The sequence below is a fragment of the Micromonospora lutea genome, from assembly GCF_016863535.1.
Taxonomy (GTDB): Bacteria; Actinomycetota; Actinomycetes; order Mycobacteriales; family Micromonosporaceae; genus Micromonospora; species Micromonospora lutea.
On record NZ_BOPB01000029.1, the window covers coordinates 57672 to 114116 of the forward strand.

At 70.2% G+C, this 56445-nt stretch carries 54 protein-coding genes and 1 pseudogene (2 of these 55 running past the window's edge); 27 read left to right on the plus strand and 28 right to left on the minus strand.

Going from position 1 to position 56445, the window contains the following annotated elements; genetic code table 11:
* A protein-coding gene (locus tag Vlu01_RS22960; RefSeq protein ID WP_204003087.1) for a tyrosine-protein phosphatase crosses the window boundary here: on the plus strand, positions 1-180 show its end. It extends 630 nt beyond the left edge of the window; 180 of the gene's 810 nt are visible here — the last part of the coding sequence; its start codon lies beyond the left edge, outside the window; the stop codon is at positions 178-180.
* On the opposite strand, the gene Vlu01_RS22965 is transcribed toward Vlu01_RS22960, so the two are convergent.
* Entirely contained in the window at positions 134-1036 is a 903-nt protein-coding gene (locus Vlu01_RS22965) for a serine hydrolase (protein ID WP_204003090.1), read from the minus strand. The two genes, Vlu01_RS22960 and Vlu01_RS22965, sit on opposite strands and share 47 nt — an antisense overlap.
* A gap of 6 nt (positions 1037-1042) precedes the next feature.
* Positions 1043-2911, minus strand: coding sequence for a translational GTPase TypA (gene typA / locus Vlu01_RS22970; RefSeq protein ID WP_204003092.1), 1869 nt, complete (start codon positions 2909-2911; stop codon positions 1043-1045).
* 124 nt (positions 2912-3035) lie between these two features.
* Here typA and Vlu01_RS22975 point away from each other — a divergent pair, with 124 nt between their 5' ends.
* Positions 3036-4388, plus strand: coding sequence for a DedA family protein (locus tag Vlu01_RS22975; protein ID WP_204003095.1), 1353 nt, complete (start codon positions 3036-3038; stop codon positions 4386-4388).
* Between the two features lie 138 nt (positions 4389-4526).
* Positions 4527-5429, plus strand: coding sequence for a transglycosylase SLT domain-containing protein (locus Vlu01_RS22980; RefSeq protein WP_204003097.1), 903 nt, complete (start codon positions 4527-4529; stop codon positions 5427-5429).
* On the opposite strand, the gene Vlu01_RS22985 is transcribed toward Vlu01_RS22980, so the two are convergent.
* A complete protein-coding gene (locus Vlu01_RS22985) occupies positions 5375-7504 on the minus strand; it encodes an MMPL family transporter (RefSeq protein WP_204003099.1) in 2130 nt (709 codons plus the stop codon). The genes Vlu01_RS22980 and Vlu01_RS22985 overlap by 55 nt on opposite strands.
* Before the next feature lie 170 nt (positions 7505-7674).
* On the opposite strand from Vlu01_RS22985, the gene Vlu01_RS22990 reads away from it, so the two are divergent.
* From Vlu01_RS22990 to Vlu01_RS23000, 3 genes are all read left to right on the plus strand, one after another.
* The gene (locus Vlu01_RS22990) at positions 7675-8190 is read left to right on the plus strand and encodes a MarR family winged helix-turn-helix transcriptional regulator (protein ID WP_204003317.1); all 516 of its coding nucleotides are present in this window, start codon (positions 7675-7677) and stop codon (positions 8188-8190) included.
* A gap of 3 nt (positions 8191-8193) precedes the next feature.
* Positions 8194-9897 (plus strand): CocE/NonD family hydrolase, encoded by a 1704-nt coding sequence (locus tag Vlu01_RS22995; protein WP_204003101.1) that lies wholly within the window; start codon positions 8194-8196, stop codon positions 9895-9897.
* A 163-nt stretch (positions 9898-10060) separates the two neighbouring features.
* Positions 10061-10957 carry a hypothetical protein gene (locus Vlu01_RS23000; protein ID WP_204003103.1) on the plus strand — a complete coding sequence of 299 codons (897 nt, stop codon included), beginning with the start codon at positions 10061-10063 and terminating at the stop codon, positions 10955-10957.
* A gap of 79 nt (positions 10958-11036) precedes the next feature.
* On the opposite strand, the gene Vlu01_RS23005 is transcribed toward Vlu01_RS23000, so the two are convergent.
* Positions 11037-11240, minus strand: coding sequence for a cold-shock protein (locus tag Vlu01_RS23005; protein WP_093401468.1), 204 nt, complete (start codon positions 11238-11240; stop codon positions 11037-11039).
* A gap of 234 nt (positions 11241-11474) precedes the next feature.
* Between Vlu01_RS23005 and Vlu01_RS23010 the strand changes: the two genes are divergently transcribed.
* Together Vlu01_RS23010 and Vlu01_RS23015 are read left to right on the plus strand one after the other, a co-directional pair.
* Positions 11475-12083 (plus strand): DedA family protein, encoded by a 609-nt coding sequence (locus tag Vlu01_RS23010; protein ID WP_204003105.1) that lies wholly within the window; start codon positions 11475-11477, stop codon positions 12081-12083.
* 70 nt (positions 12084-12153) lie between these two features.
* Positions 12154-12477 carry a nuclear transport factor 2 family protein gene (locus Vlu01_RS23015; RefSeq protein ID WP_204003107.1) on the plus strand — a complete coding sequence of 108 codons (324 nt, stop codon included), beginning with the start codon at positions 12154-12156 and terminating at the stop codon, positions 12475-12477.
* A gap of 12 nt (positions 12478-12489) precedes the next feature.
* Here the strand turns inward: Vlu01_RS23015 and Vlu01_RS23020 are convergent, their stop codons facing one another.
* Both Vlu01_RS23020 and Vlu01_RS23025 read right to left on the minus strand, forming a co-directional pair.
* Positions 12490-13143 carry an MBL fold metallo-hydrolase gene (locus Vlu01_RS23020; protein WP_204003110.1) on the minus strand — a complete coding sequence of 218 codons (654 nt, stop codon included), beginning with the start codon at positions 13141-13143 and terminating at the stop codon, positions 12490-12492.
* A gap of 5 nt (positions 13144-13148) precedes the next feature.
* On the minus strand, positions 13149-13865 hold the full coding sequence (locus Vlu01_RS23025; RefSeq protein ID WP_204003113.1) for a maleylpyruvate isomerase family mycothiol-dependent enzyme: 717 nt from the start codon (positions 13863-13865) through the stop codon (positions 13149-13151).
* 264 nt (positions 13866-14129) lie between these two features.
* On the opposite strand from Vlu01_RS23025, the gene rsgA reads away from it, so the two are divergent.
* The 4 genes from rsgA (at position 14130) to uvrC (ending at position 21274) form a co-directional block, all read left to right on the plus strand.
* On the plus strand, positions 14130-15143 hold the full coding sequence (gene rsgA, locus Vlu01_RS23030) for a ribosome small subunit-dependent GTPase A (RefSeq protein WP_204003115.1): 1014 nt from the start codon (positions 14130-14132) through the stop codon (positions 15141-15143).
* 293 nt (positions 15144-15436) lie between these two features.
* Positions 15437-18376 carry an excinuclease ABC subunit UvrA gene (gene uvrA / locus Vlu01_RS23035; protein ID WP_204003117.1) on the plus strand — a complete coding sequence of 980 codons (2940 nt, stop codon included), beginning with the start codon at positions 15437-15439 and terminating at the stop codon, positions 18374-18376.
* 197 nt (positions 18377-18573) lie between these two features.
* On the plus strand, positions 18574-19050 hold the full coding sequence (locus Vlu01_RS23040) for a Rieske (2Fe-2S) protein (RefSeq protein WP_204003119.1): 477 nt from the start codon (positions 18574-18576) through the stop codon (positions 19048-19050).
* A 151-nt stretch (positions 19051-19201) separates the two neighbouring features.
* The gene (gene uvrC, locus Vlu01_RS23045; protein ID WP_204003121.1) at positions 19202-21274 is read left to right on the plus strand and encodes an excinuclease ABC subunit UvrC; all 2073 of its coding nucleotides are present in this window, start codon (positions 19202-19204) and stop codon (positions 21272-21274) included.
* 102 nt (positions 21275-21376) lie between these two features.
* Here uvrC and recQ read toward each other — a convergent pair whose 3' ends face one another.
* From recQ to Vlu01_RS23065, 4 genes and pseudogenes are all read right to left on the minus strand, one after another.
* On the minus strand, positions 21377-23215 hold the full coding sequence (gene recQ / locus Vlu01_RS23050; protein ID WP_204003123.1) for a DNA helicase RecQ: 1839 nt from the start codon (positions 23213-23215) through the stop codon (positions 21377-21379).
* Positions 23175-23461 (minus strand): annotated as a pseudogene (locus Vlu01_RS27995) (DUF5615 family PIN-like protein). Before Vlu01_RS27995 ends, recQ begins: the two are co-directional and overlap by 41 nt.
* Entirely contained in the window at positions 23458-23685 is a 228-nt protein-coding gene (locus Vlu01_RS23060) for a DUF433 domain-containing protein (RefSeq protein ID WP_204003128.1), read from the minus strand. The pseudogene Vlu01_RS27995 and the gene Vlu01_RS23060 overlap by 4 nt, the downstream one beginning before the upstream one ends.
* A 72-nt stretch (positions 23686-23757) precedes the next feature.
* Positions 23758-24276, minus strand: a complete 519-nt coding sequence (locus Vlu01_RS23065) for a hypothetical protein (RefSeq protein ID WP_204003130.1) — start codon at positions 24274-24276, stop codon at positions 23758-23760.
* Between the two features lie 149 nt (positions 24277-24425).
* Between Vlu01_RS23065 and Vlu01_RS23070 the strand changes: the two genes are divergently transcribed.
* The 3 genes from Vlu01_RS23070 (at position 24426) to Vlu01_RS23080 (ending at position 26613) form a co-directional block, all read left to right on the plus strand.
* Positions 24426-25280 carry a helix-turn-helix domain-containing protein gene (locus Vlu01_RS23070; protein WP_204003132.1) on the plus strand — a complete coding sequence of 285 codons (855 nt, stop codon included), beginning with the start codon at positions 24426-24428 and terminating at the stop codon, positions 25278-25280.
* A gap of 24 nt (positions 25281-25304) precedes the next feature.
* Entirely contained in the window at positions 25305-25493 is a 189-nt protein-coding gene (locus Vlu01_RS23075) for a DUF397 domain-containing protein (RefSeq protein WP_204003134.1), read from the plus strand.
* 439 nt (positions 25494-25932) lie between these two features.
* Positions 25933-26613, plus strand: a complete 681-nt coding sequence (locus Vlu01_RS23080) for a hypothetical protein (RefSeq protein ID WP_204003136.1) — start codon at positions 25933-25935, stop codon at positions 26611-26613.
* A gap of 37 nt (positions 26614-26650) precedes the next feature.
* Here the strand turns inward: Vlu01_RS23080 and Vlu01_RS23085 are convergent, their stop codons facing one another.
* Complete coding sequence (locus tag Vlu01_RS23085) at positions 26651-27094, minus strand: DUF1707 SHOCT-like domain-containing protein (RefSeq protein ID WP_204003138.1); 444 nt, start codon at positions 27092-27094, stop codon at positions 26651-26653.
* Between the two features lie 120 nt (positions 27095-27214).
* Between Vlu01_RS23085 and Vlu01_RS23090 the strand changes: the two genes are divergently transcribed.
* Positions 27215-27625: a hypothetical protein gene (locus Vlu01_RS23090; protein WP_204003140.1), complete on the plus strand. Its 411-nt coding sequence runs from the start codon at positions 27215-27217 to the stop codon at positions 27623-27625.
* A gap of 72 nt (positions 27626-27697) precedes the next feature.
* On the opposite strand, the gene Vlu01_RS23095 is transcribed toward Vlu01_RS23090, so the two are convergent.
* The gene (locus Vlu01_RS23095) at positions 27698-28648 is read right to left on the minus strand and encodes a hypothetical protein (RefSeq protein ID WP_204003142.1); all 951 of its coding nucleotides are present in this window, start codon (positions 28646-28648) and stop codon (positions 27698-27700) included.
* A 394-nt stretch (positions 28649-29042) separates the two neighbouring features.
* Here Vlu01_RS23095 and Vlu01_RS23100 point away from each other — a divergent pair, with 394 nt between their 5' ends.
* Complete coding sequence (locus Vlu01_RS23100; protein ID WP_204003144.1) at positions 29043-29939, plus strand: hypothetical protein; 897 nt, start codon at positions 29043-29045, stop codon at positions 29937-29939.
* A gap of 55 nt (positions 29940-29994) precedes the next feature.
* Here Vlu01_RS23100 and Vlu01_RS23105 read toward each other — a convergent pair whose 3' ends face one another.
* A complete protein-coding gene (locus tag Vlu01_RS23105; RefSeq protein ID WP_204003147.1) occupies positions 29995-30642 on the minus strand; it encodes a hypothetical protein in 648 nt (215 codons plus the stop codon).
* A 245-nt stretch (positions 30643-30887) separates the two neighbouring features.
* On the opposite strand from Vlu01_RS23105, the gene rapZ reads away from it, so the two are divergent.
* From rapZ to Vlu01_RS23150, 9 genes are all read left to right on the plus strand, one after another.
* A complete protein-coding gene (rapZ, locus tag Vlu01_RS23110) occupies positions 30888-31817 on the plus strand; it encodes an RNase adapter RapZ (protein WP_204003149.1) in 930 nt (309 codons plus the stop codon).
* Positions 31814-32785, plus strand: a complete 972-nt coding sequence (locus Vlu01_RS23115) for a gluconeogenesis factor YvcK family protein (protein WP_204003151.1) — start codon at positions 31814-31816, stop codon at positions 32783-32785. Before rapZ ends, Vlu01_RS23115 begins: the two co-directional genes overlap by 4 nt.
* Before the next feature lie 54 nt (positions 32786-32839).
* Entirely contained in the window at positions 32840-33820 is a 981-nt protein-coding gene (gene whiA, locus Vlu01_RS23120) for a DNA-binding protein WhiA (RefSeq protein ID WP_204003153.1), read from the plus strand.
* Positions 33821-34068: 248 nt separating this feature from the next.
* Positions 34069-35073 carry a type I glyceraldehyde-3-phosphate dehydrogenase gene (gene gap, locus Vlu01_RS23125; RefSeq protein ID WP_204003161.1) on the plus strand — a complete coding sequence of 335 codons (1005 nt, stop codon included), beginning with the start codon at positions 34069-34071 and terminating at the stop codon, positions 35071-35073.
* Entirely contained in the window at positions 35070-36269 is a 1200-nt protein-coding gene (locus tag Vlu01_RS23130; RefSeq protein WP_204003164.1) for a phosphoglycerate kinase, read from the plus strand. Before gap ends, Vlu01_RS23130 begins: the two co-directional genes overlap by 4 nt.
* Positions 36269-37060 (plus strand): triose-phosphate isomerase, encoded by a 792-nt coding sequence (tpiA, locus tag Vlu01_RS23135; protein ID WP_204003167.1) that lies wholly within the window; start codon positions 36269-36271, stop codon positions 37058-37060. The genes Vlu01_RS23130 and tpiA overlap by 1 nt, the downstream gene beginning before the upstream one ends.
* Before the next feature lie 95 nt (positions 37061-37155).
* The gene (secG, locus tag Vlu01_RS23140) at positions 37156-37416 is read left to right on the plus strand and encodes a preprotein translocase subunit SecG (RefSeq protein ID WP_204003170.1); all 261 of its coding nucleotides are present in this window, start codon (positions 37156-37158) and stop codon (positions 37414-37416) included.
* A 135-nt stretch (positions 37417-37551) separates the two neighbouring features.
* Positions 37552-37896 carry an RNA polymerase-binding protein RbpA gene (locus tag Vlu01_RS23145; protein ID WP_204003172.1) on the plus strand — a complete coding sequence of 115 codons (345 nt, stop codon included), beginning with the start codon at positions 37552-37554 and terminating at the stop codon, positions 37894-37896.
* A 61-nt stretch (positions 37897-37957) separates the two neighbouring features.
* Positions 37958-38917 (plus strand): DMT family transporter, encoded by a 960-nt coding sequence (locus Vlu01_RS23150; RefSeq protein ID WP_239096069.1) that lies wholly within the window; start codon positions 37958-37960, stop codon positions 38915-38917.
* Here the strand turns inward: Vlu01_RS23150 and Vlu01_RS23155 are convergent.
* The 12 genes from Vlu01_RS23155 to Vlu01_RS23210 are packed head-to-tail and all read right to left on the minus strand — an operon-like array spanning position 38882 to position 51622.
* Entirely contained in the window at positions 38882-39556 is a 675-nt protein-coding gene (locus Vlu01_RS23155) for a B3/B4 domain-containing protein (RefSeq protein ID WP_204003174.1), read from the minus strand. The two genes, Vlu01_RS23150 and Vlu01_RS23155, sit on opposite strands and share 36 nt — an antisense overlap.
* Positions 39553-40875: a Gfo/Idh/MocA family protein gene (locus Vlu01_RS23160; RefSeq protein ID WP_204003176.1), complete on the minus strand. Its 1323-nt coding sequence runs from the start codon at positions 40873-40875 to the stop codon at positions 39553-39555. Before Vlu01_RS23160 ends, Vlu01_RS23155 begins: the two co-directional genes overlap by 4 nt.
* Positions 40872-41981: an Ldh family oxidoreductase gene (locus tag Vlu01_RS23165; protein WP_204003178.1), complete on the minus strand. Its 1110-nt coding sequence runs from the start codon at positions 41979-41981 to the stop codon at positions 40872-40874. The genes Vlu01_RS23160 and Vlu01_RS23165 overlap by 4 nt, the downstream gene beginning before the upstream one ends.
* 10 nt (positions 41982-41991) lie before the next feature.
* Complete coding sequence (locus Vlu01_RS23170; RefSeq protein WP_239096070.1) at positions 41992-43278, minus strand: M20/M25/M40 family metallo-hydrolase; 1287 nt, start codon at positions 43276-43278, stop codon at positions 41992-41994.
* The gene (locus Vlu01_RS23175) at positions 43275-44138 is read right to left on the minus strand and encodes a sugar phosphate isomerase/epimerase family protein (RefSeq protein WP_239096071.1); all 864 of its coding nucleotides are present in this window, start codon (positions 44136-44138) and stop codon (positions 43275-43277) included. Before Vlu01_RS23175 ends, Vlu01_RS23170 begins: the two co-directional genes overlap by 4 nt.
* Entirely contained in the window at positions 44135-45253 is a 1119-nt protein-coding gene (locus Vlu01_RS23180; RefSeq protein ID WP_239096076.1) for a DegT/DnrJ/EryC1/StrS family aminotransferase, read from the minus strand. The genes Vlu01_RS23175 and Vlu01_RS23180 overlap by 4 nt, the downstream gene beginning before the upstream one ends.
* Before the next feature lie 2 nt (positions 45254-45255).
* Positions 45256-46413 (minus strand): DegT/DnrJ/EryC1/StrS family aminotransferase, encoded by a 1158-nt coding sequence (locus tag Vlu01_RS23185; RefSeq protein WP_204003182.1) that lies wholly within the window; start codon positions 46411-46413, stop codon positions 45256-45258.
* Complete coding sequence (gene trpA / locus Vlu01_RS23190) at positions 46410-47201, minus strand: tryptophan synthase subunit alpha (RefSeq protein ID WP_204003185.1); 792 nt, start codon at positions 47199-47201, stop codon at positions 46410-46412. Before trpA ends, Vlu01_RS23185 begins: the two co-directional genes overlap by 4 nt.
* Positions 47198-48385: a tryptophan synthase subunit beta gene (gene trpB / locus Vlu01_RS23195; protein ID WP_204003189.1), complete on the minus strand. Its 1188-nt coding sequence runs from the start codon at positions 48383-48385 to the stop codon at positions 47198-47200. Before trpB ends, trpA begins: the two co-directional genes overlap by 4 nt.
* The gene (locus Vlu01_RS23200) at positions 48382-49173 is read right to left on the minus strand and encodes an indole-3-glycerol phosphate synthase TrpC (RefSeq protein ID WP_204003192.1); all 792 of its coding nucleotides are present in this window, start codon (positions 49171-49173) and stop codon (positions 48382-48384) included. The genes trpB and Vlu01_RS23200 overlap by 4 nt, the downstream gene beginning before the upstream one ends.
* Before the next feature lie 32 nt (positions 49174-49205).
* Positions 49206-50276: an anthranilate phosphoribosyltransferase gene (trpD, locus tag Vlu01_RS23205; protein ID WP_204003195.1), complete on the minus strand. Its 1071-nt coding sequence runs from the start codon at positions 50274-50276 to the stop codon at positions 49206-49208.
* A complete protein-coding gene (locus Vlu01_RS23210) occupies positions 50276-51622 on the minus strand; it encodes a nucleotide sugar dehydrogenase (protein WP_204003201.1) in 1347 nt (448 codons plus the stop codon). The genes trpD and Vlu01_RS23210 overlap by 1 nt, the downstream gene beginning before the upstream one ends.
* Before the next feature lie 638 nt (positions 51623-52260).
* Here Vlu01_RS23210 and pdxR point away from each other — a divergent pair.
* On the plus strand, positions 52261-53748 hold the full coding sequence (gene pdxR, locus Vlu01_RS23215) for a MocR-like pyridoxine biosynthesis transcription factor PdxR (RefSeq protein ID WP_204003203.1): 1488 nt from the start codon (positions 52261-52263) through the stop codon (positions 53746-53748).
* On the opposite strand, the gene Vlu01_RS23220 is transcribed toward pdxR, so the two are convergent.
* From Vlu01_RS23220 to Vlu01_RS23230, 3 genes are all read right to left on the minus strand, one after another.
* Positions 53672-54295, minus strand: coding sequence for a phosphoribosylanthranilate isomerase (locus tag Vlu01_RS23220; RefSeq protein ID WP_204003204.1), 624 nt, complete (start codon positions 54293-54295; stop codon positions 53672-53674). The genes pdxR and Vlu01_RS23220 overlap by 77 nt on opposite strands.
* Positions 54296-54389: 94 nt before the next feature.
* Entirely contained in the window at positions 54390-55745 is a 1356-nt protein-coding gene (locus Vlu01_RS23225) for an MFS transporter (RefSeq protein ID WP_204003205.1), read from the minus strand.
* Positions 55742-56445, minus strand: the 3' portion of a protein-coding gene (locus Vlu01_RS23230; RefSeq protein ID WP_204003206.1) for an ATP-grasp domain-containing protein. 556 nt of this gene lie beyond the right edge of the window; only the last 704 of its 1260 coding nucleotides appear in the window; the start codon falls outside the window, past its right edge — the gene reads right to left on this strand; it ends in the stop codon at positions 55742-55744. The genes Vlu01_RS23225 and Vlu01_RS23230 overlap by 4 nt, the downstream gene beginning before the upstream one ends.

Sequence of the window (56445 nt, forward strand, 5' to 3'; positions counted from 1 at the left end):
CGTCACCCGGGGCTCGACGAGAGAGCCGTCCGGCCGGTGCTGGAGGCCCGGCCCGAGTACCTCGATGCCGCGTACGCGCAGGTGCGGCAGGTGCACGGGTCCTTCGGGGCGTACCTGCGTGATGGCTTGGGGATCACCGAGGAGACGGTGGCGGCGTTGCGGGCGAACCTGTTGGAGTGAGCGCGGCGAGGTTGTGGCGGGCCTGCCACACCTGGTGGGAGATGTCGGCGACCAACTGGCGGGCGTCGGCGTCGGAGCGGGTGCCGGTCTGGTCGGTGTCGACGGTGGTGCAGACGACGAGCAGGTAGGCGTCGGCGTCCTCGGGGTAGACCACCGCCGCGCCGTGACGGACACCGCGTACCCAGCCGTTCTTGTGGGCGAGCCGGATGCCGGCGGGCAGCCCTTCGGCGATGTCCTGACGGATCTGCTGGGCGCAGAGGACCTCCAGCATGGCGGCGCAGCCGGCGGGCGAGGCGAGCGGACCGGGGTGGGTGGCGCCGGTGGCGATCGCGTCGAGCAGCGCGGCCAGGTCGGCGGCGGTCACCAGGTTGGTGATCTGGGCCTCGCGGGCGGCGAAGTCCTCGATGCCGCGCCCGGTGACACTGCGCCGGGCGCCCACGGTTTGCCAAACCTCTGCCACCGCGGGCAGTCCGACGTGTTCGATGACCAGGTTGGTGGCGAGGTTGCTGGAGCGGACGATCATCCGTTCGGCGAGCCACCGCAGGGACGCCTGCGCGCCGAGCCGGTCCCAGACCGCGCCGTCGTTGTCGTACGCCCGGCGGCAGGAGTAGGGCGGGGCGTCCGGCCGTGCGGAGGTGAACCGGTTGACGACGTCGACCGGGGCGTCCAGGTCGAGGCGGCCGGCCTCGGCGGCGCGGTGCAGCGCGGCGAGCACGGCCAGTTTCATCGTGCTCGCCGCGTAGTGGGTGACGTCGGCGTGTCGGGTCCAGGTGGGCGGGGCCCCGACGGGCCCCGCGTACACCGAGGTGGTGCCGGCCTCACGGTCCAGCCACGCGTGGCGGTCGTCGCCGGCCATCGACGGTCAGCCGGCGTGCTTGCGGCGGGCGGCGGTGCGGGCCCGCTGGGTCTGGTCGAGTACGACCTTGCGGATGCGGACGGCGGCCGGGGTGACCTCGACGCATTCGTCCTCGCGGCAGAACTCCAGGGCCTGCTCCAGGGACAGCTTGCGCGGAGGGATCAGCTTCTCGGTCTCGTCGGCGGTCGACGAGCGCATGTTGGTCAGCTTCTTCTCTTTGGTGATGTTGACGTCCATGTCGTCGGAGCGGGAGTTCTCTCCGACGATCATGCCCTCGTACACCTCGGTGCCGGGATCGACGAAGAGTTGGCCGCGCTCCTGAAGGTTGGTCATCGCGAACGCGGTGACGTTGCCGGAGCGGTCGGCGACCAGGGAGCCGTTGTTGCGGGTCCGCAGTTCGCCGAACCACGGCTCGTACGACTCGAAGACGTGGTGCAGGATGCCGGTGCCCCGGGTCTCGGTGAGGAACTCGGTCCGGAAGCCGATCAGGCCGCGGGCCGGTACCAGCCACTCCATCCGGATCCAGCCGGTGCCGTGGTTGACCAACTGCTCCATCCGGCCCTTGCGGGTCGCCAGCAGCTGGGTGATCGCGCCGAGGTACTCGTCCGGCGCGTCGATGGTGAGGCGCTCCACCGGTTCGCAGGTGCGTCCGTCGATTTCCCGGGTGACGACCTGCGGCTTGCCGACGGTCAGCTCGAACGACTCGCGGCGCATCTGTTCGACCAGGATCGCCAGGGCCAGCTCGCCTCGGCCCTGCACCTCCCAGGCGTCCGGCCGCTCGGTGGGCAGCACCCGCAGCGACACGTTGCCGACGAGTTCCTTGTCCAGGCGGTCCTTGACCATCCGGGCGGTGACCTTGGCGCCTTTGACCCGACCGACCAGTGGTGAGGTGTTGGTGCCGATGGTCATGGAGATCGCCGGCTCGTCGACGGTGATCAGCGGCAGTGGGATCGGGTTCTCCGCGTCGGCGAGGGTCTCACCGATCATGATCTCGGGGATGCCGGCGACCGCGATGATGTCGCCCGGCCCGGCGCTGGTGGCGGGTTTGCGCTCCAGGCCCTCGGTCATCAACAGCTCGGAGATGCGGACCCGCTGGGTGCTGCCGTCGGTGCGGCACCAGGCCACGCTCTGGCCCTTGGCGATGGTGCCCTGACGCACCCGGCACAGCGCGAGACGGCCGAGGAACGGGGAGGCGTCGAGGTTGGTGACGTGCGCCTGCAACGGGGCGTTCTCGTCGTACGCGGGCGGTGGAATCGTGTCCAGCAGGGTGCGGAACAGCGGCTCCAGGCTGTGGCTGTCCTGCGGCACGGACCCGTCGGCGGGCTGGGTGAGCGAGGCGATGCCGTCACGGGCACAGGCGTAGACGATCGGGAAGTCAATTTGTGCCTCGTCGGCGTCGAGGTCGAGGAAGAGTTCGTACGCCTCGTCCACGACCTCCTTGATCCGGGCGTCGGGACGGTCCACCTTGTTGATCACCAGAATGATCGGCATGCGGGCCTTGAGCGCCTTACGGAGCACGAACCGGGTCTGCGGCAGCGGCCCTTCGCTGGCGTCGACCAGCAGCACCACACCGTCGACCATGGTCAGGCCGCGTTCGACCTCGCCGCCGAAGTCGGCGTGACCGGGGGTGTCGATGATGTTGATGGTGACCGGGTCGGAGCCGTCGGCCGGCAGGTAGCGCACGCCGGTGTTCTTGGCCAGGATGGTGATGCCCTTTTCGCGTTCGAGGTCCATCGAGTCCATCACCCGCTCGGTCACCTCACCCCGGGCGCCGTAGGCGCCGGCCTGCCGCAACATGGCGTCGACCAGGGTGGTCTTGCCGTGGTCGACGTGAGCGATGATGGCGACGTTGCGGAGGTCGGTGCGAAGCTGCATGTGCTCCATCCTCCCGCCTGTGCGGTTGCCCCGTGGCGTCGGGGTCACCCCGGGTGGTCCCTCCCCTGCGGCCCGGCGCTGTCACACTTGCAGAGCAGTCCTGCCGAGGTGATCCGGGGGCGTCGTGCACGATCTGCTCAGTTCGATGCAGAGCCTGCCGCCGTGGCTGATCTATGTGCTCGCAGCGTTGGTCGTGGCCGCCGAGACGGCGCTGATCATCGGGCTGGTCGCGCCTGGCGAGGCGACCCTGCTGCTGGTCGGCTTCCTCACGTACACCGGCACGTTGCGGCTCGGCCCGGCGCTGCTGGTGATGATCGCCGCCGCCGCGCTCGGCGACGCGCAGGCGTTCCGGGCCGGCCGGCGCTACGGGCCCCGGTTGCGGGCCAGCAGGTGGGGTGCGTGGGTGGGGCCGGAGCGGTGGGCCCGCGCCGACGCGATGCTGGACCGGATGGGTGGGCGGGGCGTGCTGACCGCCCGTTGGGTGGCGTTCGCCCGCACGCTGGTGCCCCGGCTGGCCGGTGCGGCCGGGATGCGGTACCGCCGGTTCGCGCCGTGGAACCTGGTCGGGGTGACCACCTGGGTGGGTGCCTCGGTGCTGGTCGGGCATCTGGCGGGAGAGTCGCACGAAACCGTCTCCCGGCTGCTGGGCCAGGCCACCGGCGCGGTGCTGGTGCTGGTGGCCGCGCTGGTCGCGGTGCTGCTGGCGGGTCGCTGGCTGGGCCGGAACCCCGATCCGGCGCGGGCGTTGCTGACCCGGGCGGCCCGGTTGCCGCCGCTGCGCTGGCTGTCGGCCCGCTACGGATTGCTGTTCTTCCTGCTGACCCTGCGTCTCGGACCGGCGTGGGCGTTGCTGGCGAATCTGGCGGCCGGGGTGGTGTTGCTGTTCGCGGTGGCGCTGGTGATCGCGTGGACCCTGCGGGCGGTGGTCCGGCACAGCGGTCTGGCCCTGGTCGACGGGGTGATCGCGAGCTGGTTCGCGGCTCGGCGTACACCCGAGGCGGTGGAGGCGACGCAGGCGGCGGTGTCGGTGCTGCGTGGCTCGTCGCTGATCGTGGTGGTGGCGGTGGTGGCCCTGGTGCAGGCCTGGCGGCACCGGCCGTGGCGCGCCGATCTGCTCAGTGTGGTCGGCACGGTTGGCGCCTTTGTGCCGCTGGTGGTGCTGGCGGCGGTGGCCGACCTGGCCGCCGGTGGGCGGGTGGTGCTGTTCTCCACGCAGAACGTGGTGGTGACCGCGAGTCTGTGCACGCTGGCGTGGCTGCTGTCGCGGGGCGCCCGGTGGCCGGTGGCGGTGGCCGCGTGGACGCTGGCGGTCGCCGGCGTGGTCACCATCGGCGGCGCCCGTCTGTACCTGGGCCTGAGCACGGCCAGTGGCACCGTCGGCGCGGTGCTGCTCGGGGCCGCCTGGACAGCGGTGTTCATGGTCGCCTGGGCCACCCGGGACCGTGCGGTGTCCAGCGGTGGTTCCGGCGCACGGTGAGTCGCGTGTGCTGATCCGCGCGAACCAGATGCGACGGTACGGGCTTCGCGACGGAATCGGCGGAGGTCGTACGGGCCACACGCGACGGTGGGTGGCTGTTAGTGTGCGGCGGGTTCATCACGGCCGGAGGGAGCCGACATGGGACGCGGTGTCGCACGGTGGGGTGTCGCGGTGGTCGCCGCGATGCTGCTGCTGACGGCCGGTGGATGTGCCGATGTGGACACTCCGGCGGCGGAGGTGCCGGCCCCGGTCGCGTTGCCGGAGGAGGTGCCGGAGGCTGCCGGCGAGCCCACCGGATCGGCGGTGCCGGAGGAGACGTCGCCGACACCGTCGGCGGTGGAGGCGATGGGGGCCGCGCCGAAGCCCACGCCCAGTGCCAGCGCGTCGCCGTCGCCGTCGAAGCGGAGCCCGAAGCCGAAGCGGAGCACGGCCACCGCACCTCGGGCGGTGCCGAAGCCGCCGACCGAGACCAAGGTGCCACCCGCCCCGCCGAAGCCGGCACCCACCGGCTGCGAGCCCAGCTACAAGGGCGATCAGGCCAGCCGCGCGCAGGCGAAGGCGGCGCTGACCGATGCGGCCGGACGGACGTACTGGCCGACGTCGGCGCCGGACATCCGGATCCCGTTGAGTCTGATCAAGGCGACGGCCTGGCAGGAGAGCGGTTGGCAGTCCAACATCGTGGCCTGCGACGGGGGCATCGGCCTGATGCAGGTGATGCCGGACACCGCGACCTGGATGAACCAGCGCTTCGGGCAGAGCTACGACGTGTCGGACTACCGGGACAACGCCTACCTCGGCGGTACCTACCTGGCCTGGCTCACCAAGTACATCGGTGACATGTACTTCGACGCCGACTACCGGCTCGATGCCGACCTGTGCACCTCCGAGCTGAACTCGTGCCTGTTGAACGCGGTCATCGCCGCGTACAACTACGGTCATGGGGCGGTGGCCCGGGAGGGACAGCCGTTGGCTGTCCCGAACCCGAGCTACGTACGCAACGTCCGGGCGTTGATGTCGGAGTGTGTCTGCCTCGGGTTCTGATCGGCGGTGACCCGGCCGGGCCACCAGAAGCGTTCTCCGAGCAGGAACGCCAGGGCCGGGACGACGACCGTGCGGACCAGCAGGGTGTCCAGCAGCACGCCGAGGCAGACGATGATCCCGATCTGGGTCAGGGTGATCAGCGGCAGGACGCCGAGGACGGCGAAGACGGCGGCCAGCAGGATGCCGGCGCTGGTGATGACCCCGCCGGTGACCCGTAGTGCGGAGAGCATGCCCTCGCGGGTGCCGGCGGTGCGGGCGTCCTCGCGGGCGCGGGTGACCAGGAAGATGTTGTAGTCCACGCCGAGTGCCACCAGGAACACGAACGCGAGCAGCGGCACGCTGGTGTCCAGCGCGGGGAAGCCGAGCACGTGATCGAAGATCAGCCAGGCGCCGCCGAGGCTGGCGAAGTACGACGCGACCACGGTGACCACGAGCAGGACCGGGGCGAGCAGGCCGCGCAGCAGCAGGATCAGGACGGCCGCGACCAGCAGCAGGATCAGCGGCAGGATGACGCGGAGGTCCTCGCCGTCGGCTTTCGCCGCGTCGTACGTGCCGGCGACGGTGCCGCCGACGATCGCGCCGGTCGGGGTGTCACCGCCCGACGGGGCGGGTGGCGCGGAGTCGGGTACGGCGGCGACCGCGTCCCGTAGGGCTTCCAGTGTCTGGTCGGAGGCGGCGGTGCCGGGTTCGGCGTCGAGCACGACATCGACCTGGGCGACGGTGGGGCCGGCGGGGCCGGGGCGGGCGGAGGCGACCCCGGGCAGGGCGGCGGCGGCAGCGGTGACCGCCGGCACGGTGTCGGGTCGGGTCATCACCGCGACCGGCTGGGTCGTGCCGGCGGGGAAGGCGCGGGCAAGGGTCTCGGCTCCGGCGACCGCTTCCGGCTGTACCCGGAACTGCTCGGTCTCCGACAGCCCGGTCCGCAGGCCGAGGCCGCCCAGGGCGAGCCCGACCAGCAGCAGCGTGGCCAGAACCGCGACGGGCACCGGGCGGCGGATCACGGCGGCACCGAGCCGCCCCCAGATCCGGCCTTCCCGGGCCTCGCTGCCGACGTGCGGTACGAACGGCCAGAACAGGCCTCGTCCGAGCAGCACCAGCGCGGCGGGCAGGACGAGCAGGGCCGAGGCCATGGCCAGGAGGATGCCGGTGGCGCAGGCGACGGCGAGGGCCTGGTTGAGTTCCCGCTCGCTGAGCAGCAGGGTGAGTACGCCGAGCATCACGGTGGTGCCGCTGGCGAGGATCGGTTCGGCGGTGCGGCGCAGCGCGGCCCGCATGGCGGTGAACCGGTCGTCTTCGCGGCGCAGTTCCTCCCGGTAGCGGGCGATCAGCAGCAGGGCGTAGTTGGTGGCGGCGCCGAAGACGAGGACGCTGGCGATGCCGGTGACGGCACCGCCGGCGAAGTTGATGCCGACCGCCGGGATGACCGTGTCGAGCGCCCGCAGGGTGACCTGTTCGGTGGCGGCCACGACGGCCAGGGGCACCATCCACAGCAGCGGGCTGCGGTAGGTGACGAGCAGCAGCAGCGCGACGACGGTGGCGGTGACGGCGAGCAGGGTGGTGTCGGCGCCGTCGAAGACCTTGGTGAGGTCGGCGGTGAAGGCCGGTGCGCCGGTCACCTCGACGGTCAACTCCGTCGGCAGGGTGGTCAGTGCCTCGCGTACCTCGGCCACGGTGGCGGCTACCGCTTCCTGGCCGCCCTGGGTGCTCAGTGGCACGGCGACCAGGGCAACGGTGCCGTCGGGAGACAGTTGCGGTGGCGCGACCTGACCGCCGGCGGCGAGTGCGCGGAGGGCGTCGGTGCCGGTGCCGACGGCGGCGCGATCGCCGTCGGTCAGTGGCGCGCCGTCGTCGCGGGTGACCACCACGATGGCCGGCTGGATGTCACTGGCCGGCAGTTCGTCCTGGAGCAGTTCGACCTGGGTCGACTGCCAGCGGTCGGACAGGCCGGTGGCGGAGACGGGCTCCGGGTTGTCGGGGACGGGCAGCCAGAAGACGGCCGCGCCCACGGCGAGCGCCGCGAGTATGGTGAACCAGGCGTTCAGGCGACCGCCCGCGACGCGGGTGAACACGGACATCAGGACCCCCAGCCGGAAATTATCTAGACAGCCGAGATTCTTACCCATCAAGATTGCTGCTGCAACAGCTCAGCTACCAAGAATCTCGTCAGTCGAGACGAGGGTCTCACTCGGGTTATGCTGCGAAGCGGGACGTCGGGAGGAAGCGGCGGGACGTGGCAGCTCACGGGATGTACCGCCGGCGCGACACGCGCCGGGACGTGTTGATCGCCGAGATCACGGCCGAGCTGCGCCGGTACGGCGTGGACGCGCAGCACGTCGGTCACGCCTTCGCCGGCCAGCACGGACTCAACGCCACCGACCTGCAGGCACTGATCGCCGTGATGGACGCCGAACTGCTCGGCGACCCGATCACGCCGGGCCGGCTCGGCGAGCATCTCGGTCTCTCCTCTGGCTCGGTCACCGCCCTTGTCGACCGGCTGGAACGCGCCGGGCATCTGCGCCGCGACCGGGACACCGCGGACCGGCGCAAGGTGCTGCTGCGCTACGCCCAACAGGGCGCCGAGCTGGCGATGGGCTTCTTCCGGCCGCTGGGCGAGCGCACCGACCGGGTGATGGCCGGCTTCCGCGACGATGAGCTGGAGGTGGTGTACCGGTTCATGACGGAGATGGGAGCCTCGCTGCGAGAGCACCGGGACGAGGTTCGTGCCGCCCGGCCAGAGCCGCAGCGACGGCGGGCGGAGTGAGCCGTGCTTGATCGTCTGGCGGCCGGGCTCGCCACCGCCGCGCTGCGACTGCCACCGGCGCGGACCCGACGGATCACCGTCGACCGGGACATCGCCCTACGGGTACGCGACGGAGTGATTCTGCGTACCGACCACTACGCGCCCGACCTGACCGCCGCACCGACCGTGCTGATCCGCACCCCGTACGGCCGGGCCGGGCCGATGCGGCTGCTCTGCCGGATCGCGGCCGAGCAGGGATTCCACGTGGTCATCCAGTCCTGTCGGGGCACCGGCGGCTCGGGTGGTGAGTTCGAGCCGTTCGTACACGAACGTGACGATGGTCTGGACACGCTCGACTGGCTGCGCCGGCAGCGTTGGTGGACCGGCGCGTTCGGCATGTTCGGCGCCAGCTACCAGGGCTTCGTGCAGTGGGCGCTCGCGGCGGAGGCGGGCCCGCAACTGCGGGCGATGGTCGCGGTGGCCACCGCCTCGACCACCCGTGACTCCACCTACGCGGGGGAGTCGTTCGCCCTGGACACGGTGCTGACCTGGGCCGAGCTGCTGCAGGCGCAGACCGTGCCGTGGCTGGCCCGCCAGTGGGAGCTCAAACGCGGTCAGCCGAAGCTGACCGCCGCCCTGTCCCACCTTCCGCTGATCGAGGCCGACCGGGTCGCGACCGGGGTGACCGTGCCGTTCTTCCAGGACTGGCTGCGGCACCACACCCCGCAGGCCGACTACTGGCGCAGTCGGGTCTTCGACGACCGACTCCACCTGGTCAGCGCCCCGGTGGCGATGGTCAGCGGCTGGCACGACATCTTCCTGCCTGCCCAACTGCGCGACTACGAGGCGCTGCGGGCCACCGGTGCGGATCCGCGCCTGGTGGTCGGGCCGTGGACCCACGGCAGCCCCGGGTTGTTCGTGGCCGCGCTGCGGGAAGGGCTGAGCTGGCTCGGTACCCACCTCGGCGACGACCGGGCCGGTGCCCAGCGGCCGGTGGACGCCGCCCACCCGTCCGACGCGGCGGCCACGGCACCCGTGCGGGTGCACGTCGGCGGGCCCGGCGGAGGGTGGCGTGACCTGCCGAACTGGCCGCCACCCGCCGACACCGTCCGGTGGCACCTGCATCCAGGGGCGGTCCTGAGCACCTCGGAGCCGGTGCCGTCACCGCCGGACGGATTCTGGTACGACCCGGCCGACCCGACGCCGTCACTCGGCGGTCCACTGCTGGTGGCCCAGCGGGCCGGACCGTTCGACAACCGCCCGGTCGAGGCCCGGTCCGACGTGTTGACCTGGACCAGCGAGCCGTTGACCGCCGCCGTCGAGGTGATCGGGCCGGTACGCGCCGAGATCCACCTGCGCAGTGAGCTGACGTACCTGGACGTCTTCGTGCGACTGTGCGACGTGGATGGTCGAGGACGCTCGTGGAACATCTGCGACGGGCTGGTCCGGCTCGATCCACAGCGGTTCTCCGCAGACCACACGGGCGTCGTGGCGGTGCCGGTCGAGATGTGGCCCACCGCCCACCGGTTCGCCCCCGGGCATCGGCTGCGGCTACAGGTGTCCGGCGGCGCCCATCCGCGCTACGCCCGCAACCCTGGAACCGGTGAACCCCTCGGCGCGGCTGTCACGCTCCGTGGTGGATTCCGGGAGATCATGCACGACCCGGAACATCCGTCCGCAGTGGTCCTGCCGGTCGTCCACTCTGCCTCTCAGGCTTTTCCAAGCTGAATCAAAGCGCCTCTGAGCTGGGCATTTACCCAACACCCGAGCTATCGTGGTGATACGCCCGGCGCCGTGCACCCGATTTGGCCGGGCTCGCCTGCGACCACTTTGCCGCCTACGCGGTGTCACTGTCGTGCCCGGTCCCCGATGAGAAGCGAAGGGGGAATCCATGACGCGGGCACCGGCAAATCTTCTCGCCGTTCGTAGCTTGCTGCTCGAACACCTCAACCGTGACCCCAGGCGTAACCGCGACGAGGACCTCGAACCCAACGAGGTCGGCATCGTCGGCGACGCCAACCATCGGGGCGGCTACCACGTTGGTTCAGACCGGGTCGTCGCCAACGACTACTCGGTGGTGGAGTCGCCCCGCGACCGCAACGGACTGACCCTCGACGCCGCCGCCCTGGACGTGGGGATGTTCCAGGTCAACTCCGGCGGCCGTACCCACAACCTGTTCACCTTCTCGACCTGGTGCGTGGCGCAGTGCGTCGCCAACACCCGGGACACCCGCGACATCCGCGAAATCATCTACTCACCGGACGGCAAAGTGGTCCGGCGCTGGGACCGGCTCGGCCGCCGCAGTTCCGGCGACCGGTCCCATCTGTGGCACACCCACTTCAGCTTCTTCCGGGACTCGATCAAGGCGAACCGCGACCAGCGTCCCCTGTTCCGCCGCTACCTGACCACCATCGGACTGCTCAAATCCGAGGAGAGAGAGAACGACATGACACCCGAGGAGCACAACTGGCTCAAGACCGTTCACCGCAACCTCACCGTCCTGGACGGACGCAACCCCGTCGGGCAGACCTACACCCGGATGGCCATGGGTGAGGACCACATAGACCCCACCCTGCAGGTCGCACACCCGTCACTGCGCAGCATCGGTACCCAGCTCACCGCGCTGCAGGCTGCGGTGGAGTCGCTGATGAACCGTGACTTCACCGACGAGCAGGCGATCGTCGCCGGGGTGCTGGCCGGTCTCACCCCGGAGGAGATCGCCGCGGCGATCCCACCCACCGTGGCCGAACAGGTCGTGAACGAGTTGAGTCGGCGCCTGGCAGCCTGAGGCGACGGCCCCGGCGAGTGGCGTCCGGCATCGGCCGCCACTCGCCGCCGTGCGATCAGCGCCGCGGATCGGGCACGAGTCAGAGCGGACGGACGTTGTCCGCCTGCGGACCCTTCTGCCCCTGGGTCACGTCGAACTCGACCTTCTGGCCTTCGGTCAGCTCGCGGTAACCGCCGGACTGGATGGCTGAGTAGTGGACGAAGACGTCAGGCCCCCCGCCGTCCTGCTCGATGAACCCGAAGCCCTTTTCGGAGTTGAACCACTTCACGGTGCCGGTTGCCATGCGTACTCTCTCCCTGTTCCATGCGGGCGACCCTGGCTTCCACACCGGTGATCGCCCAATATCTCCCCGACAGTATCCGGTGTATAGCGGATTTGCGGGGCGAAGCGCCTCAGGCGGTGCGGCGGATGGGTCCTCGTCGCGACGAGAAGTCAGGGATCACCCTCAGGGACCAGCCGGGAGAATGGGGAAGAAACCCGGTGCCCACGGTGGCGGGCAGGCCATAGCGTACGAGGCATGGCGGACCAGTTGGCGCAGGTCGGAGAGCTTCCCGTGGTGGTGCTGATGGCGGTGCTCGGGCTGGTCATGCTCTTCGACGCGGTGCCGCTGTTCGGGGTACTCGTGCCCGGCGACGTGGCGGTGCTCGCCGCCGTGGCGGTCGGCAGCCCCTCCACCGGGTTGGCGACCTTCGTCGCCGTGGTCACCGGGTGTCTCACCGGTTGGTCGCTGAGCTTCCTGGTCGGCCGGCGATGGGGCGACCGGCTGCGGCACAGCCGATTCGGCGGCTGGATCGGCGAAGCCCGGTGGACAGCGGCAGAGGCCATCCTGCGCCGCGACGGCGGGAGGCTGGTCCTGATCGCGCCTTTCCTGCCGGTGTTCAACGCGCTACTGCCGCTGGCCGCGGGCGGGCTGCACATGCCGTACCGACGGTTTCTCGGGTTCGCAGCGCTCGGCGCGGCCGGGTGGACCGGCCTCTACCTGGCGGTGGGTACCGCGTCGCGGACGCTGACCGGGCTCTTTCCCGCCGGAACGAGTCCGCTGCTGGTGACCATGATCGGCGGACTGTTGCTGGCGGCACTGGTGCTGCTCGGCACCCGGCGGCGGCTGCGCGCGGTCTCCCGCTGAACCCCGGGTGGCTGTCGGACCGGTCGGGCAGGATCAGGAGTGCCCGCACCGCCCGGAGAGGAACCCTGTCGTGAGCACCGTGCCCCAGCTCATTCGTCGTTACTTCGCGCTCGCCGGTGAACCCGACAGCGATGCCTACCTCGCGCTGTTCGCCCCTGACGCCGTCGTCGAGGACGAAGGAAGGACCCACGAGGGCATCGCCGCGATCCGGGCCTGGCGGCAGGAGGTGCCGCTGGTGTCGTACGAGATCACCGACGTGACGCAGACGCCGGAAGGGACCGTGGTCACCGTCACCATCACCGGCGATTTTCCCGGCAGCCCCTTCGCCGGCCTGCGGCACCGCTTCGAGGACTACGACGACAACCAGATCCGACGGCTGCGTATCGCTCCCTGACCGGCGCGGTGGTCACCAGCCGCGGGCGCGCCACTCGGCCAGGTGCGGACGCTCCGCGCCGAGCGTCGAGTCCCGGCCGTGCCCCGGGTAGAACCAGGTCTCGTCGGGCAGCCTGCCGAACAGCTTGTGCTCGACGTCGTCGATGAGCGCGGCGAACCGCTGCGGATCCCGGTCGGTGTTGCCGACCCCACCGGGGAAAAGGCTGTCGCCAGTGAAAAGGTGCGGCACGCCACCGGGGTCGCGGTAGAGCAGCGCCACCGAGCCCGGGGTATGGCCCCGCAGGTGGATGACCTCCAGGGCACAGTCACCCACCGGCACGACGTCGCCGTCGGTGAGGGTCTGGGCCTCGATCGGCAGCCCGTCCGCGTCGTCGGCGTGCACCAGCGCACGGGCACCGGTCTTGGCCACCACCTCTTCCAGGCCCACCCAGTGGTCCATGTGCTGATGGGTGGTCACCACCGCGGCGAGCCCCGCGTCGCCGATCAGCTCCAGTAGGCGGGGAGCCTCGTTCGCGGCGTCGATCAGCACCTGCTCACCGGTGTTGGCGCACCGCAGCAGGTACGCGTTGTTGTCCATCGGACCGACCGACACCTTGGTGATGGTCAGTCGATCGAGTTCGCGTACCGCCGGCGGGCCGCCGGGGGTGACTTCTCCGCTGTAGGCCATGGCTCCTAGATCCATTCGGGCGGGCGGGGTAGCTGTCCGTCGGGGGTGACGGTCAGAGTGGTGCCGGGGTCGCGGCCGGTCAGCCACGCGGCCAGTTCGACCGCGGGACCGGCGATGACCGGTGCCTGGGCCCGGTCGCCGAGCACCAGTTCGTGGTTGCTGCCGTCGAAGTGCAGCACCATGGCCGGTGCGTCGCCCCGGTCGGCGAAGCCGCTGGTCACCTCGTGCAGCAGGCGGTGACCAAAGTCCGGTGACCAGTCCGTCGGCCGGTATCCGGCCGCCAGGTCGACGTGGTGGACCTCCAGTTCCCGCAGCCGACCCCAGACGAGCATGGCCGCCGGCCACGAGCCGTTTCGGGTCTGCACGGTGGCACCCCACGCCGGCACGGGCATGGCGGCGACGGCCTCGGCGAACCGGTCCGCGCTGCGCCGCAGGTCGTCCAACTGCTCCTCGGGGGTACGCGAGGCGCCTGCCTCGATGTCGGCGGTCCGGGCCGTGGCGCTGGCGTACATCGGGATCCGCTCGCCGGTGCGCGCGGAGGTGAGCAGGTTGACGAAGGCGTCGGCGTTGCGGCACACGTGGGCGAGCACGTGTCCGCGGGTCCAGCCCGGCAGCAGGGACGGCGTCGCGAGATCGGCGGCGTCGAAGGTGGCCGCCGTCCGCAGCAGACGAGCCGTGGCATCGCCCACGTCGCCGGTCAGCAGAAGCGGATCCATGGTCACGTTGCTGACCCTAGCCGTCCCGCGCCCACCGCGTCGCCGGGGAATTCACTTCCGGCGTGGCGTGGTCCGACCTACCGTCTTTGTCAGCGACTCCCTCAGCTCGGATCGCGCGCCGCGGACGCCTCACCTGTTCCGCCGCGTGCGCCCGGTGATCATCGGGGAGATCGACCAGGTTCGTGCGCGGCGCCGGAGCAGAGGAGGTGGTGGTCGTCATGCCGGTCACCGCACCCGTGCATCATCCGCACCGACACTGAACGAGGAGACATGACCATCACGTTGACCGCCCTGGGTTGGGACACCGACCGGGCGGCCCATCTGGAACGTATCCGTACCGACCAGCGTCCTGGTCGGGTGGCCCGCGTCGACCGCGGCGTCTGCACCGTGTTCACCGAGAACGGGCCGGTGCGCGCCTCGACCGGCGGAGCCGTGTTGGCCGCCGCCGTCGGCGATGCCACCCGGCTGCCCTGCGTCGGCGACTGGGTGCTGTTGTGCGCCTGGCCCGACGGACGGGTGACGGTGCAGGCGGTGCTGCCCCGGCGTACCGCGTTGATCCGGCGTACCGCCGGCAAGGACGCCACCGGCCAACTGTTGGCCACCAACCTGGACGTGGCCGCCGTGGTGGAACCGGTGCACCCGGCACCGGACGCCGCCCGTATCGAGCGGTTGCTCTCCCTGGTCCATGAGTCGGGTGCCCGGCCGCTGGTGGTGCTGACCAAGACCGATCTGGCGGCCGATCCGGCTGCGGTGGCGCGTCAACTGGCGGCGCTCGCGCCCGGCGTGCCGGTGCTGCCGGTCAGCGCCGAACGCGGTACCGGCCTGGAACCGCTGCGCGCCGAGATCGGCCCCGGCCGCACCCTCGGGCTGCTCGGTCCCTCCGGCGCAGGCAAGTCGAGCCTGGTCAACGCACTCGCCTCGACGGTGGTGATGCCCACCCAGGCGATCCGTCGGGTCGACGGCAAGGGCCGGCACACCACCACCTGGCGAGCGCTGGTGCTGCTGCCCGGTGGGGGTGCCGTGGTGGACACCCCCGGGGTCCGGGCGGTCGGCCTGCTCGACGGCGCGACCGGGCTCGACCGCGCCTTCGCCGACATCGCCGAACTGGCCGCCGACTGCCGGTACGGCGACTGCGGACACGAGGCCGAACCGGGTTGCGCGGTGCGGTCGGCGCTGGATTCCGGTGTGCTGACCACCCGCCGGTGGGAGAGCTGGCGCCGGCTGCAACGGGAGATCGCCCACGAAACCCGCCGCCGCTCCACCCGCCCCACCCGCACCCACTGACCCACCCCACCCCGTCGATCATGCAGTTGTGGTTGTTGATACGTGGTATTTTGTCGCCTTTGTCACGTTCCACAACTGCATGATCGCTGGGGCTGGGGCTGGGGCTGGGGCTGGGGCTGGGGCTGGGGTTGGGGGGTGGGTGGGGTGGGTGGGGGTGGGATGTGGGGTGGGGGAAGTTGTCGGGGGGCGGGTTTACAGTTGCCGGGGCGCACTCTCCGCGCTGACACAACCGCTGGATTCACCGCACAAGCGGACAGATCTTCCTCTTCGTCTCACCCGGGAGTACACGGACCGTGGCCGACCGTCTGATCATCCGTGGCGCACGCGAGCACAACCTGCGTGACGTCAGCCTCGACCTGCCCCGGGACGCACTGATCGTGTTCACCGGGCTGTCCGGGTCGGGCAAGTCGAGCCTGGCCTTCGACACGATCTTCGCCGAGGGGCAGCGCCGCTACGTCGAGTCGCTGTCGTCGTACGCCCGGCAGTTCCTCGGCCAGATGGACAAGCCGGACGTCGACTTCATCGAGGGCCTGAGCCCGGCGGTGTCCATCGACCAGAAGTCGACGTCGCGTAACCCGCGCTCCACGGTCGGCACGATCACCGAGGTCTACGACTACCTGCGGCTGCTCTTCGCCCGTGTCGGCGAGCCGCACTGCCCGGTCTGCGGTGCGCGGATATCCCGGCAGAGCCCGCAGCAGATCGTCGACCGGGTGCTGGCCATGGCGGAGGGGACGCGCTTCATGGTGCTCGCTCCGGTCGTGCGGGGTCGCAAGGGCGAGTACGTCGACCTCTTCGCCGAACTCCAGTCCAAGGGGTACGCCCGGGCTCGGGTCGACGGCGTGGTTCACCAGCTCACCGAACCGCCGAAGCTGAAGAAGCAGGAGAAGCACACCATCGAGGTGGTGATCGACCGGCTCAGTGTCAAGCCCAGCGCCAAGCAGCGGCTGACCGACTCGGTGGAGGCCGCCCTGGGCCTCTCCGGTGGCCTGGTCCTGCTCGACTTCGTCGACCTGGCCGAGGACGACCCCGACCGGGAGCGGCGCTACTCCGAGCACCTGGCTTGCCCCAACGACCACCCTCTCGCGATCGAGGACCTGGAACCGCGGGTCTTCTCCTTCAACGCGCCCTACGGCGCCTGCCCGGAGTGCACCGGCCTCGGCACCAAGAAGGAGGTCGACCCCGAGCTGGTCGTCCCGGATCCGGAGCGTTCGCTGCGGGAGGGAGCGATCCAGCCCTGGGCGACCGGGCACAACCTGGAATACTTCCTCCGCCTGCTGGAGGCGCTCGGCGAGGCTGAGCACTTCGACGTCGACACGCCCTGGCGGGCGTTGCCGTCGCGGGCGCAGAAGACGATCCTGCACGGCTCCGACGACCAGGTGCACGTGCGTTACCGCAACAAGTACGGCCGGGAGCGCTCGTACTACACCGGCTTCGAGGGCGTGGTGCAGTGGATCGAGCGCCGGCACTCCGACACCGAGAGCGAGTGGTCCCGGGACAAGTACGAGGGCTACATGCGCGACGTGCCCTGTGCCGCCTGCGGCGGTGCCCGGCTCAAGCCCGAGGTGCTCGCGGTCACCCTGGCCGGGCGCAGCATCGCCGAGGTGTGCAACCTGTCGGTCGGCGAGTGCGCCGACCTGCTGGCCGGCATCGAGTTGACCGACCGGCAGAAGCTGATCGCCGAGCGGGTGCTCAAGGAGATCAACGCCCGGTTGCGGTTCCTGCTCGACGTCGGGCTGGACTACCTTTCCCTGGACCGGCCCGCCGGCACGCTCTCCGGCGGTGAGGCGCAGCGGATCCGGCTGGCGACCCAGATCGGCTCCGGGCTGGTCGGGGTGCTCTACGTGCTGGACGAGCCCTCGATCGGCCTGCACCAGCGGGACAACCACCGGTTGATCGAGACCCTGGTGCGGCTGCGTGGCCTGGGCAACACGTTGATCGTGGTGGAGCACGACGAGGACACCATCCGCACCGCCGACTGGATCGTCGACATCGGTCCCGGCGCGGGTGAGCACGGCGGGCGGATCGTGCACAGCGGCTCGGTGCCGGCGCTGCTGGACAATCCGGAGTCACTGACCGGGGCGTACCTGGCCGGTCGTCGGGAGATCCCGACGCCCGCGGCACGCCGGCCGCAGACGCCGGGGCGGGAACTGGTGGTGCACGGGGCCCGCGAGCACAACCTGCGCAACCTGACCGTGAGCTTCCCGCTGGGACAGTTGATCGCCGTCACCGGGGTCAGCGGGTCGGGCAAGTCGACCCTGGTCAACGACATTCTCTACGCGGTGCTGGCCAACCAGATCAACGGTGCCCGGCTGGTGCCGGGCCGGCACACCCGGGTTTCCGGCCTGGAGCACGTGGACAAGGTCGTCGGCGTGGACCAGTCGCCGATCGGTCGCACTCCCCGCTCCAACCCGGCCACCTACACCGGCGTCTGGGACCACGTGCGCAAGCTGTTCGCCGAGACCACCGAGGCCAAGGTGCGGGGGTACGGCCCCGGCCGATTCTCGTTCAACGTCAAGGGTGGCCGCTGCGAAGCGTGCTCCGGCGACGGCACGATCAAGATCGAGATGAACTTCCTGCCCGACGTGTACGTCCCCTGCGAGGTCTGCAAGGGCGCCCGGTACAACCGGGAGACCCTGGAGGTGCACTACAAGGGCAAGACCGTCTCCGACGTGCTGGAGATGCCGATCGAGGAGGCGGCCGAGTTCTTCTCCGCCATCCCGGCCATCCACCGGCACCTCAAGACCCTGGTCGACGTGGGTCTGGGCTACGTGCGGCTGGGCCAGCCGGCGCCGACGCTCTCCGGCGGTGAGGCACAGCGGGTCAAGCTCGCCTCGGAGCTGCAGAAGCGCTCCACCGGGCGGACGGTCTACGTGCTCGACGAGCCGACCACCGGCCTGCACTTCGAGGACATCCGCAAGCTGCTGCTGGTGTTGGAGGGCCTCGTCGACAAGGGCAACACGGTGATCACGATCGAGCACAACCTCGACGTGATCAAGAGCGCCGACTGGCTGATCGACATGGGTCCCGAGGGCGGTCACCGGGGTGGCACCGTGCTCGCCACCGGCAGCCCGGAGGAGGTCGCCGAGGTCGTCGAGAGTCACACCGGGCAGTTCCTGCGTACCATCCTCAAGCTCGACGGCGCGGCGAAGGGTGCCGTGGCGGCCACCGCCCGGGCGGCGAAGGCCAACGGCAGCCGGGCCCGGGGTGGCCGGAAGACCGCCGCCGCGCGTTGACGGCCCGATCGGCGGGCGTGGTCGACGGCCGGGCGCCACGGCGTGCGTCCATCGGCCGGCGGGCGGGCGCGCCCGGGTGGCTGATCGGATGAACCGCCGGGCAGAGTGGTGCGTGTAGGGGAGAGTGGCCACAGATCATGCACATCGGGATGACCGACGGAGGGGCGAGGCATGAGTGAGCGCGACGGAGGGCTGGCATGAGTGAGGAGTCGGTGCCGGCCGGGCCTGAAGTGCGTACCCGCCGAGCGATGCTCACCGGCGCGGGGGCGGTCGGCGCGGCGATGGTGTTGGCCGCCTGCGGCGGTGAGGGCGACGACGGCGCGGCACCGAGCCCCGGGCCACAGATCACCAACACCGGTGACGCTGGCGGCGGGGACCGCGAGGGTGCCCAGTCCCTGGCCCGGACGACCGACATTCCGGTCGGCGGTGGCGCGGTGTTCGCCGCCCAGGGGGTGGTGATCACTCAGCCGACAGCGGGTGACTTCAAGGGCTTCGACCCGGTCTGTACCCATCAGGGCTGCCCGGTGTCGAACGTCGACGGCGGCACCATCAACTGCACCTGCCATGGCAGCAAGTTCTCCATCGAGGACGGCTCGGTCAAGGCCGGCCCCGCCACCACGCCGCTGCCAGCCAGGAACATCAAGGTCGACGGCGACCAGATCGCGCTGGCCTGAGTCGATCGGCGGGCGGTCCCGAGGCAGTCGTCGTCGGCAGTGGAGGCGCTGGCGACGTCAGCCGCGAGGGCGCTCGCCGTGCTGGCGGTCGTGGTGATGGGGCGTTCTGGGGATGATTTGGGCTGTCGGAGGTGGCGACTAATCTCGGAGTGTGGCTGATCCGTCGACCTACCGGCCCGCGCCGGGCACAATCCCCGAGGCACCGGGGGTCTATCGCTTCTACGACGGCACCGGTCGAGTGATCTACGTCGGCAAGGCGAAGAACCTGCGTAGCCGGCTCAACTCCTACTTCGCCGACCTGTGGGGGCTGCACCAGCGCACCCAGCAGATGGTCACCACCGCCGAGTCGGTCGACTGGGTCACCGTGGGCACCGAGGTCGAGGCGCTCCAGCTCGAATACCTCTGGATCAAGCAGTACGACCCGAGGTTCAACGTCCGGTACCGCGACGACAAGTCCTACCCCTACCTGGCGGTGACCCTCGACGAGGAGTACCCCCGGCTGCAGGTGATGCGCGGGGCCAAGCGCAAGGGGGTGCGCTACTTCGGGCCCTACTCACACGCCTGGGCGATCCGCGAGACGCTCGATCTGCTGCTGCGCGTCTTTCCGGCCCGCACCTGCTCCGCCGGGGTGTTCAAGCGGGCCGGCCAGGTCGGCCGTCCCTGCCTGCTGGGATACATCGGCAAGTGTTCGGCTCCGTGCGTCGGCAGTGTCTCCGCCGAGCGGCATCGCGAGATCGTCAACGACTTCTGCGACTTCATGGCCGGGCGTACCGACACCATGGTCCGCAAGCTGGAACGCGAGATGGCCGAGGCCAGCGCCGAGTTGGAGTTCGAACGAGCGGCCCGGCTACGCGACGACGTCGCCGCGCTGCGCCGGGCGATGGAGAAGCAGACTGTGGTGCTCGGTGACGGCACCGACGCCGACGTGGTGGCCTTCGCCGACGATCCGCTCGAAGCCGCCGTGCAGGTCTTCCGCATCCGCGACGGCCGGGTACGCGGCCAGCGCGGCTGGGTGGTGGAGAAGACCGAGGAGCTGACCACCGGCGACCTGGTGCACCACTTCTGCACCCAGGTCTACGGCGGCGAGCACGGCGAGTCAGACGTGCCGCGCGAGCTGCTGGTGCCCGAGCTGCCCGCCGACGCCGACGCGCTGGCCGACTGGCTCTCCGGCCACCGGGGCGGCCGGGTGACGCTGCGGGTGCCGCAGCGTGGCGACAAGCGGGCCCTGTTGGAGACGGTCGAACGCAACGCGAAGGACGCCCTGGCGCGGCACAAGCTCAAGCGGGCCGGTGACCTCACCACCCGCAGCAAGGCGCTCGACGAGATCACCGAGGCGCTCGGTCTCCGCACGGCGCCGTTGCGGATCGAGTGTTTCGACATCTCGCAGATCCAGGGCACCGACGTGGTGGCGAGCATGGTCGTCTTCGAGGACGGACTGCCCCGCAAGAGCGAGTACCGCCGGTTCATCATCCGGGGCGCCACTGACGACCTGTCGGCGATGTCCGAGGTGCTGCGTCGCCGCTTCGCCCGATACCTCGACGCTCGCGCCGAGACAGGTGAGGCGGGCGTCGAATCGGCCGCCGACCTCGCCGTCTCCGCTGCCGACCTCGCCGTCGGTGGTGAGCAGGCGCCCGACGTCGGCCATGAGCAGGCGCCCGACTCCGGCCATGAGCAGGCGCCCGACGTGCTCGGTGCCGTGCAGGTCGCCGTCGACGGCGGCGACGAGCCGCGCATCGGTGCCCTGGTCGACCCGACCACCGGCCGGCCGCGCCGGTTCGCGTACCCACCGCAGCTCGTCGTGGTCGACGGCGGAGCGCCGCAGGTCGCCGCCGCCGCGCAGGCCCTCGCCGAGCTCGGCATCGACGACGTGGCGCTGTGCGGGCTGGCCAAGCGACTGGAGGAGGTCTGGCTGCCCGACGACGACTTCCCGGTCATCCTGCCGCGCGCCTCGGAGGGGCTCTACCTGCTGCAACGGGTCCGCGACGAGGCGCACCGCTTCGCCATCACCTTCCACCGGCAGCGCCGCTCCAAGCGGATGACCACCTCGGCGTTGGACAGCGTCCCCGGCCTGGGCGAGGTGCGCCGTAAGGCGCTGCTGCGCCACTTCGGCTCGCTCAAGCGCCTGTCGGCGGCCACCGTCGAGGAGATCACCGAGGTCCCCGGCGTAGGCCGGCGTACCGCCGAGGCGATCCTCACCGCGCTCGGTGCCGGCGGCGAGCAGTAGCCGTCAGTTCGGCCTGGCCGCCGCCGGCTGGTCCGGGGTGTCGCTCCTGTCGAGCTGATGGCACGAACGGATCGTCGGCGGCGATAGCGAATCCAGCGGAACTCAGGCGGAGCCGGCGAGCACCCCGAGGAGCTGCTCGCCGTACTTGGCCAGCTTGTTCTCGCCCACCCCGCTGATCCGGGACAACTCGGCCAGCGACGACGGCGCATCGGCCGCGATCTGCCGCAACGTCGCGTCGTGGAAGATGACGTACGCGGGTACGCCCTGCTCCTTCGCGGTGGCCGCCCGCCAGGCCCGCAGCCGCTCGAACGTGCCGGCCGCCTCCGCCGGCAGCTCGGCGACCACGGTGGCCGCGCCACGGGGCTTGGCCACCCGTGCCGGCCGCGTCACCTCGCGGCGCAGCATGACGGTACGCCGCCGACCGAGCACCTCGGCGCTGGCGTCGGTGAGGGCCAGCGTGCCGTAGTCGCCCTCCACGGCCAGCAGTCCCTCGGCGAGCAGCTGCCGGACCACGCCACGCCACTCCGCCTCGCTCAGCTCACCACCGATGCCGAACACGGTCAGCGAGTCGTGTCGATGTTGAGTGATCTTGTCGGTGGTGCGACCCAGCAGGATGTCGATGCAGTGCCCGGCGCCGAATCGTTGGTTGCGCTCACGGTCCAGCCGGAAGACCGTGGAGAGCAGCTTCTGCGCGGCCACCGTGCCGTCCCAGGACTCCGGCGGCTCCAGGCAGGTGTCGCAGTTGCCGCAGGTGCCGTCCAGCGTCTGACCGAAGTAGTCGAGCAGTTGCACCCGGCGGCAGCGCACCGTCTCGCAGAGCGCCAGCATCGCGTCGAGGTGGGCGGCGAGGTTACGCCGGTGAGCCAGGTCGCCCTCGGAGGTGTCGATCATTTTCCGCTGCTGGACCACATCCTGGAGCCCGTACGCCAGCCAGGCGGTCGACGGCAGTCCGTCGCGGCCGGCGCGGCCGGTCTCCTGGTAGTACCCCTCGACCGACTTGGGCAGGTCCAGGTGGGCGACGAAGCGTACGTCCGGCTTGTCGATGCCCATCCCGAAGGCGATCGTCGCCACCATCACCACGCCGTCGGCGCGCAGGAAGCGCTGCTGGTTGGCGGCGCGGGTGCCCGCGTCCAGCCCGGCGTGGTACGGCAGCGCGTCGATGCCGTTGGCGACCAGAAAGTCGGCGATCTTCTCCACCGATGCGCGGGACAGGCAGTAGACGATGCCCGCCTCGCCCGGATGCTCGTCGCGCAGCAGGGCGAGCAGTTGCTTGCGCGGTTCCCGCTTCGGCACGATCCGGTACTGGATGTTGGGCCGGTCGAAGCTGGCCACGAAGTGCCGCGCCTCGGTGAGCTTGAGGCGGGTGGCGATCTCGGCCCGGGTGGCGCTGGTCGCGGTGGCGGTCAGCGCGATGCGGGGCACCCCCGGCCAGCGCTCGTGCAGCATCGACAGGTTCAGGTAGTCCGGCCGGAAATCGTGGCCCCACTGCGACACGCAGTGCGCCTCGTCGATGGCGAACAGGCCGATCCGGCCCCGCTCCAGCAGGCTCAGCGTGGCCCGGCTGGCCAGCGCCTCCGGTGCGAGGTAGAGCAGGTCGATCTCCCCGGCTACGAACTCCGCCTCGACCAGGCGGCGGGTCTCCAGATCCAGCGTGGAGTTGAGGAAACCGGCCCGGACACCGACTGCGGTCAACGCGTCGACCTGGTCCTGCATCAGCGCGATCAACGGCGAGATGACCACCGCGACGCCGTCGCGTACCAGTGCCGGGATCTGGTAGCACAGCGACTTGCCGCCGCCGGTCGGCATCAGCACCAGCGCGTCACCGCCGGCCACCACGTGGTCGATGACCTCGCGCTGGAAACCCCGGAACGAGTCGTACCCGAAGACCCGCCGCAGCGTCTCAAGCGCGGCCTCGGTGGTCGGTGCGGTGGGGGAGGACATCCCGGGATTCTACGGACCCGAGGAGACAGCGATCGCTGGGAGTCTCTTGGCGAGTTCGTGCCAAGATCTCGCCGAAGTCCGTGTCCGCCGAGAGGAGGACCCGGTTCTCAGTCACGGCCAGCCGCAGTACCTCATCATTGGTGTACCAGCCAGTCCCCGTTCCACGACATACACGGCGTCGTGCCCCTCCGCCGCAAGCAGCGAAGAAACACGAATCGACAGGCATTCGTCGACGAGAAATCTCACGCGGTCATCCGCAACGGCAACTCCCGCTCGTCCACGGCTGCCGCGGCGAACCGCAGCGCGGCGAGGATGTCATCGCGACTCAACGTCGGATATTCAGACAGAACTTCGTCAACGCTGTAGCCCTGCCCCAGCAAGCCCACGATGGTGGCAACAGGGATCCGAGTTCCCTTGATGCATGGAACCCCGCCCATCACCCGATGATCGATGGAGACCCGGTTCGGCATCTCGTCAACATCCCTTCTGCGGCGCTGGATTCACCAGCGCCATGCCGTAGGAGCAATCACGCCGGGGGGCGTTCACCGGTCGCCGTCGCCCCAGCAGAGCCCGCCGAGGCCGGCCGCGCGGTGGAAGCCGGGATGCCCGGTGACGTCCATGCAGATCTCGTTGTCGGGGCCGATCCGGCCGCAGAACACCGGCTCGACGTGGTTCCAGGCATCCGCGCGGGACAGCAGCGCGGCGCCCCCGGGCAACTCGGGGCGGAGAATCGTCAGGCCCTCCGTGTAGACGACCGCCTGCTCCCGGGCCTCCTGCGGGTCGACGGCCAGGTAGGTCAGGTGCAACGTCCAGCGGCGAGGAAGCCGGTCCGCAGTGGCGAGTGGTAGGGCACCCGACCGCCGCTCACGCTCCGACGTGTACCGGTCGACCAGCGCCTCGACGTACGACGTGAGGGCGGACTGCCTGGTCAGCGCGTGGGCGATGGCGGCCCGCTGGCGTTCGGACACGTCAGCCCCATCCAGTACGGCGGCCAACTCCTCCTGGAACCCGGCGGCTCGCTCGGCCCGCCGTCCCCATCGCGACGACCGATTGTCCGTCATGCCGCCTCCCTCTCACTCTGTGATCGATCGATTACCAAGAGCCTGGACCACGCCGCGACAAAATGCAACGTCCTAACTTCAAAGGCAACGACTTGACTCCTCGCTTGCCCTCTGGAAAGAATCGGTGACTCCGCGTGGAGGTGCTGAGGATGGCGCAAGTGCCGAGCCCGACGATCAGAGCCCGCCGTTTGCGACGGGAGCTGCGCCGGCTACGTGATCGCACGGGTCTCACCGCTGAAGAGGTGGCCAATCAGCTTGGCTGGCACCGGACCAAGGTCATCCGATTCGAACTCGGGCACTCGCGGGTGATGGCTAAGGACCTGCAAGTGTTGCTCGACCTTTACGGTGCCACCGCAGAGGAGCGGGAGTCGCTGACGGCGCTACACCGGCAGGCCCGCCAGAAAGGATGGTGGAGCGCGTACGGTGACGTGCTGCCGGACGACTACGTCGGCTTCGAGGCCGAGGCGACCTCGATCAGTACATTCGAGAGCCTTTACGTACCGGGCCTGTTGCAGACCGAGGAGTACGTCCGTGCCATCGTCCGGGCTGGCCGCAGCACCGCCGACCAGGACGAAATCGATCGGCGCGTGGCAGCTCGCCTTGCTCGTAAAGTGTTGCTCTCCAAGGACGAGCCGCCGAGGTTGTGGATCGTCATCGACGAGGCAGCCATCCGCCGGGTCGTCGGTGGACCGGAGGTCATGCGCGCCCAGGCGGCGCGGCTGATCGAGGCGAATGAACTACCGACGGTCGAGGTGCAGATCCTGCCCTTCTCAGCTGGTGCACATGCGGCGATGGGTGGCCCGTTTGCCCTGCTTGACTACGTCGATCCGGCGTTGGACCCGACGGTCGCCTACATCGACAACGACTGCAGCACTCTCCTGCTTGAGGAGGAGAGGCACGTGGCGCGATATAGACTCATGTTTGACCATCTCAGGGCCAAGGCGCTCGACCCCGACGAGTCGGCCGCCTTCCTGAGCAGGGTTGCTGACGACTATCCGGGGTGATTTGCATTCACAAGGGGTCGACTGATGACCGCTCACGATCTGAAGTGGCGCAGGAGCAGCCGAAGTAGCGCGAGTGGCTCCAACTGCGTAGAGGTGGCGGAACTGGTAGCCGAGTTGGGGTTGGCGGTGCGGGACTCCAAGGACCCGGCAGGGCCCATGTTGCGCTTCGATCGGGGTGCCTGGTCGGCGTTCGTCACCGAACTGCGTCACTGATCCTGCCCGCTGTCGGCGTACGAGTCGCCGTGCCGGACCGCAGGCGGCCATCGACATCCACAGGTTCAGTGACCAGTTGATGGTTGAGTCGCCGTCCGTACGAAATCGTCGACTACATACGGTGATGTTCGCCGAGCCCCTGCGGTGTCCGGATCTGCCGATGACAGCGCATGTGATCAAGGGCTGCGCCGTCGTAGTCGTGCGCGCACCGGCCCTGCCATGGCGGCCACGTCCTGTCAGAAGCCGGTTGTCGCCGCGGTGCGGGTGGCTTACCGTGCGCGGCGTGCCGTCGACGCTGTGGGAGTTCCAAGACTTGTTCGTCGAGCTGCGGGATGGTCCGGCTGCGGGTTGGGGTGGCGAGGTGTTACAGCCTTGGCTAGACAGGCGTCCTCACCTCGTAGCCGAGTTGCATGAGTTGGGCCGTCCGGACAGCCGCCGGGTGCGTGTTCCGCGCGAGGGCAACCACTACACGGCCCTGGAAGGGTTGTACGCGTTCAGTCGCATCGTCGACGTGCTGCTGTCGGCCTTTCAACAGGACAACTCCGATCCGCAGTTGCTGGACTGGACCAGCGGCATGCCGTGGTGGCGGGGCACCATCCCGGGCACGTCGGCATGGCTGGCGTTCCGCGCGGCGATCGGGGCGGCACCGCTGGCTGAGTCGTCATTCCACCCGTTCTTCCATGAGATCGTCTCGGTGCAGGTCAGCGACGACGCTGACGAGCCGCCGAGCGTCGTCGGCGAGTTCTGGCCGGGCGCGATCGTCGGCAGCCTGCTGGTGGCCCGAGCAGGCGTGGCGGTCCGGGCCGGCGCTCACCACCTCGACGCCGACGTGGCGGCACGCTCGGCGCTGTACTGGGCCTGGTGGCGGTGCAACCGCAGAGTGGTGGATCTATCCCACGGATGGGGTCACAACTCCCAGTGGAGTACGGATTTTCGTCGCGACTACATCACCGAGGGCCACCTTTACTACAACGTCGACGCCGATCCGTCGAGACAGCCGGACCGGGACCTGGACGACGCGGACCGGATCGACCTACTCAGGTACCGGTGCAGCATCCGAACCGATCTTGGCGCTGATCACTGGCCGTTCGACGACACGTTTGTGGAGCAGGCACCGTAGAGATGCGCGCACATGCCGCAAGTCGTGCCCCGACCGTCTACTGCGGTTGTTGGCTGCGTACGCGCCTCAGCAGGTGCTCGGTGTAGACCAGCGCCACGCTCAGGGCCACCGGCACAGCAAGGCTCCACCAAGCGCCGTATACGAAGCCGAGGACGACCGTCACCGGCAGCCCCAGCAGCAGCGCGAGGCAGACCGCCACAGCGAGGGGCGGCATGTCCTCGTCGGCGTCTGCCGACGGGCCTGGCGACCTGGGAAGGTCGGGATGGGGAGCGGGGAGGTCAACGAAAACCTGCAGCAGCTCAGCCTGGGTACGCGCCGTCTGGCACGCTGCCCACCGCTGCTCATACTCGGCATGGTCCAGCCGCTCGGCGGCGAGATGCTCGTCGAGAGCCTCGCGCGCGGCCTCACGCTCCGGCGTGCCGATCCTCAGATCGACAGCAGACCCGTCAAGATCCTGGACGAGGTCCTCTGAGTTGGCCACTGGCCGAGGGTAGGGCAAATTCTTCGATCATCTGCGGGAAGAATCCACAACCTGAGATGCCCTAACACCCCCGCTGATGACGCGGCGACTTGCCTCGTGCGGACATAGGAGGATGTAACGGTGCGCCATGAGCACCACGTCTTTTACAACCCGCCGCCGTCCACGCCGGCTGCGGTGCACGCCGCGCTCGACCGGGGTGACATGTCCGCCGCGCTGAACGCCATGGTCGGCACGGTCTTGTACGGAGACGGAGACCGGAAAGAACTACAGGAGCTGCATCTTCGCTTGCTCGATCACGAGGATCACCAGGTCAGCGCCCTCGCCGCAACGTGTCTAGGGCACCTTGCGAGGGTCTACGGTCAACTGGACGAACGCCGGGTTGTTGCCGCACTACGCCGAGCCCAGGCGGTGCCCCACATCCACGGCACCGCAGGCAATGCGCTCGATGACTTCCGAATCTTCCTCCACCCACGACGCACACGGTGGCGTCAGCGGGTGTGGATCGTGATCCGTCCATGGATGTGGTTCTGACTCGATGGCAGCAGTGCCGTGATGTGCGCGGGGGTGGTACACAACGGCCAACGGACTGAGCACGTACGGCGGTCAGCTCTGCTGGTAGTTCACTGCCGCGAATCCGCATGGCTGGCGCAGGTGCAGGTAGTAGGCACCCTCGCCGTAGTCGTCGAAGTCCGCGCCGCCAATCAGGCCCACGTAGTCCATGAGTTGGCCGCAGCCGGGGCAGTCGGCGTGCTCGGCGTCCTGGATCCAGTCGGGCCAGCCGCCCAGCGTTGAGCCGCCGCGATCCCAAGCGCTGGCCCGGTAAGGGCTCGGCCGAGCCGGACCCAGGGCCGGTGCCACTGCTGGCGGGTCCTCTGGTGTAGTGGAGCCGAGATAGCTCGGGCGGGTATTGCCGGTCCACCAGGTGGCGGCGCCGGCCGGTGTGACCTGGCTGTACAGCGTTGTGTAGCAGGCACAGAGGTGACACGTCTCGATCAGCAACCGGCCGGACCAGCCGGTGTGCGTCAGAGCAGCACCGACGGCAGGTTCCGCGGTGTCGACTTCCAGGGCAGCCCACAGCAGCGACGCGCACCACGGACAGATCGGACTGTCCGCGCGTCGCGTCGCGTTGCGCATGACCAACTGGTACGCCGTGCTACCGCACAGGTCCCGTCGGCTGCCATCCGGTCCAACCGTCCAGCCGCCCTCACGCGCGTAGCTCAACGCATTGATGTGCAGCTCGTCCGCGCCCGCTGGCGGCTGCGTCGACCAGCGACGCAGGGCGCTCTCGGCGAGCGGATGAGCAGTGTGCGCCAGGATGACGAGCAGATGGTTGAGCCGCTCGGGCGTCCGACCGCCGTCAATCCGCTCGATGACCCGGCGAACCACGTCGGCATCTGCCGACCGGTACAGCTTCGCCGGCCACAACACGTCCCGATCGAGCAGGGAACCCAGGTGCGGTGTCAGCCGGCCCGGATCGGTATCCGCAATCTGGCACAGTTCCTCGATCGCGTTGTCGTCCTCGACCGCCGCCTTCTGGATCAACTCCTCGACCACGAGCGAATGCTAGTCAGGCCGATCACCGGCCACGTGACGAACCGACGCCCACCAAGCCACGGCACGTCCGTGCCGGGGGCACTCGTCTCACCGCGACTCGCCGCGTCGGTTTCGGCTGCACAAACCGGACCGAGGCGGCCTTCCTGGCCCAGCGCGCCGGACTCGTCAAGTACGGATAGTCCGAGCCCAGCCGGCACCTGGGACACGCTGGTTGACTGCATGATCGAGTGCACGCTCATGCCGCGATCCGCGTGCTTGCCCACGTCAACCTATTACTCATCGTGAGTAGCAGACTTGGGTCGTCGGGCCGGCTGAGATCGCAGCGTCCCGAATGCTTCGCGCCCCCCGGGTGCCCTGAGGTCGGCCCGGTCGCCGGGCGCGGTTAGATGGGCGGGTGGCGGTACGTATCGACATTGACGCCCTGCGGGGCGCGGCCGGGTCCGTGGTCTGCGACGCAGCCGACGAGCTTCGGACAGCCGGGCAACCGGAGACGATCATTCCGGCCGGTGGGGGAGCATCCTGCACCATCCGGACGGCGGGGCAGCCACCGTACGACGTCTGGGTGGGAATCACGACGGACGGCTTCACGGCCGAGTGTGACTGCCCCACGCCGGAGGAGTTGTGCGAGCACGCGGTGGCGCTCGCGGTCGCCGCTCTGGAGGACGGATTCGCCTGGTCGTCGTCGGCAACGCCGCCGTCGGCGATGGAGATCGACCCCAGGGTCGCGGAGCTGACCGAACTCGCGCGTACCGTCCCCGCCCGACGGTTGGCGTCGCTGCTCGCCGAGTGGGCAGCCACCGATCGGGTGCTGGAGTCCCGGCTGCTGGCGTACGCCGGGCGACTCGTGCCACCCACCGACGCCGAGCTGGCGGAGGTGCGCCGGCGCATCGACAACCTGGCCCACGAGGCGACCGCCGGTGACCGCTGGGACCTGCACCACGTGGAGCAGGCCGGCCGGGCGATCGTGGAGGAGGTGCGGGTGCTGGCCCAACGTCCGGTCAGCCCAGAGGCGCTGCTGGTGGTCGAGCGGGCGGCCCGCGCGTGGGACGGGCTGGCCGGCTACCTCAACGACGCCTGGGAGGTCTACGAGGATGAACCGGCCGAGATCGGCGGCGCGGTGCGCGCGGTGCACGTCCAGCTCTGCGAACAGTTGCAACCGGACCCCGACGAGCTTGCGGCCCGACTGACCGAGATCATCGAGGCGGCCGAGGTCGACTCCTGCCTGGACGAGCCGTGGGACTATCTCGGCGTGCTCGGCCGCGACCGGGTCAAGGCGCTGCGTCGCTACTGACCGGAGCCAGAGCGGGCATCGCCCGGGTCGGACGTCCCAGCACCGGTGCGTCCGCTCAGGCCGAGGCCGGAACGGGCACCCGCTTGGCCCAGCGGACCTCACCGTCGGGCTCGACGTAGCAGAACGCCACCACGAGGTGGGACGTCTCGTCCAGCGGCAGGGCGTGCGGATCCAACCGGAAGACGGCGACCAGGCTGCCCTCGGCGCGGGCCCGGGTGCCGATCGCCCCGTGATCGCCGGAGGTCACCGAGCCGTCCGGCGTCTCGCGGGGGGCGGTGTCGGCGAGCCAGTCGTAGCGTTCGGCGAGCACCTCGTACGCCCCGGCCCAGTTGAAGCCGGTGGCCCCGGCCGCGTCCCAACCTCCGTACGGAGGCAGCACCCGCGCCGGCACGACCCGGCCGTCCAGCAGGATCACCTGGTAGTGGCCCTCTCGCGGCGGTCCGGACCAGCGCAGGTGCAGCACCACCGACTGGTGGTCCGGTTCACCGATGACGTTCACCGCGTCGGGCCAGCCGAACGCGGCGGCGACGCCGGCCACCTGCTCCGGTTCCGGGAGGTGGGCCTCGACGGTCACGGCGACCTGGTCGCCGCCGCGGGCCCACTCGCGTTCGCGTTCCACGAACATGTCCACCGTGGCCAGCACGGCGACCGTCACCGACACGAGCACCACCACCCAGCGCAGTCGCGCCCCGTGCCTGCCCATTGCCGCAGGGTATCGACGATCTGTGCCGGCCGCCGTCACTCAGCCGACACCGGCGCGAAAGGAAGGGCACCTTGTTAACGCCTCATGCATAGGAGGGGCCCCTTCCTAACCGCGAGCCTGCGCAGGCCAGCGGTGGCAGGCCGGTGCGGCGGTGCGGCCGGCCGTACCGGCGGCCGGCGCGTTAGAGTCGCTGCTTGACCATGCCCGGCGGATCGGGCGGGGCCGCGCGGTTGGAGGTTGTACGGGTGGGCGAGGCGCACACGACCGGTCACCGTACGGGCGTACCCGGTGAGCAGACTGGGCCGACCCCCGAGACGGACACCACGCTGGTCGTGGTCACCGGCCTGTCCGGTGGTGGACGCAGCACGGTGGCCCGGGCGCTGGAGAACGTGGGCTTCTACGTCGTCGACAACCTGCCGCAGGCGCTGCTGCTGGACATGGCCGAGCTGGCGGTGAAGGCGGGTGGGGCGGCCCGGCGTACCGCGATGGTGCTGGACGTGCGCTCCCGGGCCTTCTCCACGGATCTGGCCGAGGCGATCCGGGAGCTGAAGGAGCGTGGCTACGCCCCCCGGGTGGTCTTCGTCGACGCCGACGACGAGGTGCTGATCCGCCGGTTCGAGAGCGTACGGCGCTCGCACCCGCTGCAGGGCGACGGCCGGCTCGTCGACGGCATCGCCGTCGAGCGGGGACTGCTGGAGGAGGCCCGCGACCAGGCTGACGTGATCATCGACACCAGCCATCTCAACGTGAACCAGTTGCGCCGTCGGGTCGAGGAGCTGTTCGGCGGGGAGGACGCCCGCCGGTTGCGGCTGACGGTGATCTCTTTCGGCTTCAAGTACGGGCTGCCGCCGGACGCCGATTTCGTGATGGACGCCCGGTTCCTGCCCAACCCGTACTGGGTGCCCGAGCTGCGTGAGCACACCGGGCGCGAGGAGGCGGTCAGCGCGTACGTGTTGGGGCAGGAGGGCGCGGACGCCTTCGTCGACTCGTACGCGGACCTGGTGAACGCCACCACTGCCGGCTTCGAGCGTGAGGGCAAGCGGTATCTGACCGTGGCGGTGGGCTGCACCGGCGGCAAGCACCGCAGCGTGGCGATCGCCGAGGAGTTGGCGGCCCGGCTGCGTCGTGCCGGGCTGGCCGCCAACGCGCAGCACCGGGACCTGGGGCGGGAATGACGATCCGGGTGGTGGCCTTCGGCGGCGGGCACGGCCTGTCCGCGTCGTTACGGGCGTTACGGCGCTGCGCACCCGAACTGGATCTCGACATCACTGCGGTGGTGACCGTCGGCGACGACGGCGGTTCCAGTGGCCGGCTGCGCGCCGAGCGGGGTGGATTGCCCCCCGGTGACCTGCGGCAGGCACTGGTGGCGTTGGCCGGGGACCATCCCGCCACCCGTCGCAGCGCGGGGCTGTTCCAGCACCGGTTCGCCGAGGTCGCGGGCGGTTGCCGGGGTGACGGGTTGGCCGGGCACGCGGTGGGCAACCTGGTGCTCTGCGGGTTGATGGAGCTGCTCGGCGACCCGGTGGCGGCGCTGGAGCACGCCGGGGCGATGCTCGGCGCGGTCGGCCGGGTGTTGCCGATGTCCCGTCAGCCGGTCGACATCGAGGCCCGGGTACGCGGTGCCGAGCCGGGGCGCCCCGACGAGGTGTGCACCGTGCGCGGCCAGCACCAGGTCGCTGTCACCACGGGACGGGTCGAGTCGCTGCGGCTCACCCCGCAGGCACCGGCGGCGTGCGCGGAGGCGGTCGCCGCGATCGGCTGCGCCGACTGGCTGATCTTCGGGCCGGGTAGTTGGTACACCAGCGTGCTGCCGCACCTGCTGGTGCCGCAACTGGCCGCGGCGATCCTGGCCAGTCCGGCTCGGCGACTGGTCACCCTCAACCTCGCCGCCGAAAAGGAGACCCTCGGGCTCTCCGTGGCCGACCACCTGGCGGCGCTGCGTTGGTACCTGCCGGAGCTGACGGTCGACTTCGTGCTCGCCGACGCCAAGGCGGTCGGTGACCCCGAACCGGTCCACGGTGCGGCAGAATCCCTGGGAGCCCGACTGGTCCTCGCCCCCGTCGCGGTCGACGACGGCACTCCCCGTCATGATCCGGCTGCTCTGGGCGCCGCCCTGGTGCCTGTAATGGGCGCCGATCGTTAGACACGTACGTAATCTCCGGCGACACGCCGGAACCGGTCCGTGAGGGGACGCACAATGGCGATGACGGCTGCGGTCAAGGACGAGCTGAGTCGGGTCGACGTGCCCAAGCCCTGCTGCCGGCGGGCGGAGATGGCGGCGCTGCTGCGGTTCGCCGGTGGGCTGCACATCGTCTCCGGCCGGGTGGTGGTGGAGGCCGAACTCGACACCGGTGCGGTGGCCCGGCGGCTGCGTCGGGAGATCGCCGAGGTCTACGGCTATCCGAGTGAGATCCACGTGCTCGCCTCCGGCGGGTTGCGCAAGGGCAGCCACTTCATCGTCCGCGTCGTCAAGGACGGCGAGGCCCTGGCCCGCCAGACCGGGCTGCTCGACGTGCGGGGCCGGCCGGTGCGAGGTTTGCCGCCGCACGTCGTCGCCGCCAGCGTCTGCTGTGCGGTCTCCGCCTGGCGGGGGGCGTTCATGGCGCACGGCTCGTTGACCGAGCCGGGTCGCTCCAGCGCCCTGGAGATCACCTGCCCCGGGCCGGAATCGGCGCTGGCGCTGGTCGGCGCGGCCCGGCGGATCGGCATCACCGCCAAGAACCGCGAGGTACGCGGCGTCGACCGGGTGGTGGTCAAGGACGGCGACGCGATCGCCGCGCTGCTCACCCGCGTCGGCGCTCACTCCAGTGTGCTGGCCTGGGAGGAGCGCCGGGTCCGGCGTGAGGTTCGGGCGACCGCCAACCGGCTGGCGAACTTCGACGACGCGAACCTGCGCCGTTCGGCCCGGGCGGCAGTCGCCGCCGCGGCCCGGGTGACCAGGGCGTTGGAGATCCTCGCCGAGGATGCGCCGGAGCACCTGACCTCGGCCGGCCGGCTGCGGCTGGAGCACCGACAGGCGTCCCTGGAGGAGCTGGGTGCGTTGGCCGACCCGCCGCTGACCAAGGACGCCATCGCCGGCCGGATCCGCCGGTTGCTGGCGCTGGCCGACAAACGAGCCCGGGACCTGGGCATCCCGGATACCGAAGCGGCCGTCACGCCCGACATGCTCGTGGTCTGATAAGACGGTGGAGCGACCACCCGGCGCAGCGTGGCTCGGCGCGCTCGGATAAGGTCGCTGCGTACGGCAAGGGGGCCGGCACCGGTACTCCCAACCGTACCCACCGCCTCGACGGCGGTCAGGTCCCTCGGACCGCGGCGGGGTGGCCGGGATGAACCGTCAACGGCCGGCTCTAACGGTCGGCGCACATCACTTCGCCGGCCGAAGGTCTCCACGCCGGCGGACCAGAACGCGAGGAGATGGGACCTGTGACCATCCGGGTTGGCATCAACGGCTTCGGCCGGATCGGCCGAAACTTCTTCCGGGCAGTGCTGGCGTCCGGCGCTGACGTCGAGGTCGTGGCCGTCAACGACCTGACCGACAACGCGACGCTCGCTCACCTGCTCAAGTACGACAGCATCCTGGGTCGCCTGCCGCAGGAGGTCAAGGCCACCGCCGACGAGATCACCGTCGGCGGCAAGTCCATCAAGGCGTACGCCGAGAAGGACCCGGCGGCGCTGCCGTGGGGTGACGTCGGCGCGGACGTGGTCATCGAGTCGACCGGCTTCTTCACCGACGCCACCAAGGCCAAGGCGCACATCGACGGCGGCGCCAAGAAGGTCATCATCTCCGCTCCGGCGAAGAACGAGGACGTCACGGTCGTGATGGGCGTCAACGACGGCCAGTACGACCCGGCCAACCACAACATCATCTCGAACGCCTCCTGCACCACGAACTGCCTGGCGCCGATGGCGAAGGTCCTGCACGACACGTTCGGCATCCAGCAGGGTCTGATGACGACCATCCACGCGTACACCCAGGACCAGAACCTCCAGGACGCGCCGCACAAGGACCTGCGTCGGGCCCGCGCCGCCGCGCTGAACATCGTGCCGACCTCGACCGGTGCGGCGAAGGCCATCGGCCTGGTGCTGCCGGACCTCAAGGGCAAGCTCGACGGGTACGCGCTGCGGGTGCCGATCCCGACCGGCTCCGCCACCGACCTCACCGTCACCGTCGGTCGGGAGACCACGGTGGACGAGGTCAACGCCGCGCTGAAGGCCGCCGCCGAGGGCCCGCTGCGGGGAATCCTGACCTACAACGAGGACCCGATCGTCTCCGCCGACATCGTCACCGACCCGGCGTCGTGCATCTTCGACGCGCCGCTGACCAAGGTCATCGGCAACCAGGTCAAGGTCGTCGGCTGGTACGACAACGAGTGGGGCTACTCCAACCGCCTGGTCGACCTGGTGAAGCTGGTTGGTTCGTCGCTGTGAGCATCCGTAACCTCGACGACCTGCTCGCCGAGGGGGTTTCGGGTCGGCGCGTGCTGGTCCGCGCCGACCTGAACGTCCCACTCGACAAGCAGACCGGCGTCATCACGGATGACGGTCGCATTCGGGCGGTGCTGCCGACCCTGGGAGCGCTGACCGAGGCCGGGGCCAAGGTCGTGGTCTGCTCCCACCTGGGCCGGCCGAAGGGCGCGCCGGATCCGCAGTTCAGCCTCGCCCCGGTCGCCGGGCGGCTCGGTGAGCTGCTCGGCACGGCGGTGCACTTCGCCACCGACACGGTCGGCGAGTCCGCCCAGGCGACGGTGGCGGCGCTCGCCGACGGCGAGGTGGCACTGCTGGAGAACCTCCGCTTCAACAAGGGAGAGACCAGTAAGGACGACGCCGAGCGGGGTGCCTTCGCCGATCGGCTCGCCGCCCTCGGTGACGTGTACGTCGACGACGCGTTCGGCGCGGTGCACCGCAAGCACGCCAGTGTCCACGACGTACCCGCGCGGCTGCCGCATGTGGCCGGTCGGCTGGTGCTGCGTGAGGTGGAGGTGCTGTCGCAGTTGACCGGTGACCCCGCGCGGCCGTACGTGGTGGTGCTCGGCGGGTCGAAGGTCTCCGACAAGCTCGCGGTGATCGAGGCGCTGCTGCCGAAGGTCGATCGGCTGCTCATCGGTGGTGGCATGTGCTTCACCTTCCTCAAGGCCCAGGGTCACGAGGTCGGCTCCTCCCTGCTGGAGGCGGAGATGGTGGAGACCTGCCGCAACCTGCTGGAGCGCTCCGAGGGCAAGATCATGCTCCCGGTCGACGTGGTGGCCGCCGACGCGTTCGCCCCGGACGCCGCGCACGACACCGTGCCGGCGGACGGCATCCCCAGCAAGCGGGTGGGGCTGGACGTCGGCCCGAAGACGGTCGCGGGCTTCGCCGCGGCGCTCAAGGGCGCCCGGACGATCTTCTGGAACGGCCCGATGGGCGTGTTCGAGATGCCCGCGTTCGCGAACGGCACCCGCGGGGTGGCCGAGGCGATCGCCGGCGCGGACGCGTTCAGCGTGGTCGGTGGTGGTGACTCCGCCGCCGCGGTACGTGCCCTGGGGCTGGACGAGAAGGCCTTCGGGCACATCTCCACCGGCGGTGGCGCGTCCCTGGAGTACCTGGAGGGCAAGACCCTCCCCGGCATCGCGGCTCTGGAGAACTGATGGTGAGCGCTCCCCGCCGGCCGTTGATGGCCGGCAACTGGAAGATGAACCTGAACCACCTTGAGGCGAACCTGCTGGTGCAGAAGCTGGCGGCAAGCCTCACCGAGAAGCAGCTGACCGAGGTGGAGACGGTGGTGCTGCCGCCGTACACCGACCTGCGCACGGTGCAGACCGTGGTGGAGGGCGACAAGCTGCTCATCGGCTACGGCGCGCAGGACCTGTCACCGCACGTCTCCGGTGCGTACACCGGGGAGATCTCCGGCGCGATGCTGGCCAAGCTCGGCTGCACGTACGTGGCGGTCGGGCACTCCGAGCGGCGGCAGTACCACCGCGAGGACGACGCGTTGGTGGGTGCCAAGGTGCAGGCGGCGCTGACCCACGGCCTCACTCCGATCCTCTGCGTGGGGGAGGGGCTGGACATCCGGGAGCAGGGCACCCATGTGGCGCACTGCACCGACCAGCTCGACGCTGCGCTCAAGGGGCTCAGCCCGGAGCAGGTTTCCCGGGTGGTGGTCGCGTACGAGCCGGTCTGGGCGATCGGCACCGGTAAGACGGCCACCCCGGAGGACGCCCAGGAGGTCTGCGGGGCGCTGCGGGCCCGGCTGGCCGAGACCGTGGACCAGGCCACGGCGGACGGTGTGCGGATCCTCTACGGCGGCTCGGTCAAGTCGTCGAACGTCGCCTCGATCATGGCGCAGCCGGACGTGGACGGTGCCCTGGTGGGCGGTGCCAGCCTTGACGCCGAGGAGTTCGCGAAGATCTGCCGGTTCCCGGAGCACATTACCGGCTGATCGCTCGCTATCCTTGACTCCGCCCGTCCGCCGGTCGGTGCCGCCGCGCCCGATCTGCCCGGGCGAGGATCGTAACGAGAGGACTGACCCCCGCCATGCCGCTCTGGTTCGCCTACACGTTGATCGCGTTGCTGGTCATCACGAGCTTCCTGCTTGTTCTGCTCATCCTGCTGCACCGCGGCAAGGGCGGTGGAATGTCCAGCATGTTCGGCGGTGGTGTCAGCTCCAGCCTGGCCGGTTCCTCCGTGGCCGAGAAGAACCTGGATCGCTATACCGTTCTGGTGGCCATCGTCTGGTTCGCCTGCATCATCGGGCTCGGTCTCTGGCTCCGGCTTGAGGTGGGTACGGGCGTCTGACTCGACCCCCGAGGCGTACAATCTGCGCGCGGTCCGTCACTCGACGGGCCGCGCGCAGTCCGTTTCACCCGCTGCACCGCGTCGCCCGCCGGTCACCCCTGCCGGCGGTCCCCTCCGACGACAGGAGTCAGCGCCGTGCCGAACGGCCACGTCATCCGGGGCGCCCGCGTCGGGTCCGCGCCCCCACGTCTCCCCGAACGTCACCAGCCGGTCCCGTGCCGGTCGGTCAGCTACTGGTGCCGCAACGGGCACCGCACCGACATCCGGATCGTCGCCGACGTGACGGCCCCGACTGTCTGGGACTGCCCCCGCTGTGGGCTGCCTGCCGGCCCGGACGCCCAGGATCCGCCGGGCCGGACCCGGGCCGAGCCGTACAAGACCCATCTGGCGTACGTGAAGGAGCGGCGTACCGACGCCGAGGGGGAGGCGATCCTCGCCGAGGCCCTCGCCGCCCTGCGTAACCGGCGCGGCGGGGGGTGATCCCGCCGTCACGGCACGCCGAGGGTCATCGCCGTGGACGCCAAGGTCCTATGCTCACGCAATGGCTATGACCGGTTACCGGGCGGGGTTGATCAGCGGGACGCTCGCGATGGCTTTCGTGGGCAGCTCCGCCGCCGTCAGCCCGCTGCTCACCGACTATCCGGTGTTGACCGGTCAGGCGTGGCGCTACGCGGCAGCGGCTTTACTGCTGCTGGGCTATCTGTGGTTGCGCCGGCTGCCGTGGGTCCGGGTGGGCCGGTCGGACTGGGCCCGACTCGTCCTGCTCGCCGCAACCGGTCTGGCGGCGTTCAACGTGTGCCTGCTTCAGGCCGCCCGGTACACCGACCCTCCGGTGCTCGGCGCCATCGTCGGGGCAGCCCCGCTGGTGCTCGCCATCGTCGGGCCGCTGCTGGCGGGTCGCCGGCCGTCGCCGCTGGTGGCGACGTCGGCGGTGATCGTGGTGGTCGGAGTCGGTACCGTCCTCGGCGGGGGAGACTTCAGTCTGCCCGGCGTGCTGTGGTCTCTCGGCGCGTTGGCCGGTGAGTGTCTCTTCTCCCTGCTCGCCGTCCCGCTGCTGCCTCGACTCGGGCCGGTACGGATCAGCGCGTACACCTGCGCGCTCGCCAGTGTCATGCTCGCCGTGGCCGCTCTGCTCGTCGAGCGGAGCGACGTCGCCACCGTGCCCACCGACGTGGAGGTGTTGTCGCTCGCCTTCCTCGCGGTGTTCGTCACCGCGGTGGCCTTCGCCCTGTGGTATGCCGCCGTCGGGTCGCTGGGGGTGGACCGTGCCGGCCTGCTGGCGGGCCTCGTCCCGGTGGCTGCCACCCTCATCGCGGTCGCGATCGACACCACGACACTGTCGCTGCAGGTCCTGGTGGGTGCGGTGCTGGTCGGGGCGGGCGTGAGCCTGGGCATGCTTCCTCCCCGGCGTCGACCCGGCGGCGGGGAGGCCGGCCACGCGGAACAGCGGCCGGCCAGCCGCCGGTCAGCGCAGGTTGAGCAGGTCGGCGGATTGCCGTAGCGCGTCCGTCGCCTGATCGGGGGAGATGCCGTCCACCACGCAGGCGAGCAGCAACACCCGGCGGGTGTCCGCCCGGACCGCCTGGTGTACGCCGTCGCGGTGGGCGAAGAGCGACAGCACCCGAGCGTCGTCGGCCAGGATCAGCCGATCCGGCTCCACCGTCATCTCCTCCTGGGCGCCGATCGGTTGCAGGCGTTCGCCGCCCTGGCTCAGGGTCAACCGGACCGGACCGGAGAGCCGCTCCGCGTCGAACACGCCGAGCGCGACCATGGTCGCCACCGCGGTCACGTTCACCGCGTCCACAGTGGGGTTGATCTTCGGCCAGTTGCCGAGCGGCTTCGTCCGCAGGCCACGCTCGATGAGTGCCTGGATCGACGGCGGCTGTCGGTCCGGATCCACGCCGATCTGCCGGGAGAAGCGCCGGTAGGCGTCGATCGCGGGGTGTGCGCGGATCTCCGCCTTCGCCACCCCGTGCCACCTGCCGTGCTCCTGCGTCCACCGCTGCTGCACCTCACGGGCGATGACGTCACCACCGCCCACCTCGGCCTCGACGCAGCGCACCCGGACATCGGGAAAGGCCGCCGCGACCTGCGGAGAAACGGTGACCTCAGCCACGGGCAGTTCTGCTTGAGCCGTCATCGCACCGCCTCCAGAAATTGCAGCGATTCGCCGACCTGCAAGCTTAGGTCCTCGGCGGTGATGACGCGCTCGGTGTCGATGAGGATGTTGTAGTGGTTGGGCCAGTGGCACTCGTCGAAACCGGCGACGGTGCCGATCGGCTGGCCGTTGCGGACCACCACGTCGCCCCGCTGCACGACGGTGGCCGTGGTGAACTCGGCGAATCCGAGGAAACCGACGGCGTCCACCCGGTCACCCGGCCGGGTCGGCTGGTCCGTGGTCGTCACCAGCTCGTGGATCTCACCCTGCTGGACACATCGCGACAGCCACGGTGACATGGTCATGCCGCGTTCCTCGCGCCGGTGGAACAACAGCTTCACCAACCGCGCCATGGTCGGTCGCTTCGATGGCGTCCGCAGTCGTGGTTCCTTGCGCCGGGCGACCGCGTACGCCTGCTCGACGAGAGCGACGATGTCCGGACCTGCGTCGGTGTACGCCTCACCGAGGGACACCACGTGCCGGAAATCCGCCATGATCGCGGCGTACTCGTGGTCGAGGGAGGACTTGAACCCGGGGAATCCGGCCAGCATGTCGGCCGACCGGACCGAGCCGTCCTTTCCGTACACGGTGATGTCCTTGACCTCGCCCGACGGCAGGGCCCAGTCCAGCTCGATGGTGACCGGCACGCCGCTGGCGGAGCGCAGTTCGAGTTCGGCGCAGAACTCCACCCCACGACGGACGTCACCGATCGTGGCGTCCACCAGTTCCAGGTCGCCGACGATGGTGCGCACCGCGTCCAGCGCGTTCGGACCGTTGTCGATGACACAGCCACCGCCGCCCAGATCCTGGTCGAGGTACCACGCCTCCGAGCCGGTGTGCTCCTCGATCCGCTCGGAGTAGCGACACACCAGACGCTCGATGTCCGCCGGATCGCCCACGCCGAGGCGCAGCGCGGCCACGTTGCGGTTGTACCGCCGATGGAAGGCGGTGAACAACGTCCGGCCGGACTCCCGCGCCAACGCCATCAGCTCGTGCGCGTCCGCCAGACGAACCGTCATCGGCTTCTCGCAGCACACGTGCACGCCGGCGCGGAGCGCGTCGGCGGCAACCTCGGCGTGCACCGCGTTCGGCAGGGTCAACACGACCGCGTCGACCAGACCCGAGGCGAGCAGTTCGCGGTGGTCGGTGTAGGTCGCGACGTCACGCGTGCCGTCGGAGAAGTCCGCGAGCTTCGTGTCGTTACGGTCACACACGGCGGTCAGGGTGAGGTGCTCGTCGTCCTCGATGGCCCGCAGGAAGTACGGAGCGATCACACCGAGGCCGATGACCCCGATCCTCATGCCGAACCCGCCTCGGTCAGCGCGACCGGGGCGGTCACGTCGAGTTCGGCGCCGAGCCGGACCAGTTGGACGGCGACGTGGTGCGGGAGCCGGATCCCTTCGGCGTACGACGTCGCGGCCCGCTCCGCCTCCGGGGCACCCGGGTACGTCACCCGCTGTCCGGGTGCGGCGGGCGACGACGACACCGTGTCCAACAACGCGCGGGTCTCGGTCGGGAAACTGTCCGCGACGCCGAACGCGGCGGGGTCGATCACGAGGGCGACCTGGCCGATGTTCACGTCGTCGGCCGGGTCGGTCTCGGTCAGCGCCTGCGGCCGGGGCCCGTACGCCGCGCCGGCCAACGGTCCGCACAGCAGGTCCACCAGCAGCGCGAGGCCGTACCCCTTGGCGCCACCGGTCTGCGCGGCGCCGCCCAGCCAGGCCACGTCGGCGTGCCCGTCGAAGTACGCGTTGGGGTCGGTGGTCGTCGACCCGTCGGCGGACACCAGCCAGCCCTCGGGAACCGGCCGTCCTTCGCGCTGGGCCGCCCGGATCTTGCCGGTGGCCACGGCGGTGGCGCTCATGTCCAGGACGAACGGCGCGCCGTGGGAGACCGGCACCGCCGCGCTCAGCGGGTTGGTGCCGAGGAGCCGCTTGACACCGCCCAGCGGTGGGACGACACCCTGCTCGCCGCAGTTGGACATGACGATCCCGATCAGACCGTGGGCGGCGACCCGGCTGGCGTAGTAGCCGGCGCTGCCGAAGTGGCTGCTGTTGCGTACCGTCACCATGCCGAGGCCGAGTTCACGCGCCTTGGCCGCGGCCAAGTCCACGGCGGTCACCATCGTGACGGCGCCCAGGCCGTTGTCGCCGTCGACGACGGCCGTGGTCGGGGTCTCGACCACGACCTTGGGTTGCGCGTCGGGTCGGATGCTCCCGCTGCGCAGGCGAGGGGCGTAGATCCCGGCCAGCGCGTTGGTGCCGTGGGTGGTGAAGCCGTGGATGTCGGCGTAGCAGATGACCTCGGTGGCCGTCGTGGCTGCCGGCTCGTCGAGTCCACATCGCAGCAGAACCGTGCGGACGAAGGCGGTGAGCTGCGTGTGCTCGACCGTCACGCTGTTGGCCATGTCTCTCCCGTTACTGTGTCGGCACGTGGGCGCCGAAACGCACCACGAGGTCGCGGATCTGTCTCGCGTAGGTCGCCAGGTCGCCGACGCGTACCCACTCGGCTGCGGTGTGCGCGCCGTTCTCGTCGAGCCGGCCCGGTCCGCACACCGCGACGTACCGACCGGGCCCACCGGCCCAGATGGCGTCACAGGTGAAGGCGCTGCCGTCGGCCAGGCCGTCGTGGCGGGGGAATCCCGCTGCGGCGAGCAGGTCTTCCATCTCGGGGTCGCGGTTGTCGAGCACCGGCAGCCCCCGTTTGAGCCAGTCCAACCGCACCACCCGGTCCCAGTCGTCGACGAGGCGGGCGGTGAACGGGTTGCCGAGGTGTGCCTTGGCGAAGACCTCCCGGGCCTCCTCGACCGCCCGCTGCAACTCGTGCACCAGCGTCTGCGCGCTGGTTTGGTCCCGGTAGGCGATGTTGAGCAGCAACTCGCCCTCGCCGTACACCCGGTTGTGCGCGGTCCCGGTGTGCAGACCGGCGATGCAGAGCTTGGCGCCGAGGGCGGCGGCCCGGGGGCCGACGGCGCGGACCAGATGATCCGCGAGGAAACCCAGCGCCACGGTGGCGTTGTGCGCGTCGGTGGGATGGTCGTCCGTGCTGCCCTCGCCGAGGACCCGGAATCGAGGGGTCATCGCCGCCGTGCAGGCGTCCATGACCCGACCGCCGGTGGGCTCGGCGAAGAGCATCAGTCGACCCGTGTAGCCCAGCTCCACCAGCCATCGGGTGCCGAGGACGCCCATCGCGCCGCCCTCTTCCCCCGGCACACTGGTGAGGATGACCTCGATGCGTCGGGCCAGCGAAGGATCAGCCGCGAACGCGGCGGCGACCCCCACCGCGGCGGCCACCCCGGGCCCCTTGTCGTCGACGGCGCCCCGGCCGTGCAGGATGTCGCCGTCGAGGCGCGGCTCGACGTGCGGGCCGACGGTGTCGACGTGGAAGTTGATGACCAGCCGTCGCTGCGGTGGCGCCGGGTCTCCCATGGCCACCACCAGGGAAGGTTGGGCGTCGAGGAAGGTGTCGGGGTCCGCTTCCAGCGCCCGCCGTACCGGCATCGGGATGTCCGCAGCCGCCAGGCTCTGGGCGGACGGGCTGGCGTAGTGGCGGATGTCGAAGCCGCGCTCGGCCGCGCCAGCGCGGAACACCTCCTGCGCCTGCCGGGTGGCGGCGAGCCGTCCGCCCTCCAACGGCGAGACCGAGTCCACCGCCATGAACTCCCGCAACCAGCCCAGGTCGGTTTCCGTCCAGCACGCCGTCACGGCCGCGCCGCCCTTTCGACGATCTCGCGGAAGCCCGTCGCGTACGCCCGGTAGCTGCGCTCCAGCAGCTCCGGGTCCCCGGAGACCTTGAGGTGTGGGATGTGCGCCACGTGTGGCTCCAGGCTGTACCAGCCCCGGTACCCTGCCGTCTCCAGGCGGCGGATGCAGGCGGCCAGATCCAGCTCACCGGCGTCGGGCAGGGTGAACACGGCCTGGCCGTCCGGGTCGCGGTGGCCGTTCTTGATGTGCACGTGCTCGACCCAGGGCAGCACCTGCGCGAGGAACTCCTCGGCCTGGTAGCCGTACGCCAGGCCGTTGCCCACGTCGAAGATCAGCCTGAGGTGCGGACTGTCGACGTGTTCGAGCATGCGCAGCGTGTTGGTGGCGGAGGCTCCCGCCCACCCCTGGCAGTTCTCGTGCAACAGCACGACGTCGAGCCGGGCCGCCTCGTCGGTCAGCACCTTCATGCGTCGCAGCGACTCCGTGGCCCACGCGTCGTCCGACCAGCCGTCGTTGGGGTACGACATGACCCGCAGCCACCGGCAGTCCAGCGCCTGCGCGACTGCCGCGGTGCGGTTCAGGATCGACAGTTCGGTGTCCAGGTCGGTGGTGACGGTGGTGGACCAGTTGCCGATCGGCGTGTCCAGCACCGGTACCCGCAAACCGCTGGCCTCGATCTGCCGACGCAGCTCGGCCACCTCGTCGGTGCCCAGTTCGTGCAGACCCCGACCGTCGAGCGTACGCAGCTCCACCCCGGACATGCCCAGGTCGCGGTGCACGTCGAGCTGCCTGACGAGGCCCGGTGCGGCCTCGTCACCGATGCCGCACACCCGGCTGGCCCAGATACCCACCGCCGTCACGCGCCCTGCCGGTAGAAGCGGGCGATCTCCTCGACGACCCGCTCGACGGTTCCGGCGGGCAGTTCCGGATGCAACGGCAGCGCCAGGCACTCGCGGGACAGGCGCTCGGCGACCGGGAAGTCACCCGGTCCGTGGCCGAGATGCCGGAACGCGGGTTGCAGGTGCAGCGGCCGGGGATAGTAGACCTTCGTCTCGATACCGCGTCCGGCCAGGTAGGAGCGAAGGTCGTCGCGCTGCGGCGCACGTACGACGTAGGTGTAGACGGCCTGCTCGGCGAGGTCCCCGGGGGGCGTCAGCACGACGGGCGCGGCTTCGCGCAGCAGGTCGTTGTACTGGCGGGCCAACCGGCGACGCTCGGTGAGGAACTTGTCGAGGTGCGGCAGTCGGCGCAGCAGGAACAGCGCCGTGACCTCGTCCATCCGACTGTTGAAGCCGACCAGGTGGTGCAGGAACCGGACCTTCAGATCCTGACCGTGGTTGCGCAGCATCCGGCAGGTGGTGGCCAGCTCCGGATCGTCGGTGACGATCATGCCGGCGTCCCCGATCCCGCCCAGCGGTTTGCCGGGGAAGAAGGAGTACAACCCGGCGTCGCCGTAGCGGCCGGCGGGCCGGCCCGCGACCCGACCCCCCAGCGCGACGGCGCTGTCCTCGATCAGGCGCATCGAGTGGCGGTCGGCCAGCGCCCGCAGCGCCGGCATGTCGGGACTGCTCGCGAAGAGGTACGCCGGCACGAGCGCCCGGCTCGCCGTGGTGCGGACTGCCTCGACGGTCGCCGCGGTCAGCATCGCCGTGTCGTAGTCGACGTCGGCGAAGACCGGACGGGCACCGCGCAGCGCCACCGTGCTGGCCGAGGAGATGAACGAGAAAGCGGGGGTGACCACGTCGTCGCCGGGTCCGATGCCCATGGCTGTGAGGATCACCGTCAACGCGCCGGTGCCGCTGGCGACCGCGATGGCTTCGGCGGCGCCGGTTCGCTGCGCCACCGCCGCTTCGAGGGCCGCGACCCGGGACTTGAGGATGAACTCGTCCGACTCGCCGACCTCCCGGACCGCGTCCAGGACGTCCTCGGCCCACCCGGCGTACCGGGTGGGGTAGTCGAAGTACGGGACTGCCATGGTCACGGTCGCTCCCGGTAGAACTCGTGGATCAGGTCGCACACCCGGTCGACCTGCTCGTCGGTCAGGTCCGGATACATCGGCAGTCCGACCGCCCGCTGGCTGGCCGCCTTCGCGACCGGTACGGGCTGGTCCACCCCGGCGCGGGTGGTCAGGCAGGGCTGTTCGGTGAGCGGCCGGGGGTAGTACACCTCGGTGCCCACGCCGTGGGAGGTCAGGTACGCGACCAACTCGTCACGCCGCTCACACTCGATCAGGTAGACGTAGTAGACGAGGTTGCTCTGCTCGCCGGCGGGTGCGAGCCAGGGGGTACGTACCAGCGGCGCGAGTTCGCCGAGCCGTTGGTCGTAACGTGCCGCTACCTCCGCCCGCCGGGCGATCTCCGCGTCCAACGTCTCCAACCGCCAGAGCAGGAACGCGGCCTGCACCTCGTCGCAGCGGCTGTTGTAGCCGAGTTCGAGATACTCGTAGGAGCCGTCGCTCGGCTGACCGTGGCAGCGCAGTTGGCGTGCGGTGCGGGCGAGATCCTCGTCGTCGGTGAGCAACATGCCCGCGTCGCCCAGGGCGCCGAGCGTCTTGGTGGGGAAGAACGAGAGCACCCCGGCCCTGCCCCAACGGCCCGCGTGCCGGCCGTCGATGTGCATTCCGATGCCCTCGGCGCTGTCCTCCAGCAGTTGCAGGCCGTGCTCGTCGGCCACCTCGCCCAACGCCACCATGTCCGCCATCTGGGTGAACAGGTGCACCGGCATGATCGCCCGGGTCCGGTTCGTGACGGCGGCGCGGACCCGTTCGGGGTCCAACGCGTAGGAGCCGGGCTGGATGTCGACCAGGACCGGCCTGGCACCGACGTGCAGCACCGAGGACGCGCTGGCGAAGAAGGTGTACGCGGGAACGATCACCTCGTCGCCCGGCCCGATACCCGCCGCCCGCAACATGATGATCAGCGCGTCGGTGCCGTTGTTCACCGCCACCGTGTGTTGGGCGCCGGTACGCTCCGCGATCGCCCGTTCCAGGTCCTCGCCCACCGCTGCGAAAGTGAACTGACCCGTGTCGGTGACCGTACGCAGCCTGGCGGCGAGCCCGGCCCAGTCCCGGCGGATCGAGGCCGCGCCACTGAAGAACGGCACCGCGGTCGTGGAGGTCGTCGTCGGAGCACTCATCGGCACGCCTCCTTGAGCTCACTGATCAGGGCCGTCGTCTCCGCGATCCGCTGCTGTGCGGTGGTGGCCGCGCCGATTCGCTTGAGCAGTGCGCTGCCGACGATCACGCCGTCGACCTTGCCCCGCAGGGCGGCGACGTGCTCCGGTCGCGAGATGCCGAAGCCCACCGCGACGGGCGTGGTCGCCGCGGCTCGGACGCGAGCGAGGTAGGCGTCGAGCCCGTCGGCGAGCCGGTCCCGGACACCGGTCACCCCGTTGTCGGCGAGGCAGTACAGGAATCCGCGGGACTGACGCGCGGTGCGGCGCAGCCGCTCGGGACTGCTGCCCGGGGCGGCGAAGAAGACCTGGCCCAGGTTGTGCCGTTCCGCCTCCACCAGCCAGTCCGTGCTCTCGGTGGCGGGCAGGTCCGGCACGATGAAGCCGTCGGCACCGGCTGATGCGGCGTCGGCGAAGAGCTTCGGCAGCCCGTACCGGAGGAAGGGGTTGCAGTAACCCATCAGCATGATCGGGACGTCGTTGCCGGTTGCCCGCACCTTGGCCACCAGGTCGAGCGTCGCCGCCACCGTCACGCCGGCGCGCAGCGCCTGTTGGGTGGTGGCCTGGATGACCGGACCGTCGCCGAGCGGGTCGGAGAACGGGGCCCCCAGTTCGATGACGTCGGCACCGGCCGCGCAGGCCGCGTCGACAAGGTCGACGGTCTCGTCGAGGCTCGGGTAGCCGGCGGTCAGGTATGCCACCAGCGCGGTTTCGCGCTGGCTGTCCGCGAACGCGTGCTCAAGTCGCCTCACCGGTCTGCTCCATCCCGTTCGCGTATCGCTGCCAGCGCGCTGACCAGGTCCTTGTCGCCGCGTCCGGAGAGGTTCACCAGGATGTTGCTGCCGTGCGGCAGTTCCTCCGCCAGTTCGAGCCCGCCGGCCACCGCGTGCGCGGACTCGAGGGCGGGGATGATCCCCTCGGCGCGGCTGAGCAGCGCGAAGGTGGCGAGCGCCTGGTCGTCGCTGGCCGTTCGGTATTCGACCCGGCCGGTGTCCTTGAAGTAGCTGTGCTCCGGTCCGACGCCGGGGTAGTCCAGTCCTGGCGCCACGCTGTGGGTCAGCAGGATCTGTCCGTCGTCGTCCTGGAGGAGGTAGGTGCGGGTACCCTGCAGCACGCCGGGCTCGCCGTAGAGCAGCGGTGCGGCGTGCCGGCCGCCCGGACCCAGCCCCTCACCGGCCGCCTGTACGCCGATCAGGCGTACCGGGTCGTCGAGGAACGCGCTGAACATCCCGACCGAGTTGCTGCCACCGCCGACGCAGGCCACCACCGCGTCGGGCAGATTGCCGACGCTGTCCAGAAACTGTTGCCGGGCCTCCCGGCCGATGACGGACTGGAAGCCGCGCACGATCGTGGGAAAGGGATGGGGCCCGACCACCGAGCCGAGCAAGTAGTGGGTGGAGTCGGGGTGGGCGATCCAGTCGCGGATGGCCTCGTTGATGGCGTCCTTGAGCGTCGCCGTGCCGTTGTCGACCAGACGCACCTCGGCCCCGAGCAACTCCATCCGCTGGACGTTCGGCGCCTGCCGCTCGGCGTCGACGCGTCCCATGTAGATGGTCGCGTCGAGCTGGAGATGAGCGCACGCCGCCGCGACGGCCACACCGTGCTGTCCCGCACCGGTCTCGGCGATGATGCGTTGCTTGCCGATGCGCCGGGCCAGCAGCGCCTGCCCGATCGCGTTGTTGATCTTGTGTGCGCCGGTGTGGGTCAGGTCCTCTCGCTTGAGCCAGAGGGTGCAGCCGTTCGCCTCGACGCCCAACCTGCGAAGTCTGGTCAGCGGGGTGGGTCGGCCGACGAACCTGTTCAACAGGTCGTCGAGCTCGGTGAGGAACTCCTCGCTGGCCTGGGCCTTCTGGTACGCCGCTTCCAGTTCCTCCAACGGAGCCACCAACGTCTCCGCCACGAACTGGCCGCCGTACCCGCCGAACCACCCGGTCATCGCACTGCCTGCGCAATCCGGACGCCGCGCAGCGAACGGAGCTTGTCCGCCGGGTCGTCACTGGTCAGCAGGCTCTCGCCGATCAGCGCGGCGTGGAAGCCGTGCGCACCGATGCGGGCCAGGTCGTTCGGCGTGTGCAGACCGCTCTCGCTCACCGTCAGCACGGCGGGCGGAATCAACCGGCGCAGCCGCATCGAGTTGTCCAGGTCGACCGCGAAGGTGCGCAGGTCGCGGTTGTTCACGCCGATGATCCGGGCACCGGCCCGGACCGCCCGGCCCACCTCCTCCTCGGTGAACGTCTCGACCAACGCGTCGATGCCGAGTTCGTCGGCGGCCGCGAGGAGATCGGCGAGCAGGGCGTCGTCGACCGCCCGGACGATGACCAGCACCGCGTCGGCGCCGCAGTCGTGCGCGAGCTGCACCTGCCGTACGTCGACCAGGAAGTCCTTGAACAGCACCGGAACGGTGACCTCGGGGTCGTTGGCGACCTGCGCGACCAGGTCCGGCGAGCCGCCGAAATAGGCGGTGTCAGCGAGGACCGACACCGCGGCGGCGCCCGCCTTGGCGTACGTACGCGCCAGCGGCACCGCCTCGGCCAGGGGCAGCAGCTCGCCCTTGGACGGCGACTTCGGCTTGACCTCGGCGATGATGGCCACGTCGGTGCCGTTCAGGGCGGCGGCGAAGGTGCCCGCACGGGCGGGCGTGGCACGCCCGTCCGCCGTCGACACCGGCGCTCGCGCACCTGACCAGGCCGACCGCTTCGCCGCGACGATGTCGTCGAGATGCATGCGGAACTCCTTGCTGGGTAGTGGTGACCGCGTCATCGCGAGTCGCGGTCGGAGACGGTGACGGCAGGTGGCTCGCGGCGGAGGTCCGCGAGCAGGGTGGCAGCGCGCCCGCTGCTGATCGCCTCCCGGCCCAGTTCCAGCCCGTCGTCGAGGTCATCGGCCAGATCGGCGAGACGCAGCGCTGCGGCTGCGTTGAGCAGGCAGGTGTCGGTGACGGGCCGGGGCGCGGTGCCGGCGAGGACGGCCCGCACGATCTGGGCGTTGTGCCGGGCGTCGCCGCCGCGCAGGTCGTCGAGCCCGGCCGGGGCCACGGGCAGGTCACGGGGGTCGATGTGGAAGGTTTCGGTCCGGCCCTTCGCGACCGCGATCACCCTGCTGGGCTCGGCCGTCGACAACTCGTCCAGACCGGAGGCACTGCGCACGACCCAGGTGGGCGTGCCACTCAACTCCACCGCCGCCTCGGCGAGGATCTCCTGCTCGCGTGCGTCGGCCGCGCCGATCAGGCGTGCGGTCAGCGGAACCGGGTTCGTCAGCGGTCCCGACAGGTTGAAGATCGTACGGAAGCCGAGTTGCCGACGAAGCGGCGCCAATGCCCGCATGGCCGGGTGCACGGCGGGTGTGAAGAGGAAGGCGAAGCGGTGCCGACGCAACGAGTCGACGACCTCGGGTGCCGGGTCGACCGGCACCCCGAGCGCCGCCAGCAGGTCGGCGCTGCCACACCGACTTGTCGCGGCCCGGTTGCCAGCCTTGGCGACCGTGGCACCCGCGGCCGTGGCGATCAGGGCGGCGACCGTGGAGATGTTGACCGAATTGCTGCCATCCCCGCCGGTTCCCACGATGTCGACCGCAGGTCCGGTCCAGGTCACCGCCGGCGCGGCGGCGAGGACGACGCGGGCAGTCGCCGCGACCTCGGTCGCGGACGGGCCCTTGGCGGCCAGGGCGGTGAGCAGAGCCGCCGTGTCGGTGTCAGCGGCACCGCCCAGCACGGCGGTCAGCGCCTGCGTCGCCGTCGCCGCGTCGAGGTCCGTGCCCGCGACGGCCGACCGGATGGCCGACCGGAGGAACGACACGTCGAGCTGTTGCAGGGTTCGGGTGGCCGGCATCACAGAATTTCGATGTTGTCGGCCGGCGTCAGGACGTTTCGCGTGTCCAGCACCAGCGGTGCCGCGCTCCAATGCGGATCCGCCGCGATGCGGTTGTGCGGCGTCACCAGCACGACGCAGTCCTGTGCGGCGAGTTCCGTGGGCGTCCAGGTCGCCACCGGCACAGCCTGGCCGTCGAGGATCACCGACGGCACCAGCGGGTCGTAGTAGCTGACCTGCGCGCCGCGGTGCCGCAGCGCCCGAATGATGTCCAGGGCGGGCGCGTTGCGCAGGTCGGCGACGCCCTCCTTGTAGCTGACGCCGACGATCAGCACCCGGGCCTGCTGAACGTTTCCGCCCCGGGCCACGAGCAGCTCCCCGATCCGGTCGACGACCTGCCCCGGGCGCTCGGTGATCCGTCGGTGGGCGGCCTCCACCAGGCTGAGATCCGTGCCCGCCAGCCGCGCCAAGGGCTGCAGGAAGAGCGGATCGACCGGGATGCACTCGCCACCCACACCGGGACCCGGATAGTGGGCGAGGAAGCCGTACGGTTTGGTTGCCGCCGCGTCGATGACCTCCCGGACCGGAATCCGCAGTTGCCGGCAGAGGTCGGACAGTTCCAGGCTCAGGGCGATGTTGACCAGTCGGAAGGTGTTCTCGAAGACCTTCGCCAGCTCGGCGACCTCGGGGCTGGAGACCGGGTGGACCTGCTCGCAGACCTGCTCGAACAACACCGTGGCCCGGCGGGTGCACTCGGGGGTGAAGCCGCCGACGAGTTTGGGCGTGTTGGTCATCCGCCAGCCGTCGGCGTTCGCCGGATTGATCCGCTCCGGAGCCATCGCCAGGTACAGGTCGGCGCCGATACGTATGCCACCCTCGCTGGTGAGCCGGCGTGCCGCGGCGGACGTGGTGCCCGGTGGGATGGTGGACTGCAACACCAGCAGCGTCCCCGGTCGCAGGTGCGGAACCACCGCGGCCAGGGCCGCGTCGACGTGGGAGAGGTCGGCGACACCGTCACTGGTCGGTGTCGGGACACAGACGACCACGGCGTCGGCCGTCGCCATCGCGGCCGGGGACGTGTCCACCGACAACCGTAGGTGTAGTTCCTCCAACTCCAGGTCCGAGACGTCAGGCAGGTAGGACTCGCCCCGGACGATGGCGTTGATCTTCTCGGCGTCCGTGTCGAGACCGACCACTGAGAAGCCCGCCGCAGCGAAGCCGGTAGCCAGCGGCAAACCGGTGTAGCCGAGTCCGATGATGCCGACGACCGCCTTTCGGCTGGCGATGAGGCGATCGAAGTCGGGCTCCTCGACAACGGTGCCGGCGCGCGGGTCCGATGCTCTGGAATCGGTGGGCGAGCTGACCATGCTAACCATTCGTACAGCTCCAAGCGGTGGGCGTGAATGCTCGGCCACTGAGTGCCAGCGGCGATCCAATCAGCCGGCCGGTTGCCCGGCCCAGACCACTGAACAGGGACATCGGCAGACCAGGACCCGGTACGCCGCGAATCGTCTGCGTTGACCTGGGTGTCGTCCACGTATTGGTCAATCTTCGCTCCGTCGGATCGTCTCCCGGTGCGCCATCCGGACAGTACTTGCCGCTTATGAGATGGCCCTCTCCCGCTTCCGCATGATGTGCATATGGCAACAGCGAGCATCAAAGCGTCGAAATCGGCGTAGTTCGACGGTACGAGCCGCCATGCGGCTACACTTCGTCCAATTTCACCTACTTTAGGTTGTAGCGTCAGCCCGCCGGATTCGGTTAAAGGGCGCGCTACGGACCGTTCGGCATCCGTGCTGGGCGCGCTGTGCCGGGTAGGCCGCCGGTGTTGTTCGCCGGCCACCGTTCGGCGTCCAGTGCGGACCGAGCTAGAATCCACCCTGCGTGCCATTGTGGGTGGAGGCATCGGATTCGGTCATTGGTGACCGACCTGAAAGTTCAGCACGTGATATCCGATGAGTTGAAGCCGACAGCGATGCTGCCATGCTGAGGGGGCAATTCCAGAATGCCGTGGCATCTGACAATCAGCGTTTGCAGGGATGTTGATGAGCCGCTTAGCCGGCAGATCCAGAGCGCCATCAAAGAGAAGATTCGAAATGGCGTTCTGCTGCCCGGCGTGCCGCTGCCGTCAAGCCGCCTGTTGGCTCGTGACATCGGGGTGTCGCGCAGCGTGGTGGTCGAGGCGTACGAGCAGATGACCGCCGAGGGGTACCTGGAAGCCGTCCAAGGGTCGGGTACCCGCGTCGCCACCCGCCCCGTCATCGGAGTGGACCGGGGATCCAGGCTCGACGAGCCGTCGGCACCGACCGTGCGCTGGGACCTTCGGGTCGGTGCGACGGACGTGACGAACTTTCCCCTCCAGGAGTGGCTGTCGTGCTACCAACGGGCGACGCAGAGCCTGGGGGCCAACGGCTTGGGCTATCCGCCGATATCCGGCATCGCCGCGTTGCGTACGGAGTTGGCGAGCTACCTCGGCCGGGTGCGGGGCGTACGGGTCGAACCCGCCCACACCATGGTCACGATGGGCTTCGCGCATGGCCTCGGTCTGATCTGCCGGACCCTGCCGACGATGGGCATCGACCGGATCGGTGTGGAGAATCCCGGTAGTGGCAAGCAGTTCCAGTTCATCCGCAGCACCGGTATGTGCGCGGTGCCCGTACCGGTGGATGCCGACGGCGTGGACCCCGACGCCCTGGCGCGTAGCGGTGTCCGTGCTGTCCTGGTCACCGCGGCGCACCAGTTTCCCACCGGGGCGACGATGTCGCTCGAACGCCGGCAGGCGCTGCTGCGGTGGGCGCATGACGTCAACGGGATCATCATCGAGGACGACTACGACACGGAGTTCTGGTTCGACCAGCGTGAGCGACCACCGGCGATCCAGGGCAGCGACCCGGAGCGGGTCGTCTACGGCGGCAGCCTGAGCAAGGTGCTCGCCCCCGGGCTGCGACTCGGTTGGCTCGCCGTGCCGAAATGGCTGTTCGGGGCGGTCGAACGAGCACGGGCCGCCGCGGACCAGGGCTCCGACAGCATCACCCAACTGGCGGTGTCGGAGTTTCTCCGTGCGGGCCTGCTCGACCGGCACCTCCGGCGGCTGCGGCCGAGGTACCGGTCCAGGCTGGAAACCGTCGTCCAGGCGGTACGGCGACACCTGCCCGATGCGAGCATCAGGGGCGCGTCCGCAGGCCGTCATGTCTACGTCGAGCTGCCCTACTACGTGGACGAGGCAGCCGTCGTCGACGGCGCCCTGCGCCGGTCGGTCCTGCTGCGCGGTGGCGGCCACTTCCGTCTCGCCGAGACTCCCTGCCTCACCACCCGTCCAGCGCTGGTCATCGGCTACTCGGCGGTACGGCCCAGTGAGATCAACGAGGCGCTCGCCCGGGTCGGTGAGTCCTACGCCCAGCACGCGAACCCCCGACCTACCCCGAATGGGACGAGCCTGCTCCGTTCGATCGGGCAGCCGCTACGAATTCCGCGATCAGCCGTGGTTCCTTGATTCCCCGGCGCACCTCCACCCCGCTGGAGACGTCGACCCCCCACGGAGACAGCGCAGCGACGGCGGCCGCGACGTTGCCGGGGCTGAGACCACCGGCCAGCATCCAACGCCCGGCCACCGGTTTCGCCTTCAGGGAGGACCAGTTCCACTGGTTGCCGGAACCCGGCTGGGGAGAGTCGATGATCAACATGTCTTCGCCGTACGAGCCGGGTCGTAGGTCCTGACCCGCCGCCAGCGACGTCGCCCTGATCAGTGCGACGTCCAGGTCGCGCAGCGCCTCGTAGTGATCGCGGGACTCGCCGCCGTGCAGTTGCACCGCCCGAAGCCCGGCCGTGGTCACACATTCGCGGATGACGTCGACCGGCTCACCCCGGAACACCCCGACGGTCAGCACCTGTGGCGGCACCTCGGCCGCCAGGCGCCCGGCCTCTGCCGGGGTCACCCGACGGACGCTCTCCGTCAGCATGAAGCCCACCGCGTCCACCCCGGCTTGCACGGCGGCGGCGATGTCGGTCGAGGTCCGTAGACCGCAGACTTTGATGAACAAACATGCCCTCCTTCGACATCCCACATTCTGCATCGGTGCCCGGGGCGCAACGGGAGCGCGTGTCGGGCGGTGTGGCGCAGTGGCCACGGCCGGATCACTGCATCGGGTCGCCCGAGCGCTTGAGGTTGGTCGGCATCTCGGCCTCGGGGCCCTCCGGTGCCTCGGCGATCCGTCCGGCCGGGGTGAACGCGAACACCACGGCCCCGACGATCAGGCCGATACCGGCGATCAACAGGGCGCCTCGGGCGGTCAGGACGTTTGCCAGAACACCGGCGAGCAGGCCACCCACCGGGATGACCGCCCAGGCGACGAAGCGGTAGGTACCACTGACCCGCCCCAGGAGCCGGTTGGGGATGATCGCCTGACGCAGCGCCACCGAGTGGATGTTGAAGATGGTGATGCCCACGCCGCTGATCACGTACCCCGCGCCGAGCAGCAGCAACTGCACCGTCGGCGGGCCGGCGGCCAGCGGCAACGCCAGGAGTCCCAGTGCCGAGGTCAGCACGCCCGCGACCATCGCGGGGCCGATCCCCAGGCGTCGCGCCAGCCCTCCCGCGATCAGCGAGCCACCGAAGGCACCGACGCTGGCCGAGGCGATGATGAACCCGAGCAGCGCCGGCGACAGCTCCAGGTCCTTGAGGCCGTACAGGGGAAACAGCACCAGGACGACGTCATGGAACAGGTTGAACCACGCGGCCTGGAGAAGGACGGCCCGGAGAATGCGATGACCGAGGGTTGCCCGCAACCCCTCGCCGATCTCGCTCCACACGCTCCTGGACTCTCGGGAGGTGGCGGGACGACGAGGCTCACGGGTCTTGATGGCCAGCAAGGACGCGGCGGAGATCAGGTACGTCAGGCAGTCGACGATGATCGCGCCGGGAGCGGTGAACACCTGGATGAGCACACCGCTGAAACCCTTGCCACCGGTCTCGGCGATGGACCGGGTGGACTGAAGCTTCGAGTTGGCCTCGACCAGCTGGGCCCGCGACACCAGCACCGGCACGTACGCCTGGTATGCGACGTCGAACTGCGAGGTCAGGACACCCACCAGGAAGGCCACGACGTAGAGAGCCGTCATGGACAGCTGATCGGTCAGCGCGAGCAGCGGCACCACCGCCAGGATCAACGCTCGGCCGACGTTGGCACCGATGAGCAGGCCACGCCGTCGGTAACGGTCGGCCAACACCCCGGCGAAGAGCGTGACCAGGGTGAAGGGCAGATACTCGGCGACGTTGAGCAGGCCCAGGCTGGTCGGTCCGGCGTCCAGGAGCAGAATCGCGGTCAGCGGCAGCGCCAACTCGGTCACTCGGGAACCGAGCATCGCGATGGTCTGTGCTCCCCAGAGCCGGAGGAAGTCGGGGTGACGCCACAGCGATGCCGCCACCTCCGGCGGCCGGTCGGGCGACGGGGGGTCAGACAGCAGCGAGTCGGCTCCGCGGTCCTGGCTCACCCGTGCGTTCCGGCGGCGTCGCGCTCGTCCTGCGCCGGCGACCAGGACAACTCGTACAGCTCGGCGGCCCGGGAGATCGCCTGCTTGACCCGTGCGGCGGTGGGCGCACGGAACCGGAACGTGCCGGCCGTGTGGCGGGCGCCGCCCGTGCCGTTCAGGACCGCGCCGGGCGGCGGCAGGGTCTCGTCGTACAGGTCGGGCACCCGGCCGCGCAGGGAACCGACCCCGTGGACGACCGCGGGGCGTACCGGCGGCTCCGGCATCATCAGGTAGCCGGCCACGGTGCCGAGGTCCATCGCCGGCAGCTCCAGGTTCTCCCCGATCTGCAGCCTGACCGAGGCGTCGATCAGGTCGACGCCGTACACGTCGCGCCAGACGAACCGCACCTGACCCCCGCCGGCCCGGGCGCCGATCTCCAGGAAGACCATGTCGGCGTGCTCGTCGTCGCCGACCGGTGTGTCGGTGCGGAAGAACTCCAGGTGAAACACGTCGTCGGTGAGGCCCAACGCGGCCAGCACCCGCTCGGTGTAGGAGACCACCCGCCGCTCGAACTCGGCATCGTCGTTGGCGACCGAGCCGAACGGCGTGCCCTGGGCGAAGTCGAGACATCCGGCCAGGCACTGCCAGCTTCGGACGACCAGCAGCCGACCGTGCTGGACCACCCCGTCCACCTGGTAGAGCCCGCCCTCGACGAACTCTT

What these genes read in the sequence shown, in the direction of transcription:
- Vlu01_RS23150 (WP_239096069.1), top strand. Translation starts at nt 37,958, where the DNA reads ATGGCTATGACCGGTTACCGGGCGGGGTTGATCAGCGGGACGCTCGCG.
- Vlu01_RS23155 (WP_204003174.1), bottom strand. Translation starts at nt 39,556, where the DNA reads ATGACGGCTCAAGCAGAACTGCCCGTGGCTGAGGTCACCGTTTCTCCG.
- secG (WP_204003170.1), top strand. Translation starts at nt 37,156, where the DNA reads ATGCCGCTCTGGTTCGCCTACACGTTGATCGCGTTGCTGGTCATCACG.
- Vlu01_RS23005 (WP_093401468.1), bottom strand. Translation starts at nt 11,240, where the DNA reads ATGGCAACCGGCACCGTGAAGTGGTTCAACTCCGAAAAGGGCTTCGGG.
- Vlu01_RS23115 (WP_204003151.1), top strand. Translation starts at nt 31,814, where the DNA reads ATGACGATCCGGGTGGTGGCCTTCGGCGGCGGGCACGGCCTGTCCGCG.
- whiA (WP_204003153.1), top strand. Translation starts at nt 32,840, where the DNA reads ATGGCGATGACGGCTGCGGTCAAGGACGAGCTGAGTCGGGTCGACGTG.
- Vlu01_RS23040 (WP_204003119.1), top strand. Translation starts at nt 18,574, where the DNA reads ATGAGTGAGGAGTCGGTGCCGGCCGGGCCTGAAGTGCGTACCCGCCGA.
- trpD (WP_204003195.1), bottom strand. Translation starts at nt 50,276, where the DNA reads ATGCCGGCCACCCGAACCCTGCAACAGCTCGACGTGTCGTTCCTCCGG.
- Vlu01_RS23020 (WP_204003110.1), bottom strand. Translation starts at nt 13,143, where the DNA reads ATGGCCTACAGCGGAGAAGTCACCCCCGGCGGCCCGCCGGCGGTACGC.
- Vlu01_RS23010 (WP_204003105.1), top strand. Translation starts at nt 11,475, where the DNA reads ATGGCGGACCAGTTGGCGCAGGTCGGAGAGCTTCCCGTGGTGGTGCTG.
- pdxR (WP_204003203.1), top strand. Translation starts at nt 52,261, where the DNA reads ATGCCGTGGCATCTGACAATCAGCGTTTGCAGGGATGTTGATGAGCCG.
- tpiA (WP_204003167.1), top strand. Translation starts at nt 36,269, where the DNA reads ATGGTGAGCGCTCCCCGCCGGCCGTTGATGGCCGGCAACTGGAAGATG.
- Vlu01_RS23165 (WP_204003178.1), bottom strand. Translation starts at nt 41,981, where the DNA reads ATGGCCAACAGCGTGACGGTCGAGCACACGCAGCTCACCGCCTTCGTC.
- Vlu01_RS22965 (WP_204003090.1), bottom strand. Translation starts at nt 1,036, where the DNA reads ATGGCCGGCGACGACCGCCACGCGTGGCTGGACCGTGAGGCCGGCACC.
- Vlu01_RS22980 (WP_204003097.1), top strand. Translation starts at nt 4,527, where the DNA reads ATGGGACGCGGTGTCGCACGGTGGGGTGTCGCGGTGGTCGCCGCGATG.
- Vlu01_RS23075 (WP_204003134.1), top strand. Translation starts at nt 25,305, where the DNA reads ATGACCGCTCACGATCTGAAGTGGCGCAGGAGCAGCCGAAGTAGCGCG.
- Vlu01_RS23070 (WP_204003132.1), top strand. Translation starts at nt 24,426, where the DNA reads ATGGCGCAAGTGCCGAGCCCGACGATCAGAGCCCGCCGTTTGCGACGG.
- Vlu01_RS23200 (WP_204003192.1), bottom strand. Translation starts at nt 49,173, where the DNA reads ATGCATCTCGACGACATCGTCGCGGCGAAGCGGTCGGCCTGGTCAGGT.
- rsgA (WP_204003115.1), top strand. Translation starts at nt 14,130, where the DNA reads ATGACCATCACGTTGACCGCCCTGGGTTGGGACACCGACCGGGCGGCC.
- Vlu01_RS22985 (WP_204003099.1), bottom strand. Translation starts at nt 7,504, where the DNA reads ATGTCCGTGTTCACCCGCGTCGCGGGCGGTCGCCTGAACGCCTGGTTC.
- typA (WP_204003092.1), bottom strand. Translation starts at nt 2,911, where the DNA reads ATGCAGCTTCGCACCGACCTCCGCAACGTCGCCATCATCGCTCACGTC.
- Vlu01_RS23185 (WP_204003182.1), bottom strand. Translation starts at nt 46,413, where the DNA reads ATGAGTGCTCCGACGACGACCTCCACGACCGCGGTGCCGTTCTTCAGT.
- Vlu01_RS23180 (WP_239096076.1), bottom strand. Translation starts at nt 45,253, where the DNA reads ATGGCAGTCCCGTACTTCGACTACCCCACCCGGTACGCCGGGTGGGCC.
- Vlu01_RS23060 (WP_204003128.1), bottom strand. Translation starts at nt 23,685, where the DNA reads ATGCCGAACCGGGTCTCCATCGATCATCGGGTGATGGGCGGGGTTCCA.
- Vlu01_RS23105 (WP_204003147.1), bottom strand. Translation starts at nt 30,642, where the DNA reads ATGGGCAGGCACGGGGCGCGACTGCGCTGGGTGGTGGTGCTCGTGTCG.
- Vlu01_RS23000 (WP_204003103.1), top strand. Translation starts at nt 10,061, where the DNA reads ATGACGCGGGCACCGGCAAATCTTCTCGCCGTTCGTAGCTTGCTGCTC.
- Vlu01_RS23065 (WP_204003130.1), bottom strand. Translation starts at nt 24,276, where the DNA reads ATGACGGACAATCGGTCGTCGCGATGGGGACGGCGGGCCGAGCGAGCC.
- Vlu01_RS22990 (WP_204003317.1), top strand. Translation starts at nt 7,675, where the DNA reads ATGTACCGCCGGCGCGACACGCGCCGGGACGTGTTGATCGCCGAGATC.
- recQ (WP_204003123.1), bottom strand. Translation starts at nt 23,215, where the DNA reads ATGTCCTCCCCCACCGCACCGACCACCGAGGCCGCGCTTGAGACGCTG.
- Vlu01_RS23210 (WP_204003201.1), bottom strand. Translation starts at nt 51,622, where the DNA reads ATGGTCAGCTCGCCCACCGATTCCAGAGCATCGGACCCGCGCGCCGGC.
- trpB (WP_204003189.1), bottom strand. Translation starts at nt 48,385, where the DNA reads ATGACCGGGTGGTTCGGCGGGTACGGCGGCCAGTTCGTGGCGGAGACG.
- Vlu01_RS23160 (WP_204003176.1), bottom strand. Translation starts at nt 40,875, where the DNA reads ATGAGGATCGGGGTCATCGGCCTCGGTGTGATCGCTCCGTACTTCCTG.